The 57,032-nt window shown below is 69.5% G+C and carries 50 protein-coding genes (1 of these 50 only partly in view); 22 read left to right on the plus strand and 28 right to left on the minus strand.

The genetic code is table 11. The features are described from left to right. Nucleotides 1–572, plus strand: a 572-nt coding sequence (locus ACFPZ3_RS00670; protein ID WP_379511911.1) for a hypothetical protein, incomplete at its 5' end; no start/stop codon positions are given. 40 nt (nt 573–612) lie between these two features. Here ACFPZ3_RS00670 and ACFPZ3_RS00675 read toward each other — a convergent pair. From ACFPZ3_RS00675 to wecB, 3 genes are all read right to left on the minus strand, one after another. Beyond that, on the minus strand, nt 613–1,578 hold the full coding sequence (locus ACFPZ3_RS00675) for a winged helix-turn-helix domain-containing protein (protein WP_379511912.1): 966 nt from the start codon (nt 1,576–1,578) through the stop codon (nt 613–615). 67 nt (nt 1,579–1,645) lie between these two features. After that, on the minus strand, nt 1,646–3,682 hold the full coding sequence (locus ACFPZ3_RS00680) for a glycosyltransferase family protein (RefSeq protein WP_379511913.1): 2,037 nt from the start codon (nt 3,680–3,682) through the stop codon (nt 1,646–1,648). Between the two features lie 54 nt (nt 3,683–3,736). Further along, entirely contained in the window at nt 3,737–4,867 is a 1,131-nt protein-coding gene (gene wecB, locus ACFPZ3_RS00685) for a non-hydrolyzing UDP-N-acetylglucosamine 2-epimerase (RefSeq protein WP_379511914.1), read from the minus strand. A 56-nt stretch (nt 4,868–4,923) separates the two neighbouring features. On the opposite strand from wecB, the gene ACFPZ3_RS00690 reads away from it, so the two are divergent. The 5 genes from ACFPZ3_RS00690 (at nt 4,924) to ACFPZ3_RS00710 (ending at nt 11,636) form a co-directional block, all read left to right on the plus strand. Next, nucleotides 4,924–6,606, plus strand: coding sequence for a glycosyltransferase family 4 protein (locus tag ACFPZ3_RS00690; RefSeq protein ID WP_379511915.1), 1,683 nt, complete (start codon nt 4,924–4,926; stop codon nt 6,604–6,606). Nucleotides 6,607–6,739: 133 nt separating this feature from the next. Beyond that, nucleotides 6,740–7,987 (plus strand): nucleotide sugar dehydrogenase, encoded by a 1,248-nt coding sequence (locus tag ACFPZ3_RS00695; protein ID WP_379511916.1) that lies wholly within the window; start codon nt 6,740–6,742, stop codon nt 7,985–7,987. A gap of 19 nt (nt 7,988–8,006) precedes the next feature. Further along, on the plus strand, nt 8,007–9,095 hold the full coding sequence (locus ACFPZ3_RS00700; protein ID WP_379511917.1) for a glycosyltransferase: 1,089 nt from the start codon (nt 8,007–8,009) through the stop codon (nt 9,093–9,095). A 27-nt stretch (nt 9,096–9,122) separates the two neighbouring features. Further along, nucleotides 9,123–10,916: a DUF4434 domain-containing protein gene (locus tag ACFPZ3_RS00705; protein ID WP_379511918.1), complete on the plus strand. Its 1,794-nt coding sequence runs from the start codon at nt 9,123–9,125 to the stop codon at nt 10,914–10,916. Nucleotides 10,917–10,970: 54 nt separating this feature from the next. Then, nucleotides 10,971–11,636 carry an NUDIX hydrolase gene (locus tag ACFPZ3_RS00710; RefSeq protein WP_379511919.1) on the plus strand — a complete coding sequence of 222 codons (666 nt, stop codon included), beginning with the start codon at nt 10,971–10,973 and terminating at the stop codon, nt 11,634–11,636. Here ACFPZ3_RS00710 and cpt read toward each other — a convergent pair. After that, entirely contained in the window at nt 11,626–12,162 is a 537-nt protein-coding gene (gene cpt, locus ACFPZ3_RS00715; RefSeq protein WP_379511920.1) for a chloramphenicol phosphotransferase CPT, read from the minus strand. The two genes, ACFPZ3_RS00710 and cpt, sit on opposite strands and share 11 nt — an antisense overlap. 136 nt (nt 12,163–12,298) lie before the next feature. On the opposite strand from cpt, the gene ACFPZ3_RS00720 reads away from it, so the two are divergent. Beyond that, nucleotides 12,299–12,673 (plus strand): hypothetical protein, encoded by a 375-nt coding sequence (locus ACFPZ3_RS00720; RefSeq protein WP_379511921.1) that lies wholly within the window; start codon nt 12,299–12,301, stop codon nt 12,671–12,673. 34 nt (nt 12,674–12,707) lie between these two features. Next, nucleotides 12,708–13,766: a histidinol-phosphate transaminase gene (gene hisC, locus ACFPZ3_RS00725; protein WP_379511922.1), complete on the plus strand. Its 1,059-nt coding sequence runs from the start codon at nt 12,708–12,710 to the stop codon at nt 13,764–13,766. On the opposite strand, the gene ACFPZ3_RS00730 is transcribed toward hisC, so the two are convergent. Further along, nucleotides 13,763–14,653, minus strand: a complete 891-nt coding sequence (locus ACFPZ3_RS00730) for an EamA family transporter (RefSeq protein WP_379511923.1) — start codon at nt 14,651–14,653, stop codon at nt 13,763–13,765. The two genes, hisC and ACFPZ3_RS00730, sit on opposite strands and share 4 nt — an antisense overlap. 181 nt (nt 14,654–14,834) lie before the next feature. Between ACFPZ3_RS00730 and ACFPZ3_RS00735 the strand changes: the two genes are divergently transcribed. Then, on the plus strand, nt 14,835–15,293 hold the full coding sequence (locus tag ACFPZ3_RS00735) for a rhodanese-like domain-containing protein (protein ID WP_379511924.1): 459 nt from the start codon (nt 14,835–14,837) through the stop codon (nt 15,291–15,293). 400 nt (nt 15,294–15,693) lie between these two features. On the opposite strand, the gene ACFPZ3_RS00740 is transcribed toward ACFPZ3_RS00735, so the two are convergent. The 4 genes from ACFPZ3_RS00740 to purD form a co-directional block, all read right to left on the minus strand. Next, nucleotides 15,694–16,983 carry a GTP cyclohydrolase IIa gene (locus ACFPZ3_RS00740; protein ID WP_106247572.1) on the minus strand — a complete coding sequence of 430 codons (1,290 nt, stop codon included), beginning with the start codon at nt 16,981–16,983 and terminating at the stop codon, nt 15,694–15,696. Between the two features lie 201 nt (nt 16,984–17,184). After that, complete coding sequence (murA, locus tag ACFPZ3_RS00745) at nt 17,185–18,450, minus strand: UDP-N-acetylglucosamine 1-carboxyvinyltransferase (RefSeq protein ID WP_379511925.1); 1,266 nt, start codon at nt 18,448–18,450, stop codon at nt 17,185–17,187. A gap of 78 nt (nt 18,451–18,528) precedes the next feature. Then, a complete protein-coding gene (locus tag ACFPZ3_RS00750; protein WP_379511926.1) occupies nt 18,529–19,365 on the minus strand; it encodes a phosphoribosylaminoimidazolesuccinocarboxamide synthase in 837 nt (278 codons plus the stop codon). Then, a complete protein-coding gene (gene purD, locus ACFPZ3_RS00755) occupies nt 19,362–20,576 on the minus strand; it encodes a phosphoribosylamine--glycine ligase (RefSeq protein ID WP_379511927.1) in 1,215 nt (404 codons plus the stop codon). Before purD ends, ACFPZ3_RS00750 begins: the two co-directional genes overlap by 4 nt. A gap of 357 nt (nt 20,577–20,933) precedes the next feature. Here purD and corA point away from each other — a divergent pair, with 357 nt between their 5' ends. Beyond that, entirely contained in the window at nt 20,934–22,043 is a 1,110-nt protein-coding gene (gene corA / locus ACFPZ3_RS00760) for a magnesium/cobalt transporter CorA (protein WP_379511928.1), read from the plus strand. Nucleotides 22,044–22,059: 16 nt separating this feature from the next. Here corA and ACFPZ3_RS00765 read toward each other — a convergent pair whose 3' ends face one another. After that, entirely contained in the window at nt 22,060–22,986 is a 927-nt protein-coding gene (locus ACFPZ3_RS00765; RefSeq protein WP_379511929.1) for a glycerophosphodiester phosphodiesterase family protein, read from the minus strand. Nucleotides 22,987–23,074: 88 nt separating this feature from the next. Between ACFPZ3_RS00765 and ACFPZ3_RS00770 the strand changes: the two genes are divergently transcribed. After that, complete coding sequence (locus ACFPZ3_RS00770; RefSeq protein ID WP_379511930.1) at nt 23,075–23,716, plus strand: GNAT family N-acetyltransferase; 642 nt, start codon at nt 23,075–23,077, stop codon at nt 23,714–23,716. 1 nt (nt 23,717) lies between these two features. Here ACFPZ3_RS00770 and ACFPZ3_RS00775 read toward each other — a convergent pair whose 3' ends face one another. From ACFPZ3_RS00775 to fbaA, 3 genes are all read right to left on the minus strand, one after another. Further along, a complete protein-coding gene (locus ACFPZ3_RS00775; RefSeq protein WP_379511931.1) occupies nt 23,718–25,001 on the minus strand; it encodes an adenylosuccinate synthase in 1,284 nt (427 codons plus the stop codon). Between the two features lie 98 nt (nt 25,002–25,099). Continuing rightward, nucleotides 25,100–25,510 carry a DUF3151 domain-containing protein gene (locus ACFPZ3_RS00780; RefSeq protein ID WP_379511932.1) on the minus strand — a complete coding sequence of 137 codons (411 nt, stop codon included), beginning with the start codon at nt 25,508–25,510 and terminating at the stop codon, nt 25,100–25,102. 34 nt (nt 25,511–25,544) lie between these two features. Then, complete coding sequence (gene fbaA, locus ACFPZ3_RS00785) at nt 25,545–26,567, minus strand: class II fructose-bisphosphate aldolase (RefSeq protein ID WP_379511933.1); 1,023 nt, start codon at nt 26,565–26,567, stop codon at nt 25,545–25,547. A gap of 128 nt (nt 26,568–26,695) precedes the next feature. Here fbaA and ACFPZ3_RS00790 point away from each other — a divergent pair, with 128 nt between their 5' ends. After that, nucleotides 26,696–27,412: a DedA family protein gene (locus ACFPZ3_RS00790; RefSeq protein ID WP_379511934.1), complete on the plus strand. Its 717-nt coding sequence runs from the start codon at nt 26,696–26,698 to the stop codon at nt 27,410–27,412. 17 nt (nt 27,413–27,429) lie between these two features. Then, nucleotides 27,430–27,858, plus strand: coding sequence for a hypothetical protein (locus ACFPZ3_RS00795; protein ID WP_379511935.1), 429 nt, complete (start codon nt 27,430–27,432; stop codon nt 27,856–27,858). A 100-nt stretch (nt 27,859–27,958) separates the two neighbouring features. Here ACFPZ3_RS00795 and pyrE read toward each other — a convergent pair whose 3' ends face one another. Beyond that, on the minus strand, nt 27,959–28,492 hold the full coding sequence (pyrE, locus tag ACFPZ3_RS00800; RefSeq protein WP_379511936.1) for an orotate phosphoribosyltransferase: 534 nt from the start codon (nt 28,490–28,492) through the stop codon (nt 27,959–27,961). Then, nucleotides 28,489–29,184, minus strand: coding sequence for a hypothetical protein (locus tag ACFPZ3_RS00805; RefSeq protein WP_379511937.1), 696 nt, complete (start codon nt 29,182–29,184; stop codon nt 28,489–28,491). The genes pyrE and ACFPZ3_RS00805 overlap by 4 nt, the downstream gene beginning before the upstream one ends. A 97-nt stretch (nt 29,185–29,281) precedes the next feature. On the opposite strand from ACFPZ3_RS00805, the gene ACFPZ3_RS00810 reads away from it, so the two are divergent. Both ACFPZ3_RS00810 and ACFPZ3_RS00815 read left to right on the plus strand, forming a co-directional pair. Next, nucleotides 29,282–31,618, plus strand: a complete 2,337-nt coding sequence (locus ACFPZ3_RS00810; protein WP_379511938.1) for a sigma-70 family RNA polymerase sigma factor — start codon at nt 29,282–29,284, stop codon at nt 31,616–31,618. Between the two features lie 186 nt (nt 31,619–31,804). Next, on the plus strand, nt 31,805–33,010 hold the full coding sequence (locus ACFPZ3_RS00815; protein ID WP_379512045.1) for an NYN domain-containing protein: 1,206 nt from the start codon (nt 31,805–31,807) through the stop codon (nt 33,008–33,010). 444 nt (nt 33,011–33,454) lie between these two features. On the opposite strand, the gene ACFPZ3_RS00820 is transcribed toward ACFPZ3_RS00815, so the two are convergent. Both ACFPZ3_RS00820 and ACFPZ3_RS00825 read right to left on the minus strand, forming a co-directional pair. Further along, entirely contained in the window at nt 33,455–34,084 is a 630-nt protein-coding gene (locus ACFPZ3_RS00820; protein WP_379511939.1) for a response regulator, read from the minus strand. Nucleotides 34,085–34,087: 3 nt separating this feature from the next. Beyond that, entirely contained in the window at nt 34,088–38,290 is a 4,203-nt protein-coding gene (locus tag ACFPZ3_RS00825) for a HAMP domain-containing protein (protein ID WP_379511940.1), read from the minus strand. Nucleotides 38,291–38,410: 120 nt separating this feature from the next. On the opposite strand from ACFPZ3_RS00825, the gene ACFPZ3_RS00830 reads away from it, so the two are divergent. Beyond that, nucleotides 38,411–39,949, plus strand: coding sequence for a PP2C family protein-serine/threonine phosphatase (locus ACFPZ3_RS00830; RefSeq protein WP_379511941.1), 1,539 nt, complete (start codon nt 38,411–38,413; stop codon nt 39,947–39,949). A gap of 219 nt (nt 39,950–40,168) precedes the next feature. Here the strand turns inward: ACFPZ3_RS00830 and ACFPZ3_RS00835 are convergent, their stop codons facing one another. From ACFPZ3_RS00835 to rho, 3 genes are all read right to left on the minus strand, one after another. Further along, nucleotides 40,169–41,935 carry a S9 family peptidase gene (locus ACFPZ3_RS00835; protein ID WP_379511942.1) on the minus strand — a complete coding sequence of 589 codons (1,767 nt, stop codon included), beginning with the start codon at nt 41,933–41,935 and terminating at the stop codon, nt 40,169–40,171. A gap of 144 nt (nt 41,936–42,079) precedes the next feature. Further along, nucleotides 42,080–43,120 carry a putative RNA methyltransferase gene (locus tag ACFPZ3_RS00840; protein WP_379511943.1) on the minus strand — a complete coding sequence of 347 codons (1,041 nt, stop codon included), beginning with the start codon at nt 43,118–43,120 and terminating at the stop codon, nt 42,080–42,082. Between the two features lie 207 nt (nt 43,121–43,327). Continuing rightward, nucleotides 43,328–44,434, minus strand: a complete 1,107-nt coding sequence (gene rho / locus ACFPZ3_RS00845) for a transcription termination factor Rho (RefSeq protein ID WP_379511944.1) — start codon at nt 44,432–44,434, stop codon at nt 43,328–43,330. Between the two features lie 401 nt (nt 44,435–44,835). Here rho and ACFPZ3_RS00850 point away from each other — a divergent pair, with 401 nt between their 5' ends. The 4 genes from ACFPZ3_RS00850 (at nt 44,836) to ACFPZ3_RS00865 (ending at nt 47,347) form a co-directional block, all read left to right on the plus strand. After that, the gene (locus ACFPZ3_RS00850) at nt 44,836–44,976 is read left to right on the plus strand and encodes a hypothetical protein (protein WP_379511945.1); all 141 of its coding nucleotides are present in this window, start codon (nt 44,836–44,838) and stop codon (nt 44,974–44,976) included. 241 nt (nt 44,977–45,217) lie between these two features. After that, nucleotides 45,218–45,958, plus strand: a complete 741-nt coding sequence (locus tag ACFPZ3_RS00855) for an MBL fold metallo-hydrolase (protein ID WP_379511946.1) — start codon at nt 45,218–45,220, stop codon at nt 45,956–45,958. A 26-nt stretch (nt 45,959–45,984) separates the two neighbouring features. Continuing rightward, nucleotides 45,985–46,854 (plus strand): TolB family protein, encoded by an 870-nt coding sequence (locus tag ACFPZ3_RS00860; protein WP_379511947.1) that lies wholly within the window; start codon nt 45,985–45,987, stop codon nt 46,852–46,854. A 7-nt stretch (nt 46,855–46,861) separates the two neighbouring features. After that, nucleotides 46,862–47,347 (plus strand): NUDIX domain-containing protein, encoded by a 486-nt coding sequence (locus ACFPZ3_RS00865; protein WP_379511948.1) that lies wholly within the window; start codon nt 46,862–46,864, stop codon nt 47,345–47,347. Here the strand turns inward: ACFPZ3_RS00865 and ACFPZ3_RS00870 are convergent. Further along, the gene (locus ACFPZ3_RS00870) at nt 47,306–49,207 is read right to left on the minus strand and encodes a sensor histidine kinase (RefSeq protein ID WP_379511949.1); all 1,902 of its coding nucleotides are present in this window, start codon (nt 49,205–49,207) and stop codon (nt 47,306–47,308) included. The two genes, ACFPZ3_RS00865 and ACFPZ3_RS00870, sit on opposite strands and share 42 nt — an antisense overlap. 62 nt (nt 49,208–49,269) lie before the next feature. Between ACFPZ3_RS00870 and ACFPZ3_RS00875 the strand changes: the two genes are divergently transcribed. Beyond that, nucleotides 49,270–49,695: a hypothetical protein gene (locus tag ACFPZ3_RS00875; RefSeq protein ID WP_379511950.1), complete on the plus strand. Its 426-nt coding sequence runs from the start codon at nt 49,270–49,272 to the stop codon at nt 49,693–49,695. On the opposite strand, the gene ACFPZ3_RS00880 is transcribed toward ACFPZ3_RS00875, so the two are convergent. Beyond that, on the minus strand, nt 49,692–50,045 hold the full coding sequence (locus ACFPZ3_RS00880; protein ID WP_379511951.1) for a hypothetical protein: 354 nt from the start codon (nt 50,043–50,045) through the stop codon (nt 49,692–49,694). The two genes, ACFPZ3_RS00875 and ACFPZ3_RS00880, sit on opposite strands and share 4 nt — an antisense overlap. Before the next feature lie 75 nt (nt 50,046–50,120). Here ACFPZ3_RS00880 and ACFPZ3_RS00885 point away from each other — a divergent pair, with 75 nt between their 5' ends. Beyond that, nucleotides 50,121–50,648 carry a DUF6886 family protein gene (locus tag ACFPZ3_RS00885; protein WP_379511952.1) on the plus strand — a complete coding sequence of 176 codons (528 nt, stop codon included), beginning with the start codon at nt 50,121–50,123 and terminating at the stop codon, nt 50,646–50,648. Here the strand turns inward: ACFPZ3_RS00885 and ACFPZ3_RS00890 are convergent. From ACFPZ3_RS00890 to ACFPZ3_RS00915, 6 genes are all read right to left on the minus strand, one after another. After that, entirely contained in the window at nt 50,614–51,585 is a 972-nt protein-coding gene (locus tag ACFPZ3_RS00890; protein ID WP_379511953.1) for a ketopantoate reductase family protein, read from the minus strand. The two genes, ACFPZ3_RS00885 and ACFPZ3_RS00890, sit on opposite strands and share 35 nt — an antisense overlap. 19 nt (nt 51,586–51,604) lie before the next feature. Then, a complete protein-coding gene (locus ACFPZ3_RS00895) occupies nt 51,605–52,333 on the minus strand; it encodes a glycosyltransferase family 2 protein (protein WP_379511954.1) in 729 nt (242 codons plus the stop codon). A 60-nt stretch (nt 52,334–52,393) separates the two neighbouring features. Beyond that, the gene (locus ACFPZ3_RS00900; protein WP_379511955.1) at nt 52,394–52,936 is read right to left on the minus strand and encodes an AAA family ATPase; all 543 of its coding nucleotides are present in this window, start codon (nt 52,934–52,936) and stop codon (nt 52,394–52,396) included. Further along, the gene (gene lysS, locus ACFPZ3_RS00905) at nt 52,933–54,534 is read right to left on the minus strand and encodes a lysine--tRNA ligase (RefSeq protein ID WP_379511956.1); all 1,602 of its coding nucleotides are present in this window, start codon (nt 54,532–54,534) and stop codon (nt 52,933–52,935) included. Before lysS ends, ACFPZ3_RS00900 begins: the two co-directional genes overlap by 4 nt. 62 nt (nt 54,535–54,596) lie before the next feature. After that, entirely contained in the window at nt 54,597–55,943 is a 1,347-nt protein-coding gene (locus ACFPZ3_RS00910; RefSeq protein WP_379511957.1) for a S8 family serine peptidase, read from the minus strand. Between the two features lie 108 nt (nt 55,944–56,051). After that, nucleotides 56,052–57,032 carry the 3' portion of a Gfo/Idh/MocA family protein gene (locus ACFPZ3_RS00915; protein WP_379511958.1) on the minus strand. 123 nt of this gene lie beyond the right edge of the window, so only the last 981 of its 1,104 coding nucleotides appear in the window; its start codon lies off the right edge, out of view; the stop codon is at nt 56,052–56,054.

Consider the following 57,032-nt stretch of genomic DNA (forward strand, 5'->3'; position numbering starts at 1 on the left):
CGGCCGCCGCCGAGAGCGCCAAACTGCGTGCTGCCCTGCTGCCCGTGCCCAAGGGCATGAGCATCGCCTATGGGCCGGAAATGGGGGCGTTCGGCTCGCTCAAGTCAACCCAGCAGGGCCTGGCCGCCGTTCAGCAGGCCAAGGTGCAACACCCGGAGTGCGCGGGGGCCGCCCAGCTCGACGCCGCCAAGCCCGAGGTCGCCAAGTCGCCCGCCGCGGTGGTCGCCTTCTCCGCGGCCCGCGGCTCGATCACCCAGGCCATCGTGTCGCTGCCGTCGGCCGCCTTCCCCGCGCCACTGCCCCAGCAGTGCACCTCCTACACCGCCGACGTCAACGGCACCAAGGTCTCCTACAAGACGCGCACCCTCGACATGCCCGCCAAGGGCGATCAGTCGCGCGCCTACCTCACCACGGCCGCGGGCGGCAAGCAGAACGCGCAGATCGGCTCGGTCATGATCAGGCGGGGCGCGCTGATCATGTCCATGCTCGTGGTCGGGCAGCGGGTCAAGCCGCAGGGCCTCTACGAGCTGGCGAAACTCGCCGACCAGAACCTGGCGCAGGTCACCAGATAGATCTTTTCGGAGGAGAGGGGCCCTCGTGGGGCGCGGCAGGTCAGCGGCCCTCGAAGAGGTCCACGAGGGCGGAGGCGCGAGGGGTGCGCTGGACGTGGATCTCGCGGCCTTCGCGCCGCCGCAGGACCAGCCCCGCCGACTCCAGCCAGTTGCAGTGGTAGGTGACGGCGTTCGGGGCGTATTGAACCCGCCGGGCCAGCGCCCCCATCGTCAACGGCCGCTCCAGCGTGGTCAGGATGGCCGAGCGCACGTCCCCGACGAGGATCTCCAGGAAGTTCTCGCGCGACCTGGGAGGACCGTCGGCCCCGGGCAGCGGGTAGCCGATCCAGACGGCGTCGGGACCGTCGAGACGCGCGATGAGCGCGTTGGGCCCGGCGAGCATCGGCATCAGCACCAGCCCCCGCGACCCGATCGAGAAGCGTTCGGGCTCGAAGTCGGGAAAGCTGAGCGTCCCGTCGGTGAAGCGGCAGTTGGCGTGCAGCCCGTTGAGCACCACGTCGAGCGAGCGGCGCGCGGCCGCCACCGCCACCCGCTCGACCTCGCGCTCGAACAGCGGCCTCGCCCGCGTCCAGACGGGGTCCATCGCGGCCCAGGCCGCCTCCACAAGCGAGGCGTACCCGTGCAGCCAGCGCTGCGGATGCTTGAGCGCGGGCCGCCAGTGCGTCGGCGGGCGCCCGTCGGTGATGGTCTCCACCTCGCTCAGCAGCGCGTCGGGCGGCAGGTCGCGCAACATCTCGACCTGCGTCGGCACGTCCAGGTCGCGGGTGAACTCCCCGGGCAGCACCAGATCGGGCAGCACGCTGAACCCGGGCGTCGCCAGGGAACGCAGCACCATCTCGTCGGGCACCAGGGCGGCCGAGCGCACCAGCCGCCGCCACGGCTCGGGGGCGCCTCTGGTCCGCCCTGACAGGGCGTCGGTGATCAGGGCCAGCATCGACAGCCCCGGCGTGAGGGTCACCGACACCGGGACGCGGTCAAGCCGTTCGATGACCAGATTCGTGTGCATGATCCCGCCGGCCCCTGCAACCTCTTGCGTCACTCCGATCGCAGGTCACTTTACCCGTACGGCACGTTCAGATGAGGACGTGGGCGTCGGGGCGGCCGACGAAGGCGAACTGGGCGTTCCTGGTCAGCTTGATGTGGTCGGCCTGCCAGGTGTGCATCGCGGTGTCGGCGCTGCGCCAGTAGACGAAGTTGAAGCGGTCCGCCGAGTAGATCTTGACGGAGTCCTCCTTGAGGCGCCGTACGAGGTGGGTGTCCTCGCCCCTGGTGATGTCGGCGAACCGGTAGGTGCGGAACAGGTCCGCCTTGCCGAGGAACGTGCCGCCCTGGACCAGCCACGAGTAGCGGTTCTCCAGCCCGGGCAGGCGCAACATCGTGGTGTTGGAGCCCTCGAAGTAGGCGTAGTGCGCGCCCTTGCCGGTCAGCTCCGCGTCCGAATAGTCGAAGGCCCGGACCAGGTCCGACAGATAGTGCTCCCCGTACAGGTTGTCGTCGTCCATCTTGGCGATCAGCTCGCCCTCGGCGGCGGCGATGCCCAGGTTCATGCAGGCCCCGAGCGAGAGTGACGCGTCGGCGGGCAGGACCGTGACGTCCGTGATGCCCGCCATGCGGGCCTTGTCCGCCACCACGACCGGGTCGATGTCGAGGCCGTGCAGCACCATGATGAGCTGCAGCGGCCGGTGGAGCTGCTTGGCCACCGAGGAGATCGCGTGCTCGATCTGCGAGGCGCGGTTGGTGGGCAGCACGACGGAGATCGAGCGCGAGCGGGTCGTCACGTGGTGGCCGAGGTCCTGCAGGATCTGGTCCACCCGGTGCGAGAACAGGTGCTTGTCGAACACCTCGCGCATCGCCAGGTGCCCCATCCTGGCCCGCAGCTCGGGGCTGTTGATCAGGTGCAGGACCTGGTTGTAGGACTCGATCGGCTCCCGCGCGATCGGCACCAGGTCGCCGAACGTCTCCTCGATCGCCCGCGACCATCCCGACACCACGGGCGTCGAGCAGGCGGACAGCTCGAAGACGCGCCGCGCGCACATGGTCGGCGAGTCGAGCACGGAGTTGACGTTGAGGAAGACCTTGTACATCCGGTACGCGGCCAGCATCTGGTCGTAGGGCAACTCGCCCACGATGTGCGGCCGGTACTTCTCGGGCCAGGCGTACTTCTCGTCCACCTCGCCGTTGCGCGCGAAGATGTGCAGGCCCAGCTCCCTGACCGGGTCGAGCACGGTCTCCATCTGCTCGCGGCGCTCGGGATGCTTGTCGCGGAAGTACATGCCGGCGAAGACCACGTCGTGCAGGCGGCCCTTGGGCTGCTGGATCGGGTTGTGGACGCGGGGCTGGGCGGCGAACTGCAGCACGTCCACCCGATCATGTCCCAAAATTTCCCGATATTTCGGCAGCATGTCACCGTCGCAGGTGAACACGTAGTCGAACAGCTTGGCCGTGTCGATGAAGAAGTCGAAGTTCGGCGGGTCCTCCTTGTTCCAGAAGACCGTCGGGATGCCCTCCCGCCTGCACCAGGCCACCAGCTCGCGGAGCGGCTCCTTGGGGGCGTTCGTGCCGGTCATCTGGTAACGCCAGCGACCCTGGTTCCCGTGCCAGGCCGACTCGCAGAACAGCAGGTCGGGCCGCTTGTCGGCGAAGATCTCCGGCCAGTCCTTGAGACCGAACTCGATCTGGTCCCACTCGTAGCGGAAGGCCATCCTGGAGAAGTCGTCGAGGATCACCGCGACCTTCAGCTCCGGCCTGTTCACCGGGCCGGCGGGCCACTTCACGCCGGGCACCTCGGCCAGCGGGGCCCGGTGGTTGGCCAGCTCCGTGGCCTCGCTCACCGGCATCGGCGGCTTGGGCGCCCGCTCCTTCGACCGGACCGCGTCGACGATCCTGCCCGGGCTCTTCGAGCCCAGCGCCTCGCCCAGCTTGAACGTGCGCTTGGCCTGCGTGGCCTCCAGCTTCCACGTCGCGTACGCGGCCTTGGCCTCGGCGATCTCCAGCCGTCGTCGTAGCTCCCTGGCCTCCGCCTCGTAGCGCTCGACGAGCTTGCGCTCCTCAGGCAGCCAGTTGACGGGCCCGAGCCGCTGGTAGGTGGGCTCTTCGGGGAGTTCGGCCATGGTGATACGCCTATCGCTCAGCAGAGGTAAGTCATAGTACGGCGGATACGCCCGCTATTCGGGGCGTTTGCCCTGAGAGGCAGGAGCCAGGTTGTCACCCTTCAGCCAGGCGGCGATCACCGTGGCGATCCGCGGCCCGGCCTTGCCGTCCCACAACACCGGCAGCTCACCGGCCGGCGTGGCGGCCCCGTCGGCCAGCGCCTTCTCCGCGGCGGCGGGCAGCAGGGCGGGCGTGACCAGGCGGTTCGTGCCGTGGGTGATCGTGATCGGCCGCTCGGTATTGGGCCTGACGGTCAGGCAGGGGACGCCCAGCATGGTCGTCTCCTCCTGCACGCCGCCGGAGTCCGTGACGACCAGCGCGGCACCCCGTACGAGTGAGAGGAAGTCCACATAACCGAGCGGATCGACGACCTTGACCGTCTCACCGTCGACCAGCCCGGCCTGTGCCAGCCGCACCTTGCCGCGCGGGTGGATCGGCACCACGATCGGGACCTGCCGCGAGACCTCCAGCACCGCGTCCACCAGCTCCCTGGCGGCCTCGGCGGTGTCCACGTTCGCGGGCCGGTGCAGCGTCGCGACGGCGTAGCGGGCCGGCAGGCCCAGCCGCGCCACGATGGGCGCCGGGTCCAGCGCCGGCAGCGCCGAGAACAGGCTGTCGATCATGGGGTTGCCCACCAGGTGCACCTTGGACGGCGGCACCCCCTCGGACGCCAGGTACGACAGCGCCTCCGGCGAGGTGGCGAACAGCAGGTCGGCCAGCGCGTCGGTGACGACCCGGTTGACCTCCTCCGGCATGCCCCGGTCGTACGAGCGCAGCCCCGCCTCCACGTGCGCCGTCCGCACGCCCAGCTTGGCGCACACCAGGATCGCGGCCAGGGTGGAGTTCACGTCGCCGTAGACCACGACCAGGTCGGGCTCGTGCTCCTCGACGACCTCCTCCAGGCCGACGAGCAGGGCCGCCGTCTGCTTGGCATGGCTGCCGGAGCCGACTCCCAGGTTCGCCACCGGCTCGGGCAGACCGAGGTCGGCGAAGAAGACGTCGGACATCAGCGCGTCATAGTGCTGACCAGTGTGGATGATGCCCTGCCGCACGCCGAGCTCGCCGAGTGCCCGCACCACCGGGGCCGCTTTCACGAAATTGGGACGAGCACCCAAAACGTGCAGGACCAGGGGGTTCTCCCTCATTGACCTCGCCTTTCATAGCGGAAGGGAAAAAACGCTGCCTATGGTACGGTCCCACCGTGGCATCCGACGCCAGTCGTCAAGACTCCTCCCGTACATCCGACAGGGTTTCCGCGAAGTCCGCCCGTGCCGGCGTCGGGGGACTTCTCAAGGGCTTCGTCCAGCACCCGATCATCGTCTCCCGCGTGGTCATGACGAAGGTCAAGTCCGACCCCGTCCGCGTGGCCCAGGCCGCCGCCGACACCCTCCCGCCCGTGCTGCGCCCGGTCGTGGGCAGCGTCGCCTGGCCGGTCGCCCGGCGAGCCAGGCGCATGGTCCGCAAGTTCGGCATGCGCGTGGTCAAGGGGCCGTGGAACGAGGCCAAGGAACTCTGGGACGCCGGCCGGGTGAGTGACGCCGCCGCCGTGCTGGACGCTCACCACAAATACCCGTTCGTCAAGCGCAGGGCCGCCTACTACCGGGGCGAGCTGGCCGCGATCAGCCCCGACCCGATTCCGCCCGGCCACAAGGTGGCCATCCTGGAGCGGATCCAGGGCCGGGTTCTGCACATGGTCACGAACGCGCTGCCGTACACGCAGGCCGGTTACACCGTGCGCACCCACCGCATCGTCACCGCGCAGAAGGTCGCCGGGCTCGACCCGCACGTGGTCACGAGCTGGGGCTGGCCGATGTTGCAGGGGCACGCGGACGCGGTGCCCTACGACGAGCTCGACGGCATTCCCTATCACCGGCTGCTGCCCGACCGGCACGGCGAGATGCCGTTCGAGATGCGCGGGCGCATGATCAAGGGCGCCGACCGGGTCACCAAGCTCGTGACCGAGTTGCAGCCGCAGGTCCTGCACGCCGCCACCGACCATCGCAACGGCTCGGTCGCGCACGCCGTCCGCGACAGGACGGGCACCCCGTACGTCTACGAGGTGCGCGGCTTCCTGGAGGAGACCTGGGCCTCCCGCGACCCCATCCGCGTCGGCAGCCAGCGGCACGTGCTCCAGCGCGATCGCGAGGCGTTCCTGATGCGCGAGGCGGACGCGGTCGTCACGCTGGCCGAGACCATGGCCACCGAGATCGTCGAGCGCGGCGTGCCCAGGGAGCGGATCCACCTGGCGCCCAACGCCGTGGACGACTCGCTGCTGACGGCCCACTACGACGGGGCCTCGTTCAGGCGGTCGTACGGCATCGCCGACGGTGAGATCGTCGTCGGCTCGGTGTCCAGCATCGTGGCCTACGAGGGCTTCGCGACCCTGCTGCGGGCCGCCGCGCTGCTGCGTGACGAGGCCACCCCGGTACGCGTGCTCATCGTGGGCGACGGCACCGAGCGCGACAACCTCCTGCAGCTGGTCGAGGAGCTGGGCCTGAAGGACGCCATCCTGCCCGGCAGGGTCGGCCCCGACGAGGCGCTGCAGGCGCAGGACGCCATCGACGTCTTCGCCTGCCCGCGTGAGGATCTTCGGGTGTGCCGACTTGTTACGCCATTGAAACCCGTCGAGGCGATGGCGCTCGGCAAGCCCGTCGTGCTGAGCGATCTGCCCGCGCTGTCCGAGCTTGTCGGCTCCGACGGGGCCGGTCTGCTGGTGCCGGCGGGCGATCCGGCCGAGCTGGCCAAGGCGCTCGCCGGGCTCCGTGAGGACCCGGCCAGGCGTGCTGAGATGGGTGAGGCAGGACGGGCTGAAGTGGCGGCGAAGCGCACGTGGAGCCGCGTTGCCGAGACTTATCAGTCTCTATACCGATCGCTTGCGGAATGATGACCTTCACGTTGCCTGCCAGTTGTGACGGGTTCTGTCGCATTAGGCGTGAGCTAGGTGGACTTGAGATAACCTTTGCGACCATGAAGTGTTGTTTCCGGCTCCCAAAGGCACAGCTGTGACAGAAATCGACATGACTGTCATCGGCCTGGGCTACGTCGGCATGCCTCTCGCCAAGGAGGCGGTGCGTGCCGGCCTGCGGGTCGCCGGCCTGGACGTGGACCCCGCCAAGGTGGACGCGCTCAACGCCGGACAGTCCTACATCGATGACCTGACCGACGCCGACCTCGAGCACATGCTGGCCAGCGGGTTCAGCGCCACGCTCGATGAGACCGTGCTGGCCAGGAGCAACACGATCGTCATCTGCGTGCCCACCCCGCTGGATGAGGATCACCGCCCGGACCTGTCCGCGGTCGAGGGCGCGACCAAGGCCGTCGCCCGCAACCTGAGCAAGGGCACGCTCGTCGTCCTGGAGTCCACCACGTGGCCCGGCACCACCGACGAGGTGGCCAGGCCGCTGCTGGAGAGCGCAGGGCTGGTCGCGGGTGAGGACTTCCACCTGGCCTTCTCGCCCGAGCGCATCGACCCGGGCAACCCCAAGTTCGGCCTGCGCAACACACCCAAGGTCGTGGGCGGCTACACGCCGACCTGCCGCGACCGGGCCACAGCGTTCTACGGGCAGTTCGTCGAGCAGGTGGTGCCCGTCAGCGGCACCCGCGAGGCCGAGATGGCCAAGCTGCTGGAGAACACCTACCGGCACGTCAACATCGCCCTCGTCAACGAGATGGCGATCTTCTGCGACGAGCTCGGCATCGACCTGTGGGAGGCCATCGAGGCGGCGGGCACCAAGCCGTTCGGCTTCCACAAGTTCCTGCCGGGGCCGGGGGTGGGCGGGCACTGCATTCCCGTCGATCCCTCGTACCTGTCCTACACCGTGCGCAAGCTCGGCTACCCGTTCCGGTTCGTGGAGCTGGCGCAGGAGATCAACGAGCGGATGCCGTCCTACGTGGTGGCGCGCGTCCAAAGGTTGCTGAACAGGCATAAAAAGGCTGTTAACGGCGCCAGAGTCGTTATGCTCGGCGTCACGTACAAACCGGATATCGCCGACGATCGTGAGACTCCGGCCCTCCCTGTGGCGCGTGCGCTGCTGGAGCTGGGCGCCGAGCTCACGTTCGCGGACCCGTACGTGAGGGAGTGGTCGGTAGACGGCACCCCGGTGCCGCGTGAGGAGGATCTGGCCGAGGCCGTGATCAACGCGGACGTGACGCTGCTCCTGCAGCAGCACTCCGCGTTCGACCTCGACATGGTCGAGGCGAAGGCCAGGCTCGTGCTGGACACCCGCGGCGTTCTCGCCGAGGGTGAACGCGTCGAGCGGCTGTAGCGACGGAGGGCTGCGCGCAGTGCACGTGCTCGTCATGACGGTGGTGCATAACCCCGAGGACGCGAGAATTCTGCATCGGCAGATCCGTGCCCTTGTGGATGCCGGTCATGAGGTCACGTACGCGGCGTCGTTCACGGCGCACGGCGTGGTCCCCAGACCGTGGGTCACCGGTGTGGATCTGCCCCGGGCCGCCCAGCGTAATCGGGTGTCCGCGACGCTGGCCGCGCGCCGGCTGTTCAAGCGTATGCGGAACAAGGTCGACCTCGTCCTCATCCACGACCCCGAGCTGCTGTTCGCGGTGTGGGGCATGCGCAACAAGCCGCCCGTGGTGTGGGACGTCCATGAGGACACCCCCGCCACGCTCTCGCTCAAGCCGTGGCTGCCGGCGCCGCTGCGGCCGCCCGTGCGGTTCCTGGCCCGCATGCTGGAGGGCACCGCGGAGCGGCACATGCACCTGCTGCTGGCCGAGACGGCCTACGCGGGCAGGTTCAAGCACGCCCACCTCATCGTGCCGAACGAGACCTGGGTGCCCGACTCCGTGACGCCGCCCGGCGACGACCGGGTGGTCTACCTCGGGTGGTTGTCCAGGGCCCGGGGCGTGTTCGAGGCGATCGACGTGGCCAAGCTGCTGCAGCCGTACCGGGTTACGGTGGAGCTGATCGGGTACGCCGACCCGCAGAGCCGCCCGGTGCTCAACCAGGCCGTCACCGACGGCCTGCTGGAGTGGCGCGACTTCATGCCCAACGACGAGGCGCTCAAGCGGCTCGACGGGGCGCTCGCGGGGTTGTCGCTGCTGCACGACGAGCCGAACTACCGGCACTCGATGCCGACGAAGATCGTCGAGTACATGGCGCACGGCATCCCCGTCATCACGACGCCGTCGCCGCGGGCGGTCGAACTGGTGGAGCGTTATGACAGCGGCGTCGTGGTGCCCTGGGAGGACGCCAAGGCGGTCGCCCAGGCGGTGCTGACCCTGCGGGACGACGTACGCGAGCGGCGGGCGCAGGGCGCGCGCGGTTACGCCGCGGCGCGCGCGAACCACCACTGGCCCAACTCGGCCAAGCGGTTCGTCACACAGCTGGAGTCCTGGGCCGGGGTCAAGCCGTAATTCACGAGGGCGGGTAGGTTCCTGAACGTGCGCTGGCTCTTGCTGGTCGTGGGCGCAGCCATTCTGGCCGTGGTCGCGACCGTGATCATCGTGCTGCCGTCTTCAGACGACAAGGTGACGACCGCCGGCAAGTCGGCGCTCCCCACACCGGCGAAGACCGACCCGACGCCGAAGGTGAGCGAGTTCACCGACCCCTGTGGAACGTTCGACACCGACGAGGTGGCCCCCTACGCCGTCACCGGCTACTGGATCACTCCCCAGTCGAACGTCTGCACCTGGCGCAAGCAGCTCCAGGAGATCCACCGCGTCGGCGGCGACACGATCATCAGGATCGGCTACGGCCTGCAGTTCCGCACCGTCACCGACACGGGGGAGATCCGGGCCAAGGACGGCACCGTCGACCCGCTCTACAAGTCGTGCAAGGAAGATGGTATGACCTGCTACGACGCCGCTCTCCACGACCTGCAGGAGGCCAACCCCGACAACCGCATCGGCCGCATGTACGTCTACCGCACCGACGAGTCGTTCGACGAGGGCCTGTTCCGCTGCGCCCAGATGGAGCACCCGATCAGGGCCGGCAACCGGATCTACTACCGGCTCCTCACCCAGGCCGACGGCTCCGACGACGCGACCTGCGACTTCACCAAGAAGGCCAGGTCGTACGACATGATCCTGGTGGCCGGCTCGACCAAGGACAGCCTGAGTGAGCTGCTCGACCTGGCCGACCAGTTCGGCATGCGGGTCTTCCCCGCGCTCCCGCTCGCGCCGCGCGACTCCAAGAACCCGATCAGGGCGGAGAAGCGCCACCTCGGCACGCTCACCACGCTGACCCGGCGCATTTTGCAGGACTACGGCGTGCGCTTCGCCGACCGCGACGCCCTCGGTGGCGTCTACCAGCCGTTCGAGGTCCAGATGTCCTCGACGCTGGCCACGAACCCGACGCTGGAGGTCTACGCCGACCAGCACACGATCGTCGCGCAGGAGCTGGGCAAGCCGATCCTGATCAGCCCCTACCTGGACGCGCGCAAGCGGGTGTCCTTCGGGCAGACGCCCAAGCAGGTGGCCGAGGGGTTCAAGGCCCTGGTGAAGACCGGGGTCGGGATCATCGCGCCGCAGGACAGCCGGGGGACGGGCAAGGTGGGGCTGTTCTGGCCCGACCAGCGGAAGAGCGAGGTGGACGAGCGGCTGCGGCCGGTGGTGGGGGAGTCGACGTACGACACGGCCTACCTCGGGTCGACGCGCGACTACTACCGCGAGATGGCGGCCGCCCGTGAGGAGATGCTCGACTCGGGCTACCAGGTGGAGCTCTGGGCGAACGTGGAGGCGTTCGAACCCTCGGGCGACCAGCCGTGCGCTCCGACGGGGACGCGTGGCAAGACGGACAAGAAACGCCTGGACCAGGCGGTCACGATGGCCGGCCGCTACGTCCAGAAGATCGTCTCCTATATGTGGAGCGATTTCATGACATGCGGGAAGCCGTCCCTCGAAGACGAGATCGCCGAGGACTGGCGGCGTCCGATCGCCGTGGACGCCATCCGCCGCCCGCGCGACATCCAGGACGGTCTGGAGGTACGCGGCTACAACTTCAAGGACAGCACCGTCACGATCACCTGGAGCGGAGGCACCAAGGAGATGGTGGTGTCGTCGGTGGGGTGGCTGGATGAGGACCCGATCGACGACGAACTGCCGGAGGGGATGGCGACGGCGTGGGTGCCGTTCGACTGGGCCCAGGTGCCGGCGGGGGAGTGGGTCGAGATCGGGGTCAAGGTCCCCTCCGGCCAGTCGACGACCGAGCCGTTACACGTACGCATCGTCACGTAGGGGCTCCGGCGTACGGTTCGCTGCTCGCCCACGACTGCGTGTAACGTGCCTGCCATGGTCCCGAGCGTCCCGGTCAGCGTCGACCTGGTGGTGCTCACCGTGCGCAACCAGGCCCTATGCGCTCTGGTCTGGCGCCGCGACAACCCCCCGTTCCTGCGCCGCTGGTCCCTCCCGGGCGGCTTCATCCAACTGGACGAAGACCTTCCGGCCGCCGCCCACCGCATCCTCTCCGAACGGGCCGGCCTCCCGGGCGCCCCGGTGCATCTGGAGCAGCTCCAGACCTACGGCTACCCCGACCGCGACCCCCGCCAGCGGGTCCTCAGCGTCGCCTACCTCGGCCTGGCCCCCGACCTCCCGGCCTCGGAGAAGGCCCACATGAGCTGGCAGCCGATCGCCTCGCTGGCCGTCATGGCCTTCGACCACCGGCGCATCATGCTGGACGGGATCGAACGGGCATGGGGCAAGCTGGAGTACACCTCGCTGGCCGCCGCCTTCTGCCCCCCCGAGTTCACGGTGGCGGACCTCCGCCGGGTGTACGAGATCGTCTGGGGCCGCACGCTGGACCCCAGGAACTTCCACAGGAAGGTCACCAAGGCGGAGGGCTTCCTGGTGGAGACGGGCGGCACGACGACAAGAGACGGCGGCCGCCCGGCCAAGCTCTTCCGCCGGGGCCCCGCCGTCCTCCTCCACCCCCCGATGCTCCGCAGCCTCAAGGAATAAGACCGGCCGCGATGGTCCGGGCGCACTCCAAGGACTCGGTATGCGTGGTGTCCACCTCCACGTCATAGACCACGCCGCGATGGGCCACCTCCGCCTGCAGTTCGGCCATCCCCCGGACGCGATCCCCCCGGGCGATCTCCCGACCGGCCGCGACCGCGCTCTCGCACCGGACGCCGACCCACAACACCTCCAGCCCGCCAAGAGCCTTCTGCCACTCCTGCTGGGAACCCGCCCCGCCAAGAAGGACGTCATCCACGATCACCCGGGCGCCGGCGCGGGCCATCGCGGCGACTCCCTCCATCCACGCACGTTGCAACGCCCTGAACTCCGCCCCCACATGCACCGCGCCATCGGCGGCCAGCACGATTCCCGCGTCCGAGCCCTGCATGGACACGGGCATGGCCTGGATCAACGAATCGACCCCGAAGGCGAGCCACGGATCCGGCAGGACGGCCTGCAGACAGCGCACGATTCCGGACTTTCCCGAGCTGGAGCCGCCGTTCACCACGATCACCTGAGTAGTCACCGCACCACCCTAGAAGCCGCCCCCGACCTCGGAAAAGCGCTTTTCTGAGTGGACCCTTTCTCCGGCCCCTCCCGAATGGCACTCTTGATCAGTGACCCGTAGGAGTGGCCCGTTAGCGATCCTCGCGCTCGCGATCATGATCGTCGCAGCGGGCGTGATCACCATGCTCGCCCTGCTGGGCGGCGCGGCCTCCGAAGAGGCGGCGCCACCCCCGGAACAAGCGGCAAGCGCCCCGAACGCGCTCAAGACCTTCCCCTGGACCAGGGGCGTCGATCCCAGCCTCCCCCACACCCTGGTCGTCGGCGTGGACATCGAGCCCGGCACCTACACCACCAAGGGCAGCGACCGCTCACCCAACTCGTGCTCCTGGTACCGGCTGAGTGAGCTGTCGGGAGAGGCCGGCTCCGTGATCGACTCTGGTACGACCGTCGGCCCCGTGACGGTCACCATCCTCCCGACGGACAAGGGATTCGTGACCGAGGCGTGCAAGGAGTGGGTGGGACCTGGGTGATGCCTCATCCCGCCGCGCCTCCTAAAGTGATTCCATGCCTCGTTTCCGCCAGATCCTGGACACTATGACCGCCTACAAGCCGGGTAAGGCGGTTGCCGCCCCCGACGGGCGGTCGTACAAGTTGTCGTCCAACGAATCCCCGTACGACCCGCTGCCCTCCGTGGTCGAGGCCATCGCCGAAGGGGCGCGGCAGGTCAACAGATACCCGGACCCGGGGGCCGTCGAGCTGACCGAGGCCATCGCGGAGCGGTTCGGCGTTCCCGCCGAGCACATCGCGCTGGGCGCCGGGTCGGTGACGGTGGCACAGCAGTTGTTCGAGACGGTGGGGGAGCCCGGGGCCGAGGTCGTGTACGCGTGGCGGTCGTTCGAGGCCTACCCGCTGCTCGCCGACCTGGCCGGGGTGAAGTCGGTCACGGTGCCCCTGGCGGGTGAGGACCACGACCTGGACGCCATGGCCGAGGCGATCAACGACCGCACCCGCATGGTGCTGGTGTGCAACCCGAACAACCCCACGAGCACCGCCATCCGCAGGGCCGAACTGGAGGCGTTCCTCGACCGGGTGCCGGAGGACGTGCTGGTCGTCCTGGACGAGGCCTACCGCGAGTACGTGCGTGACGAGGACGTCCCCGACGGCCTCACCCTCTACGGTGACCGGCCGAACGTCGCGGTCCTGCGTACCTTCTCCAAGGCGTACGGACTGGCCGGCCTGCGCGTCGGCTACGTGATCGCGCCCGAGCCGGTGGCGACCGCCGTGCGCAAGACGATCGTCCCGTTCGCCGTCAACCACCTCGCCCAGATCGCCGCCATCGCCTCGCTGAAGGCCGAGGACGAGCTGCAGGAGCGGGTCGAGCGGGTGGTCAAGGAGCGCACCCGGGTACGCGAGGCGCTCATCGCCCAAGGCTGGACGGTGCCGCCCACCGAGGCGAACTTCGTCTGGCTCCGCCTCGGCGAGCGCACCCCCGACTTCGCCGCGGCCTGCGCCGTGGAGGGCGTGGCGGTGCGGCCGTTCGGCGTGGAGGGTGCGCGCGTGTCCATCGGCTCGCCCGAGGCCAACGACGCCTTCCTGGCCGCGGCAGGAAGATTCCGCCGTTAGGAGACGGCCACCTCTTCTGGAACGAGGGCCCTGGACTTCGCGCGTCGCTCGATGGACACCACCAGGGCGACGCCGACCAGGATGATCAGCCCGCCGACCACGATCTGCGCCGTCACGTGCTCGTTCACCACGAGCACGCCGAGGAGCACGGCGACGATCGGGTTGACGTAGGCGTACGTCGAGACCAGCGAGATCGGCGCGTTGCCCAGTAGCCACGTGTACGCGGTGAACCCGACCAGCGAGCCCACCAGCACCAGGTACGTCAGCGCCGCCCACGACCGCCCCGAGACGGCCGCCAGGTCGACGTGTTCCCCGATCGAGGTGCTGACCACGGCCAGTCCCGCGCCGCCGGCCAGCATCTCGATCGCGCTGGCCGTCCACACGTTGGGGGGCATCGGGATCCGCGCCGACAGGAACGAGCCGATCGACCACGACAGCGAGGCCAGCAGGATCACCACGATGCCCGGCGCGGCGCCGGACTCGCCGCCGCCGTTCAGCGACAGGGCCGCCACCCCGACGAACCCGACCAGCACCCCCGCCAGCGTCATCACCGCCGGCCGGTCCCTGACCACGATCCTGAACACGACCAGCCACAGCGGCACCGACGCCACGAGCAGCGCGGCCAGGCCGCTGGAGAGGTGCTGCTCGGCCACGGCGACCATGCCGTTGCCGCCGGTGAGCAGCAGCAGCCCGGCCAGCGCGGCGCCGCCGAACTGGCGCAGGGTCATCCTGAACGCCGCCAGGCCCTTCCTGACCAGCAGGAAAGCGGCGAGCAGCAGGGCGGCGGAGAGGAACCGCATCGCGCCGTGGAGCAGCGGCGGCAGGGTTTCGATGGAGATCCTGATGCCGAGGTACGTCGAGCCCCACACCACATAGACGATCCCCAAGGCGCTCCAGACCAGAAGAGGAGAGCGACCGTCAGTAGCGTTTGCACTCATGGGTCATGACGGTACAGCTGGGGTACGACAAATGCCCGCGAGTATCAGACTTCGGACTATGGCGGGATATTAGCGGTAGACGACTTTCCCGCCGCTGTCGCCCCGAGGCCGCTCCTGCCAGGATCCCCGCATGAGCGAAATATCCGGCATGTCGCCTCCACTCGCCGGCTCGTCCGCCGCGATCGCCCACTTCACGGCCCGCCTGACCTTCGAGACCGACGTCTCCGACGTGGCCGCCGACCTCGGATCGCAAGGACTGGTCGTCGTCGACTCGCGCAGCCACGAGAGCTGGCACCAGGGCCACATCGCGGGCGCCGTCCATCTCCCCACCGGCGAGATCGCCACGAAAGCCGCCACCCTCATCCCCAGGGACGCCACCGTCGTCACGTACTGCTGGGGTCCGGGCTGCAACGGCGCCACCCGCGCCGCCCTGGAGTTCGCCAAACTCGGCTACCGCGTCAAGGAAATGCTCGGCGGCTTCGAGTATTGGGCGAGAGAGGGCTTCCCGGTCGAGACGGACGAGGGAATCACCCGCCGTCCGGTCGACGCGCTCACCGCGCCGGTGTCCGGCATCGCGTGCGCCTGTTGATAAAGGAGTCCACAAATGCCGCGAAAGCCGCTCCCAGGCCCCCCACAGCCCCGCGCAGACCTCTTCTGACCCCTGCCCCGCCCGAAACCCGCACGATCTCTACCACCGACACGGCGAGATTGCTCGAAACCGCAGAGAACCCGCCGGAACCGTTCACCATGAACACACACGGCGCCGTAGTCACCCCAACACACGGCGCGCCAGAAGAATTTGGTGCCCCCGTCCGAATCCCGTCGATCGGGGGCGTCCGAGAACATACCCCCATCCACACGCGTCAACCAATTAGTTCACAAGAGTCAATGCTCAAGTTCGCGAAGCTGACACCTTCGGTCAATGCCAAGGCCACGCCAAGGCAGGCCCGCCGCATGGAGCGCGGCGAGCCTGCCGGAAATCACCACGCTCAGCGCGGTCCGAGCTTCTCCACGATCAGCCGGTAGAGCTGCCGTGGCCTCCCGGGTTGTGGTGTGCGGTTCGGCGGAAGCGGCCACGCGAGTCCCTCGTCAACCAACGTGCGTAGCAACCGCCGGGCCGTACGAGGTGTGACCCCGAGCATCTTGCCCGCGCCTTCCGCGTCGACCACGGTGTCTCCGCCTTCCAGCTTGGCCGCCAGCCTGGCCAGCACCTCCACCCCCTTCGGTTTGAGTGCGGTGGCTCCGGTGGGTGGCATCCGCGGAGCCGGGATGAGTGCCCGCCCCTCGCGGTCCACCGCGAAGCCCTGTGCCTGTTTGCCCGCCTGTGTACGGGCCAGCGCGGCCCTGGCGTGCGACTCCGCGTCATGCGTCGTACGCCCCATCCCCACGCCGACCTCGACAGCCAGCCCCAGCTCGTCCCTGATCCTGGCCGCGAAGGGCAACACCCTGAACCCGTCCGTCGCCGCCGCGATCGAGCCCCTGGTGGCAGTCACCAGGTAGCTGTGATCGTCGATGGGCCAGACGGTGGCGTTGATCCTGTTCGCTTCCTGGACCAGGAGCCGGTGCAGAGACAGCCGCAGCTCGTCGCGCCAGTAGCGGGGCGCGGCGCGGCGCACGGGTTCGCGCAGCGTCGGCACCTCCACCAGCACCACGGTGAGCTGTGACTCCTCCAGCCGGTGGTGCGCCCCGAGCAGCGCCGCTGTGTGCAGCGCCGTGCGGACCGCAGCCGAGGTCGGCCTGATTCTGATGACCGGTACGCCCGCGGCATGCAGGCGTTCGGCCACCGCCGGCAGACACGTCAGAGCTCCAGTGGTCGCACCCTGCCTGGCCAGGCGTTCGTGGTAGGCCGCGATGGTGCCGGTGGCTCCCGGCTCGTCGCGGCTGTGCACGTCCGCGGCGGGAATGCCGAGGTCGGTGTACGCCTCCTCGACATCGGCCCTGCTGACCACGTCGATGCTGACCTTCTGGGGATCCATTCGGGTGTCCAGCGCGGCCTTGGCCAACGCTGCCACCAATGCTGCTCCGCCGAGTTGCACATACGTCGCGGGCATCGTGAGCACGCCTGATCGCCTGGCCAGATCATAGGGAACTGGGCTGGCGAAAAGACATGCGTCGACACCGGGACCGAGCCGCGTCACCTTGTCGGGTGCCTCCTGTTCGTCGCGGTATGCGGCCGCGACGAGGCGACACGGCAATGGTGCCGCGGCGTGACCCATCAGCATGACTCGCTCGACCAGGTCGTGGGGTCCGACCACGCCGATGGTGAGGTCCGGTGTCATAGCGCCCGGGCGTGACACTCGGGGAGTTTCTTCGGCCCTCTCGACCAATGTTCGTCCCATCCTGCCGTCCGTTGCAGTGCTCTCTTTTGGAACGATCGCTCGCGGGGGCCGTAATGTCACGCCCGACTTTTCCGGAAAGTCGTTCTGGTTGACCGCCCGACAAGATGTCTTAGCAGCTCAACGCGGTATTCTTCACGTTTTTTAGAGCTCGGAAATCTCTCGTGTAATGTCCGCGCCGAGCGCGCGCATTCGCGCCGCGAGATGTGCGTGACCGCGATCGATCAGGTATCCCGAGTCGATCAGGGTCTCGCCTTCGGCGGCCAGGCCGGCGAGCACGAGTGCGATCCCCGAACGCAGATCGTGCGCCGTCACCTGGGTGCCGGTCAGCGGGGTGCGGCCGCGTACGACGGCCCGGCTGCCCTGCACCTCCACGTTCGCGCCCATCTTGTTCAGCTCACCGGCCAGAGCGAAGCGGCCGTCGAAGATGCGCTCGTGGATGTAGCTGGTGCCGTCGGCCAGCGCGGCGACGGTCATCATCGGCGACTGCAGGTCGGTGGCGAAGCCCGGGTAGGTGTCGGTGATGATGTTGATCGGCCGCAGCGGGCCCTCGCACCGTACGTGGAGCACCGCGCCCTGGCGGTGGAACTCCACGCCCATCTGCTCCAGCTTGTAGCGGACGACGCCCAGGTCGAGGCCGGTGCCCACGAGGCTGACCTCGCCCCCGGTGATCGCCGCCGCCATCGCGAAGACGCCCGCGTCGAGCCGGTCGGGCATCACCGTGTGCTCGACCGCGTGCAGTTCCTCGACGCCTTCGACGGTGATGAACCCGGTGCCGCCGCCGCTGATGCGCGCGCCCATCTTGGTGAGCATGTCGATGACGTCTAGCACCTCGGGCTCCAGCGCCGCGTTCTCGATCACGGTGGTGCCCCTGGCCAGGGCGGCGGCCATGATGAGGTTCTCGGTGCCGGTGTGGGAGGGCGTGTCGAGGTAGAGGGTCGCCCCGGTCAGCCCGGAGGCCTTGACGTGGATGACGGTCTCGCCCTCGTCCACGATCGCGCCCAGCCGTTTGTAGCCGAGGTAGTGGAAGTCGAGATTGCGGCTGCCGAGATTGCAGCCGCCGACCCCTTCCACGATCGCCTCGCCGAGGCGGTGCAGCAGCGCGGGGGTGAACAACACCGAACCGCGGAACCGCCTGGCGATCTCGGCGGGCAGGACCGGACTGTTCAGCCTGGAGGCGTCAATGACCAGCGTGCGCTCTGACTCGTGCAGCTCGACGTAGGCGCCGATCGATTCAGCCAGCTCGACCGCGCGGCGGACGTCTTCGATGATCGGCACGTTGCGCAGGACGGTGCGGCCCTTCGCGGCGAGCAGAGCCGCACCGATCATGGGAAGCACGGCGTTCTTCGCGCCCTGGATGAACGCGGTTCCACGCAGTGCGTTGCCACCGCGCACGCGGTAACGGACCATTCGTGCGGCTCCTTGAATTCTGGCGGTGAGGCTCGATCGGGCCAACAGTAGTCGCTCACACCACATGACCCAGCCGAATCATCCGCTAAAGGAAGCCCCCGTGACGCGCTCATACGCTTCTAGGTATCGCTGCCTGGTCAGGGCGACGACCTGGTCCGGAAGCCGAGGTGGGGGGTTTCCAGAGGCTTTGTCCCATCCTGATTCGGGCGATAGTAGCCAATTGCGTACAAATTGCTTGTCAAAAGAAGGTTGAGAACGGCCCGGTTTCCATTCGTCGGCGGGCCAGAATCGCGACGAGTCGGGCGTCAGAACCTCGTCACCGAGCGTCAGCACGCCGTCGGAGTCCCAGCCCAGCTCGATCTTGGTGTCGGCCAGGATGATGCCCCGCTCGCGTGCGATCTCCGCGCCGCGCGTGTAGACGGCCAGCGTGATCCGCCGCAGCTCCTCGGCGGTCTCCGCGCCCACCTCCGCGACGACCTGCTCGTACGACATCGGCTCGTCGTGCTGCCCCAGAGGCGCCTTGGTGGAGGGCGTGAAGATCGGCTCCGGCAGCCGCGACCCGTCCTCCAGCCCGGCCGGCAGCGCGACCCCGGACACCGTGCCGTCGGCGCGATATTCGTTCAGCCCGCCACCCGTCAGGTAACCCCTGGCCACGCACTCGACCTGGACCATCTTCAGCGGCCTGCAGAGCACGCTGCGCGCGTCGTCGCCGCGCGCCGCCACGTGATTGGGCACGACGTCCTTGAGCTGGTCGAACCACCACAACGACATCTGCGTGAGCACGGCTCCCTTGTCGGGGATGTCGGGCTCAAGGATGTAGTCGAAGGCCGACATCCGGTCGGAGGCGACCATGAGAAGCAGGCCGTCGTCGGTCTCGTACAGGTCGCGTACCTTGCCGGAGTGCACGTGCTTCATCGGGCGATGTCCGTCCTGTGGTGCGAGCCGCGCAGCCCGATCCGGCCGACGAGGTCGTAGGCGGCCTCGCGCGCGCTCTCCTGGTCAGGGCCGTTGCCGACCACGGTCAGCACCCGCCCGCCGCTTGCCACGACGTCGTCGCCGGCGCGCGCGGTCCCGGAGTGCAGCGGGTAGGCGTGCTCGGTCTCCTGCAACCCGGTGATCGGATCTCCCTTCACCGGCGACTCCGGATAGCCCTCCGAGGCGATCACCACGCACACGGCCGAGCCGTCCTTGAACACCGGGTCGAGCCCGAGCTCGCCGGTCGCGCACGCCATCAGCAGCCCGCCGAGCGGCGTCTCCAGCCGGTCGAGCAGCACCTCGGTCTCCGGGTCGCCGAAGCGCGCGTTGAACTCGACCACCTTCGGCCCCTTCGAGGTCAGGGCCAGCCCCACGTAGAGCACCCCCTGATAGGGCAGCCCGCGCCGCGTCAGCTCCCCGATCGTCGGATGCACGACCTCCCGCATGACCTGCTCGGTCAGCCCCTCGGGCGCCCAGGGCAGCGGCGTGTAGGCGCCCATGCCGCCGGTGTTGGGCCCCTCGTCGCCGTCGTGGGCCCGCTTGAAGTCCTGCGCGAGCTGCAGCGGCACGGCGGTGCTCCCGTCGCACAGCGCGAACAGCGACACCTCGGGCCCGTCGAGGAATTCCTCGATCACCACCCGCTCGCACGTCCGCGCGTGCGCGAGCGCCTGGTCCCTGTCCTCGGTGACGACGACGCCCTTGCCCGCGGCCAGGCCGTCGTCCTTGACCACGTAGGGCGCCCCGAACTCGTCGAGCGCCGCCGCGGCCTCCTCCTCGGTGGTGCACGTCCTCGCGCGCGCGGTCGGCACGTCGGCGGCCCTCATGATCTCCTTGGCGAAGGTCTTCGACCCTTCGATCATGGCGGCGTCGCGGGACGGCCCGAAGCAGGCGAAGCCCGCCTCGCGCACCGCGTCGCCCACCCCCGCCACGAGTGGGGCCTCGGGCCCGACCACGACGAGATCGACCCGCAGCCGCGCGGCCATCTCGGCCACCTGCCCGGGGTCGAGGGGATCGACGGAGTGGAGGGTCGCGACCTCCTCCATGCCAGGATTGCCTGGCGCACAGTGGACCTCGCTGACCTGGGGATCGAGGCTGAGTGAACGGCACAGGGCGTGCTCACGCCCTCCGGAACCAATGACTAGAACGCGCACGGGCTCCATTGTCGCAGGCCCGCGGCCAGGCGCACGCTCAGGTCACCAGGACACCACATGCCGGAATAGGAAAGAAACTTTGTCGAGTTCTACCTGAGGGGAGGGCCCCCGGGCGAGTATCGTCATATAGGTTCACCCGCCTGTGGTAGGTTAAGGCGGCTTTGCGGCGTCTCGCATGATTGGAGGTGGTCCGGGATGAAACCTGGTGATCCCAGCAGTACGTGCTTCCACACGTACACCCTGAATACCCCCGACCACTCCAATTCGGCAGCCTGATCGTGCCTCCACGCAATCCGTGTTGATTGAGGTGACTTCATCGCGCGTGGACAGTGCCTGGTCGGGCGGAAAGGGACCGCCATGCGCTCGTCCACCCTTTTCCGTCGCATCAACCGACACCCCGTACCTTCTCGCGCCCCGCGCCAGCTCGCCAAGCGGCTGCGCGAGGACTGCGTGCACCCCGTTGACTCGCTAGTGGAGTTCGGCGCCTACGTCCAGGGCAAGAAGGTCGACGCCACGGGCATCGTCGAGGCCCTCGACCTCGTACGCGAGCACAACAAGGACGCCGAGGGCGCCAACGCCTTCGTCTGGGTCGGGCTGCACGAGCCAGACTCGCCCGAGGTGGAGTGGCTCTCCGAGGTCTTCGGCCTGCACCCGCTGGCCGTCGAGGACGCCGTCAAGGCCCACCAGCGGCCCAAGGTCGAGCGCTACGGCGAGTCGTTGTTCATGGTGCTCAAGACCATCGCCTACCTCGACCACGACGAGCTGACCGCCAACAGCGAGATCATCGCCACCGGCGAGATCATGGTCTTCCTCGGCGTGGACTTCGTGGTGACGGTGCGGCACGGCGAGCACTGTCCGCTCACGGTCGTACGCGAGCGCCTTGAGGACAAGCCCAAGCTGATGAACAGGGGCCCGGCCGGAGTCCTGCACGCCATCTCCGACCACGTGGTCGACCAGTACCTTCAGGTGGCCGACCTGATGCAGCTGGAGCTGGAAGAGGTCGAGGCGACGGTGTTCGCGGACGTCAGCTCCCGCGACATCAACCGGATCTACCAGCTCAAGCGCGAGATGCTGGAGATGAAGCGGGCCGTCACGCCGCTGCAGGCCCCGCTGTCCGCGCTGCCCCAGCGCCGCGTGATCCCCTCGGGGATGCGCGAATACTTCCGCGACGTCGGCGACCACCTGTCCCGCGTGTGCGAGCAGGTCGAGTCCTCCAACGAGCTGTGCAGTTCGATACTGCAGGCCGCGCTGGCCCGCTCGAACGCCCTGGCCAACGAGGACATGCGCAAGATCTCCTCCTGGGTGGCCATCCTGGCCGTGCCCACGATGATCGCCGGCATCTACGGCATGAACTTCGACTTCATGCCGGAGACCAAGCAGGTCTGGGGCTATCCGGCGGTCCTGGCCGTCATGGTCACCGCCTGCGTCCTGCTGCACCGCGGCTTCCGCCGCAACGGCTGGCTCTAGGACGACCTGAGCAACCTCAGACGCCCACGGGCCTGAGCGGGCCGATGGGCTCGGGCAGCTCCAGCCCGCGCTCCCGCCACAACTCCCGCATCCTGTCGGGGTAGTCGGTGACGATCCCGGCCGCCCCCAGGTCCAGCATCCTGGCCGCGAGGTCGGGATCGTTGACGGTCCACACCGCCACGTCCAGCCCGGCGGCCGCAGCCTGGGACATCAGCGCCTCGTCCACCATGATGTGCTCGGGCGAGAGCGTGGTGGCCCCCGCCCGCGCCGCCGCGGCGGGCACGTCGTCGCCCACGCCGTCGTTCCAGTCCAGGGTGTCCAGCTCGATCAGCGCGAAGCGCCGCGTCTGCGGCGCCACGTCGGCGGCGTGCGCCAGGATGCGCCAGTCGAAGCTGAGGATGGCCACGTTGCCGAGCCGTCCGTGCCGGTCGAGCTCCTCGACCACCATGTCGGTGAACATCTCGGGGTCGGCCGTCAGGTGCGGCCGCGTCGGGTCGGACTTCAGCTCGACGTGCAGGCGCACGTCCTCCGCCTCGTAGGCGTTGACCAGCCCCAGCACCGCGCCGAGCGTCGGCATGCGGGTCTCGGGCATGGGGACCTGCGTCAGCGCGAAGGGGTCGTCGGGATGCCGCGGCAGCCGCACGCCCACGTCGAGCGTGCGCAACTGCGCCAGGGTCAGCGTGTTGATCGGCTTGCCGACATACGGGAAGAGCGGGTCGCCCGCATGGACCGGCCGCCTGTCGGCACTGGTCACGGCGGACACCGTGAGGTCGTGCGTGAGCACGAGGCGTCGGTCGGCGGTGAGCGCTACGTCGAGCTCGAGCGCATGCACGCCCAGCTCCATCGTGCGGCTCATCCCCGGCAGAGTGTTCTCCGGCCAGAGGCCACGCGCCCCACGGTGACCATGTATCTCAACGCGCACAACCGGGACCCTACCTGCCACCGGGCACCTCTAGGGTGTGCCACGCCGCGTCCTTTTTATCCTGCTACGCCCGGTCGTACGGTTCTGGGCAGACAATAGGCTGTTCTTCATGACGGAGGTTCTCAAAACGGCCCATCCGGCAACAGTCCGGGCGTGGGTCGAAGGGTGGGTCATCTCCCGCGACGCCCCGCAACCCGTACGCGAGCCGTGGGGCCTGCGCGTGGACGTCGGCCTCCCCGGCCACGTGGCCCGCCACATCGTCGCCGCCCCCACCCCGGAGACCCTCCAGCGCCTGACGGCCACCCTCACGATCGCGGGCACCTGGCTCAAACTCTGCGCCCCGGCGGCGGCCATCACACTCCCCCCGCGCTGGTCCGTCCAGGACGAGGAGTACATGATGACCGTCCCCCTGACCCGCGCCCGCGCCCAGGCGCCGCCCGGCTACACCCTGGCCATCACCACCCGCGCGGGCGTCACGGCGGCCCGCCTGCTGACGGCGGCCGGCGAGGTCGCGGCGCGGGGGCAGTTCGCGGTCGCGCGCGGGACGGCCGTCGTGGACAAGGTCGAGACGGCCGCCGACCACCGGCGACGCGGCCTCGGCACGGTCATCATGAAGACGATCGCCGCCACGGCCGCGTCAAAGGGCGCCCACACCGGCGTCCTGGTGGCCACCGCCCAGGGCCGGTCCCTGTACGAAACCCTGGGCTGGACCCTGCACACTCCCGTGACGGCGGCCGTCCTGACGGCCTAGCTCAGACCAGCGGTCGTACCACCACGGTCTGGTCGCGGCCGGGGCCGACGCCGATGGCGGAGATCGGGGCGCCGCTCATCTCCTCCAGCGTCCGCACGTAAGCCTGCGCGTTGGGCGGCAGGTCCGCGAACGACTTGGCGCTCGTGATGTCCTCCTGCCAGCCGGGGAACTCCTCGTAGATGGGAGTGGCGTGGTGGAAGTCGGTCTGCGTCATCGGGATCTCGTCGTGCCGGACCCCGTCCACGTCGTACGCCACGCACACCGGGATCCGCTCCAGCCCCGACAGCACGTCGAGCTTGGTCAGGAAGTAGTCGGTGATGCCGTTGATCCGGGTGGCGTACCGGGCGATCACCGCGTCGAACCAGCCGCAGCGGCGGTTGCGGCCGGTCGTGACGCCGTACTCGCCGCCCGTCTGGCGCAGCCATTCGCCCATGTCGTCGGTCAGTTCAGTGGGGAACGGGCCGGAGCCGACGCGGGTCGTGTACGCCTTGAGAATGCCGATGATCTTGGTGAGGCGGTTCGGCGGGATGCCGGCCCCGGCGCACGCGCCGCCGGAGGTGGGCGAGGAGGAGGTGACGAACGGGTAGGTGCCGTGGTCGATGTCGAGCAGCGTGCCCTGCCCGCCCTCCAGCAGCACGAACTTGTCGTCGTCCAGCGCCTTGGACAGCACCAGCGTCGTGTCGGCGATGTGCGGCTTGAGGCGCTCGGCGTAAGCCAGATACTCCTCCAGCACGGCCGCCGGGTCGATCCCGCGCCGGTTGTAGACCTTGGTCAGCACCTGGTTCTTCTCGGTCAGCGCGACCTCGATCTTCTTGGCCAGGATGCCGGGGTCGAGCAGGTCCTGTACGCGCACGCCCATACGGGCGATCTTGTCGCCGTACGCGGGTCCGATGCCGCGCCCGGTGGTGCCGATCCTGGCCTGGCCCAGGTAGCGTTCGGTCACCTTGTCGAGGGCCTTGTGGTGCGGCATGATCAGGTGCGCGTTCGAGGAGATCAGCAGCCGCTCGGCGGAGATGCCCCGCGCGGCCAGGCCGTCGATCTCACTCAGCAGCACACCCGGGTCGATGACCACGCCGTTGCCGATGACGGGCACCACCTCCGGCGACAGGATCCCCGTGGGTAGCAGATGCAGCGCATACTTCTGATCACCGATGACCACGGTGTGACCCGCGTTGTTGCCACCCTGATAACGGACGACGAAGTCGACGTCGCCACCGAGAAGGTCGGTGGCCTTGCCCTTGCCCTCATCGCCCCACTGGGCACCAACGAGAACGGCAGCCGGCATGGTTCAGTCTCCCGAGCACAAAACGAAACCCCTGACGCAAGCGCGGCAGGGGCTCTTGCGTAGAGAGACTACCCGAACGTTCCTATTCGTCCCAAGAGCTAGCCCTTGGTCAGCGCGTCGAACCCGGTCTCCGTGCTGTCCTTGAGGAACTGCAGGCACCGCTCGGCCTCGTCCTTCTCGCCGATCGCCTGGGCGGCCCTGGACAACGAGTAGAGGCAGCGCAGGAACCCGCGGTTCGGCTCATGCTCCCAGGGAATGGGCCCGTGCCCCTTCCAGCCGCTGCGGCGAAGCGCGTCGAGGCCACGGTGGTAGCCCGTACGGGCGAAGGCGTAGGAGGTGACGGCGTGGCCCTGTGCGAAGTATTCCTCCGCGAGCGAGGCCCACGCCGCCGGGTGGGCGGGGAAGCGGGCGGCCACGTCGGCGGCCTTGGCACCGGATTCGAGCGCCTCCCTGGCCTCGGGCAGATCCGGCAGGTGAGTCGGGGGCGGCCCGGCGAGAAGGTTATCCATAGGACAAGTCATACCCGCCGAGCCGCCGAAGTGGCTAGGAGATCTTCGTCCCAGCGCTCTTCAGGCTCTGGCACGCCTCCACGACACGGGCGGCCATCCCGGCCTCGGCGGCCTTGCCGTAGGCGCGGGGGTCGTAGCTCTTCTTGCTGCCGACGTCGCCGTCCACCTTGAGCACGCCGTCGTAGTTCTTGAACATGTGGTCCGCGATCGGGCGGGTGAAGGCGTATTGGGTGTCGGTGTCGACGTTCATCTTGACGACGCCGTAGGAGATGGCCTCGTGGATCTCCTCGAGCATCGATCCGGAGCCGCCGTGGAAGACCAGGTCGAACGGCTTGTCCTTGCCGTACTTGGCGCCCACCGCGTCCTGGATCTCCTTCAGCACGCTCGGCCGCAGCTTGACGTGGCCCGGCTTGTAGACGCCGTGCACGTTGCCGAACGTGGCGGCCAGCATGTAGCGGCCCTTCTCGCCCAGGCCCACGGCCTCGGCGGTGGCCAGCGCGTCACCGGCCGTCGTGTAGAGCTTCTCGTTGATCTCGCCGACGACGCCGTCCTCCTCGCCGCCGACCACGCCGATCTCCATCTCCATGATGATCCGCGCCCTGGCGCACTTCTCGATGAGCTCCTTGGCGATCTCCAGGTTCTCGTCGAGCGGTACGGCCGAGCCGTCCCACATGTGCGACTGGAAGAGCGGGTCGAGGCCCTTGGAGACCCGCTCGATGGAGATGTCCACCAGCGGCCGCATGAAGCCGTCGAGCTTGTCCTTGGGACAGTGGTCGGTGTGCAGCGCGACGGTGACCGGATATTTGGCGGCCACCACCCTCGCGTACTCCGCCAGCGCCGTCGCTCCCGTGACCATGTCCTTGACCGTCGTGCCCGAGAGGAAGTCCGCACCCCCCGTGGAGACCTGCACGATGCCGTCGCTCTCGGCCTCGGCGAAGCCGCGCAGGGCGGCGTTCAGCGTCTGAGAGGAGGTCACGTTGATCGCCGGGTAGGCGAATCCGCCGGCCTTGGCACGGTCGAGCATCCCGGCGTAGACCTCTGGAGTCGCAATAGGCATGATTCATCTCCCTGAGAAGTTACGGCTTCGCGCCAGGGCCCAGTATCCCGGCTCCTTACCCCGTCTGGTAGAGACAACGCGTGCTTGATGGTCATCTCGCGCATCCCCGGTCCGGGTAGGCTCTCGGCGTGGACTGGCTTTGGAATCTCCTCGACCCGACGTGGTGGCTCACGATTCTCGGCGCTTTCGCCACCATCGGCGTTCTCGCGATCATCTTCGCCGAAACGGGTCTGTTGCTCGGGTTCTTCTTGCCCGGTGACTCACTGCTGGTGGCCGCGGGGATTTTCAGCTCGGCGTCGGTGGCGCACGGAATGGACATCGAACCGCTCTCGCTGCCCGTGTTGCTGATCGGCACACCGCTGTGCGCCATCGCCGGCGCCCAGCTCGGACATTTTCTGGGGGCGCGATTCGGCAGGAAACTCTTCGACAAACCTGATTCGCGGTTGTTCAAGCGCGAACACGTGGACAGAGCCGAGGAGTTCTTCGAGAAGTTCGGGCCCGCCAAGGCGGTGGTCCTGGCCAGGTTCGTCCCCATCGTGCGGACGTTCATGAATCCCGTGGCCGGCGTGCTGGAGATGAGCCCCAAGCGTTTCCTGATCTGGAACACCATCGGCGGCGTCGTCTGGGTCGAGGGCCTCATCCTGCTCGGCAACGTCCTCGGCCGCCAGGTCGAACCCAAGCAGATCGACAGGTACATCCTGCCGGGCGTCTTCGTGATCGTGTTCATCTCGCTGATCCCGATCATCGTCGAGGCGATCAAGCGTCGCAAGAGCGGCAAGAAGCCCTCCGTGCCCAACGGCAAGCACCACCGTGTGTCATCGTCCAGTTCTGATCCGCAGCACTGACGGGTACGCTGCCCCATGTGGGACGCCACAAGTCAGTTCCGATGAGCCTCGCCCGATTAGCGATCGCCGTCCTGGCCGCTGGAGCCGTGGTGACGCTCCTGGTCATCGGCGCTCGCGCGCTGCTCGACTCGTCCGGCTCGCCGCCGTCCGAGCGTGAGCCCGCCACCGCCCTGGCGACGGATGCCGCCACGAAGGCGGCGCAGGTGCCGACCGTGCAGATCGTGTGCGTGGCCGACACCTGCCCCAACGTCACCGTCCGCGTGCCAGGCGGCGACGTGCTGCAGTATCGCGAGATGAGCAGGGGCGAAGAGGTCAGCTACTTCGAGCCGGAACTCGACGTCGTGCTCAGCGACGCGGGCACGGTGCAGGTCATCGAGAACGGCAGGCTGCGCGAGCAGGGCGAGAAGGGCGCGCGCGAGGCTTTCACCGTCCGCGGCCCCGGCTGACGGCGCGCGCTTTCCCGCGACCGCCGCCCCCGACCGCCATCTGCGAGCGCGCTATCCGCGAGATTCGTCTACGAGATCCGTCCGCGACTGCCTCTCGCGGTCAGAGTCCGAGGTCCGTCAGCGTGTACGCCGTGCGGTAGTCGAGCCCTTCACCCTTGATCCGCTCCCCGGCCCCCCGGTCGACGATCGTCGCCACGGCCACCACCTCGGCCCCGGCCTCGCGCAGCGCCCCCACGGCCGTCAGCGGCGAGGCGCCCGTAGTGGAGGTGTCCTCGACGGCCAGCACCCGCCGCCCCTTGACCTCCGGCCCCTCGATCCGCCGCTGCATGCCGTGCTCCTTCTGCGCCTTGCGCACCACGAACGCGTCCAGCCTGCGCCCGCGCGCCGCCGCCACGTGCATCATCGCGGCGGCCACCGGGTCGGCCCCCAGCGTGAGCCCGCCCACCGCCTCGTAGTCGAGGTCGGCGGTCAGGTCGAGCATCACGCTGCCGATGAGCGGCGCGGCCACGCCGTCGAGCGTGATCCGCCGCAGGTCGAGGTAGAAGTCGGCCTCCTTGCCCGAGGAGAGGATGACCTTGCCGTGCACGAGGGCCTTGTTCTTGATCTCGGCCAGGAGGGTGTCTCGATCCGTCATGGGTCCAAGCTTAGGGTCCTGATCAGGGCGAGAGCCTGCCCGTACGCCCTGGGCAGAGGACGCACCCCGACCCGGGGGCGCCGGCCGTACAGGATCTCCGAGTTCTCCAGCCGCGCCACCTTCTCCGCCAGCCGCTCGTCCATCCGGGTGACCGCCCCCACCCGCGCGGACCCCAGCAGCGCCAGCGTGTCGTCGCCGGGGAAGGCCCTGCGCAGCGCCGTGGCCAGGTTGAGCGCCGTGGCCAGCCGCTCGGCCAGGTCCTCCGCGGGCGCGGGGGGCTCGGCCACCACCAGGCACGTACCCGCGGCCGACCCCCGGTAGAGATGGGCCAGCCTGGTACGCAGGTACGCCACCGTGGCCAGCCCCGTCAGCGGATCCTCGCAGTGCAACTCCCCGATCGGCGCGAAGCTCTGCTCGGCCCACCCCGCCGCGAACGAGCGCAGCGCGGTGAACGGCGGCCCGCCCGCCCCCGCCACGGCGAACAGCTCCGCCAGGTCGTTCATGCCCTCGGCGACGCCCACCCCGGCGCCCGCCCGCGCCGCGCCCAGCGCCCAGCACGCCTGCGTCAGGTCGCACCCACCGCACACGGCCTTGATCACGACCTCCACCTCGGGCGTCCACCAGTCCTCGGCGAGCGACCAGCCCGCCGCCATGCTCCTGCCGCGCCATCGCGACAGAACGTCCTGCTCCATCGAATGCCTCCCGTAGTAAAGACGCGCGCGCGGTTTAGTCATGACGGGGAATGCGGAATGATTGCGCGGGGCAACCCCGCGTAATCGTGAGGTCACTATGGGTGTCGAATCGCCGCGAAGCGATGCAGATCTGCTTAAGGCGGCCCGAGAGGGCAACGCCGCCGCGTACGGGGAGCTCTATGAGCGCCACGTCGCGGCGGCCCGCGCGCTGGGCCGCCAGCTCGTCAGGGGCGCCGAGGTCGAGGACGTGGTCGCGGAGTCGTTCACGAAGATCCTCGACCTGGTGGGCAGGGGCGGCGGGCCGGAGTCCGGTTTCCGCACCTATCTGCTCACCGTGGTGCGGCGCACTGTCTACGACCGCTCCAGGGTCGAGAGCCGCCAGGTGACGACGGGGGAGATCGAGCAGTTCGACCCGGGGGTGCCCTTCGTCGATCCCGCGCTCGTCGGGCTGGAGAAGTCGCTGATCGCCAGGGCGTTCCTGTCGCTTCCCGAGCGCTGGCGGGCCGTGCTCTGGCACACCGAGGTCGAGCGGGCCAAGCCGGCCGACGTGGCGCCGCTGCTGGGGTTGTCGGCCAACGGGGTGGCGGCGCTGGCCTACCGGGCCAGGGAGGGGCTGCGGCAGGCGTACCTGCAGATGCATCTGGGCTCCCCGCCGCAGCACGAGTGCCGGCCTGTGCTCGGGAAGATGGGCGCCTACGTACGCGGTGGGCTGGCCAGGCGCGACTCCAAGCTGATCGACGACCACGTGAACGGCTGCGAGGAGTGCCACGGCGTCCTGCTGGAGCTGACCGACGTCAACCGCGGGCTGCGCGTCATGGTCGGGCCGCTGATCGCCGGGCCGCTGTTCGGCGGCTACGCGGCGGCGCTGGCCAAGGCGGGCATCGCGGGCGGCGGCGCGGGCGGGCTGCTGCGGGCGTTCGGGTGGGTGCGGCGGGCCCCCAAGCAGCAGCAGGCGGCGATGGTCGGCGGCGTGGCCGTGGCGGTGGCCGTGGCGGCCACGTTGGCGCTGGCCTCCGACGAGCGGCCGATCGTGCGGCCGCCCGTGACCACGCCGGTCGCGCAGCCGCCCGCGACGATGCGGCCGGTGCCCGTTCCGCTGCCGAGCGAGCCCCCGGCCCAGGTGCCGCCGCCGGTCAAGAAGAACAAGCCGGGCAAGGCGCGGCTGCGGGCCACGATCGATCCGCTCGGCGCCCTCATCCGCGCCCAGCCCGGCATCGTCGGCATCCGCCTGCGCAACTACGGCGAGCGGCCCAGCGAGAAGCTGGCGGCGAACGTGGACCTTCCTCCCGGTGTGACCCTCATCCCCACGGCCAGGCGCGGCCCGGGCTTCGCCGTCCACGGCCCCGTGGGCACGGTGGACGGCTGGGCCTGCGGCCCCTCGCAGGGCGGCGCCCGGTGCGCCAGGGAGCCGCTGGCCGCGGGGCAGGGCACGGCGGTGTTCCTGCGGGTGTTCGTGGCGGACGAGGCGCCGCAGGGCGCGGGGCCCGCCGTGCGGATCGCCGCCGGCTCGCTGCGGGTCCGGGCGCGGGCCGAGGAGGGGGTACGCATGACGGGCGCCTCCGCCAGGTTCGCCACCGACGGGAAGGTGACGGTCAGGGCGATCGGCAACACGCTGATGAGCTGCCCCGAGGAGCGGGCGGGCTGCCTGGAGGCCAGGCGGCGCCAGGGCACGCAACGCGACAACGACCTGTGGCCGATGACCGCGCTCGACCAGGACGATCGGCCCGACACCGGCTCCTCCAGCGGGGCCGTGCTGTCCCTGCCGAAGGGCAGCGAGGTCGTGTGGGCCGGGCTCTACTGGTCGGCGGCGACCGAGAAGGCCGGGCCCATCAAGCTCAGACCGCCGGGGCGGCGCAGATACCTGACCGTGCGGCCCAGCCACGTGGCGGTCCGCGAGCTGCCTCTCGGGCCGGCCTACCAGGCGTTCGCCGACGTGAGCGAGCTGGTCGGCGACGTACGCAGGAACGGCGCCTGGTGGGCGGCCGACGCGCCGATGGAGGAAGGGGTCTCGCGTCATGCGGGGTGGAGCCTGGTGCTGATCGTGACCGATCCCGATCAGCCGTACAGTCAGGCCGTGGTGCTCGACACCGCGGCCGTCGTCGGCGGCCAGGCGCGGCGGGCGCGGATCCCGCTGGGCGGGCTGAGCCCGGCCGCCGCACCCGCCAGGGTCGAGCTGGTCACCTGGGAGGGCGACGCCGATCTCAAGGGCGACAAGGTCTCGCTCGGGTCCGGCGCGATCACCCCCGGCGGCGGCGACCGCGACGCGGCCAACGTCTTCGACGGGTCATCCAACGGCGTGGCGGAGATGACGTTCGGCGCGGACGTCGATACGGTCAGCGCTGAGCTCGGGGTGGATCCCGGGCTGACGATCGCCACGGACAAGGACGTCATCCTGTTCGGCGTCGCCGCTCTGAGCGTGCGGGCACGATCGTGACCGTTAACGGGACAAACTGGTACGGTCTGCCATATCGGCCTGGCATGACAGCGAGGGGCAGCCGAATCGTCGGGATTAACCCTCGCGGGATCACCTGCTTTCATTACCCTGAGAGAGGGCCGCCGAGTCCGGTCTCTGACGGTGCAGAGCCAGCAAGGTCGGACCACCAGGAAAGGGGCGGTGTCAGTGGATCGCTGTGCGCTGTTCGTGGACGCTGGCTATCTGCTGGCTGATGGAGCGATGGCCGTGCACGGCACGCGTCATCGAGAAGCGGTCTCCTGGGACTATCCAGGGCTGCTGCAGCTGATGACCAGCCTGTCGCGCGAACGTACCGGCCTGCCGTTGCTGCGGTGCTACTGGTACGAAGCGACGGTCGAGGGCCGGCGCACGCCGGAGCACGACGTACTGGCCGACATACCGGGCCTCAAGCTCAGACTGTCACGCATCCGGCCAGGCAGACGCGAAGGCGTCGACGCCCAGGTCCACCGCGACCTGATGACGCTCGCGCGCAACAACGCCATCTGCGACGCGGTCGTGGTCAGCGGCGACGAGGACCTGGCGCAGGTCGTGTGCGACGCGCAGGACCTCGGCGTCAGGGTGAGCGTCATCCACGTCGCCGCCGACGGCGGCTGGGCGGTGTCGCGGTCGTTGCGGCAGGAGTGCGACGACCTGGTGGAGCTGGGGGCACCCCATCTGCGCCCGTACGTCAACGTGGTGAGCGGCATCACCGAATCCTCCAACGGCCACCACCAGCCCCTCAGCAACGGCCAGTCCTCCCACTCCCACTCCCACTCCCTGCCCCCCGCGCCCCCGCCTTCCTCCGCCACTGGCAGCCACGCGGCCTCTCCCTCCCCGAACGCCCAGCCGTCGTCCAACGGCTCCGGGCCGTCCTCGGGACGCGGGCAGTCGTCGCCGCCGCCGTCGCCGCCGACATACTCGAGCTACCAGCTCGAACAGCCCCCCGCCCAGCCGCCCCCCTCGGCGCCCATCACCGGCCCCATCCAGGCCCAGCCGCCGTCCTCCAGCCCCACCACCGGCCAGTTCTCCACACCTTCCAGCGCCGGTTACCAGCCCTCGCAACTGGGCCCGTACACCGGCCCTCAGCCCGCCCCCATCAACCCGCCCTCGGCCGCCACGGCGGGCGCCACCACGCTGGCCGACGCCGTCAAGGCCGCCCATCGGGAGGGCCACGACTTCGGCGACTCGGTCGCCCGCGACGCGCCCGCGCTCTGGCTGGAGGCTGTGCTGGCCCGCAAACCCCGCATGCCGTCCGACCTGGAGGCACGCTTGTTGCAGGGATCGTCGCTGCCGATCGACTTCCTGCTGCACGACGAGGTCCGCCACGCCCTGCGCCGCGGCTTTTGGGACGCCCTGGAACGCGCCCGCCACTGACCGCCCGTACGCCCCCTCAGCCCCACCAAGCGGCCCGCCGACCGCACCCCTTCGGCCCTTCGAGCCCTTCGCTCACCCACCCCCCCTCCAGCCACCACCACCCCATGCCCATCTCCGGCACCCCCGCCGGCCTGCCCCCACCCAAACCGCCGCGCCCGCCCGGCTTCCCGGTGCCGGGTCGGCGGGACGTCGTGTGGTGGAGCCCGGCGCACTGTGGACGGCGCTCAGGGTGGCCCTACGCCTACGTACTGGATCACTGAGGGCGGAAGTTGGGCGCGCTGCGAAGGGCGCTCAGGACGGCTGTGCGCATCCGTGGAGGGATCACCGGCGGCGGGGCTCGGTGTGCCGCGGACGGTGCTCAAAGCCCCGGTGCCCAGAAGAGCGGTGTCCCGGAGGCATGAAGTCGCCCCCGGGCGCGTACGCGCGTTCCGGGGGTCGGGAAAGTCAGGAGATCGCGTCGAAGCCGGCGCGCAGGTGGGACAGCCGGTCCGTCAGGTCGCCCAGCGGCACCGCCAGCGCCGGATCCTGGGACTTGCGGGCCAGTTCGCGCACCCTGGCCAGCTCGTCCTCCACCGCCGTCAACCGCCGCGACAACTCCGGCAGCACCGAAGCGTGATCCCCGGCCCCCGGCGGCAGTTCGCCGCTGACGCGGTCGCGGAGCAGGGCCGCCTGCTCGGCCAGCCGCTTGTTCATGTTGTACAGCTCGGTGAACACCGAGACCTTGGCCCGCAGCACCCAAGGGTCGAACGGCTTGGTCAGGTAGTCCACAGCGCCCGCCGCGTAGCCGCGGAAGGCGTAGTCGGGGGCGCTGTCGACCACGGTCAGGAAGATGATCGGGATGTTCCGGGTACGCTCTCGCCGCTTGATGTGCGCGGCCGTCTCGAAGCCGTCCATGCCGGGCATGCGCACGTCGAGGAGGATCAGCGCGAACTCGGTGTTGAGCAGCGCCTTGAGCGCCTCCTCGCCCGATCTGGCACGCACGGGCACCAGGTCGAGAGAGCTGAGGATGGCTTCGAGAGCGATCAGGTTCTCCTCGCGGTCATCGACGAGGAGGATCTTCGCACGATCCGGCATCGATCACGACCCTTCAGCTGGCGAGGTGGGCGGGGAGGGCGGGGTCGAGGAGTCGGACGCGGAGCCACGACCGCGGCTGAGCCATCCGCGCAGCCGTTCGAGCAGGCGGTCCACGTCGACCGGCTTGGGTACGTAGTCGGAGGCGCCCGAGGCGATGCTCTTCTCCCGATCGCCTCGCATGACCTTGGCGGTCAGCGCGATGATCGGCAGGTCCGCGAACTGCGGCATGCGCCGGATGGCCGAGGTCGTGGCCCATCCGTCCATCTCCGGCATCATGATGTCCATCAGTACGAGCGCGACGTCCTCGTTTCGTTCGAGCTGCTCGATACCCTCCCGTCCGTTTTCAGCGTAGACGACTGTGGAACCGTGTCGTTCCAGCACGCTCGTCAGCGCGAAGACGTTGCGGATGTCGTCGTCGACGATGAGGATCTTGGCGCCGTTGAGCGGGTCGTCGCCCTGCCACTGGCTGGGCGTCTCGACCGGCGGCTCGACCAGCTCCGGCATCGGCAGGTCCAGCGGCATCGGCGGCTCGGGCGAGGAGGACTGGTCCTCCGACGGCGGCGTCATGAGCTGCCGCCGGTTCGCCGTCCCGCCGTCGGTCGCGGCCAGCGGACCGGTGTACGAGGCCGGCAGGTAGAGCGTGAACGTGCTCCCCTTGCCCAGCTCGCTGTCCACGTGGATCTCGCCGCCCAGCAACCTGGCGATGTCCCGGCAGATCGCCAGGCCCAGCCCGGTGCCGCCGTATTTCCTGCTCGTCGTGCCGTCGGCCTGCCTGAACGCCTCGAAGATGACGTCCCGCTTGTCCGGCGCGATGCCGATGCCGGTGTCGATCACCTGGAACGCCAGCAGGTCGTCGGCGTCGTGCAGCGAGTCGTCGTCGAAGTCGACCCCGGCGGGAGCCGGCGAGACGCGCAGTTTCACCTCACCGCGCGGCGTGAACTTCACCGCGTTGGACAGCAGGTTACGGAGCACCTGCTGCAGGCGTTGCTCGTCGGCGCGCAACTCGAGCGGCACCTCGGACTCGACGTCCACCGTGAGCGACAGCCCCTTGTCCTGCGCCAGCGGCGCGAACGCGGCCTCCAGGAGGTCGACCATCTTCGGCAGCGACACCTGGATCGGATGGATGTCCATCCGCCCCGCCTCGACCTTCGACAGGTCGAGCATGTCGTTGATGAGCTGGAGCAACGCCGAACCGGCGCTGTGGATCGTACGGGCGAACTCGACCTGCTGCGAGGTCAGGTTGCCCTCGGCGTTCTCGGTCAGCAGCTTGGCCAGCACCAGCAGGCTGTTGAGCGGTGTGCGCAGTTCGTGCGACATGTTCGCCAGGAACTCCGACTTGTACCGCGAGGAGACCGCGAGCTGCTCCGCGCGCTCCTCCAGCGTGCGGCGGGCCTGCTCGATCTGGAAGTTCTGGATCTCGATGGCGCGGTTCTGCTTGGCCAGCAGCGCCGCCTTGTCCTCCAGCTCCGCGTTGGACCTGCGCAGCTCCTCCTGCTGGCGCTGCAGCTCGTCGGAGCGCTCCTGCAGCTCGCGGGTGAGCCGCTGCGACTCGGTCAGCAGGTCTTCTGTGCGGGAGTTGGCGATGATCGTGTTCATCGTGACACCGATGGTCTCGACGAGCTGCGTCAGGAAGTCGAGGTGCACCTCCCCGAACGGCGTGAACGAGGCCAGCTCCAGCACACCGAGCACCCGGTTCTCGAACAGGATCGGCAGCACCACGATCTGCGCGGGCGTGGAGCGGCTGAGCCCGCTGTCGATGGTGATGAACTGCGGTGGCACGTCGTCCAGGACGATGTGCCGACCTTCGGCCGCCGCCTGCCCGACGATGCCCTCGCCGATGCCGAAGCGCTGGCGCGGGCCCCGGTCGGGACGCACGCCGTAACCGCCGATCAGGATCAGCTCGTGGTCGCCCTCGGGATCGATGCTGTAGAAGGCGCCGTAGCGGGCCGACACCAGCGGCGTCAGCTCGCTCATCGTCAGCTTGGCCACTTCGAGCAGGTCGCGGTGGCCCTGCATGAGCCGGGAGATGCGGGCCAGGTTGGACTTGAGCCAGTCCTGCTCCTGGTTGGCCTGCGTGGTCTCGCGCAGGCTGCCCACCATCGAGTTGATGTTGTCCTTCAGCTCCGCCAGCTCGCCCTGCGCCTCGATGGCGATGGAGCGGGTCAGGTCGCCGCGCGCCACGGCGCTGGTCACGGTCGCGATGGCGCGGATCTGCGTGGTGAGGCTGCCCGCCAGTTCGTTGACGCTCTCGGTGAGCCGCTTCCACGTGCCCTCGACGCCCTCGACCCGGGCCTGCCCGCCGAGCTGGCCCTCCGTGCCGACCTCTCGGGCGACTCGGGTCACCTCGGACGCGAACGACGAGAGCTGGTCCACCATCTTGTTGACGGTGGTCTTGAGCGCGAGGATCTCGCCCTGCGCGTTCACGTCGATCTTGCGGGTGAGGTCGCCGTTGGCGACCGCGGTGGTCACTTCGGCGATGTTGCGCACCTGGTACGTCAGGTTGTTGGCCATCGAGTTGACGTTGTCGGTGAGGTCCTTCCAGACCCCGGACACGCCCTTCACCCTCGCCTGCCCGCCGAGCTGACCCTCCGTGCCGACCTCTCGGGCGACTCGGGTCACCTCGTCGGCGAAGGAGGACAGCTGGTCCACCATCGTGTTGAGGGTGTCCTTGAGCTGGAGGATCTCGCCCTGCGCGTCGACGGTGATCTTCTTGGACAGGTTGCCCTGGGCCACGGCCGACGACACGGCCGCGATCTGGCGTACCTGTGAGGTCAGGTTGTTGGCCATGGAGTTGACGTTGTCCGTCAGGTCCTTCCAGACCCCGGACACGCCCCGCACCTGCGCCTGACCGCCGAGCTGGCCCTCGGTGCCCACCTCCCGGGCGACTCGGGTCACCTCCGAGGCGAACGACGACAACTGCTCGACCATCGTGTTCATGGTCGACTTGAGCTCCAGGATCTCGCCCTGGGCGTCCACGTCGATCTTGCGGGTGAGGTCGCCGTTGGCCACGGCGGTGGTGACCTGGGCGATGTTGCGCACCTGATAGGTCAGGTTGTTGGCCATCGAGTTGACGTTGTCGGTGAGGTCCTTCCAGACGCCCGACACGCCCTTCACCTCGGCCCGGCCGCCCAGCTTGCCCTCGGTGCCGACCTCTCGGGCGACTCGGGTGACCTCGTCGGCGAAGGAGGACAGCTGGTCCACCATCGTGTTGAGGGTGTCCTTGAGCTGGAGGATCTCGCCCTGCGCGTCGACGGTGATCTTCTTGGACAGGTTGCCCTGGGCCACCGCCGTCGCCACCGTCGCGATGCTGCGCACCTGCGAGGTGAGGTTGTTGGCCATGAAGTTGACGTTGTCGGTGAGGTCCTTCCACACGCCCGACACGCCGGTCACCTGCGCCTGGCCGCCGAGCTGCCCCTCGGTGCCCACCTCGCGGGCGACTCGCGTCACCTCTTCCGCGAAGCCGGACAGCTGGTCGACCATCGTGTTGACGGTGTTCTTCAGCTCGAACATCTCGCCCACGGCGTCGACCGTCACCTTGCGGCTCAGGTCGCCCTTGGCCACCGCGGTGGTCACCACGGCGATGTCGCGCACCTGCGCCGCCACGCGCGAGGACATCGTGTTGACGGCCTCGGTGAGGTCGCGCCAGCTCCCGGACATGCCGCGCAGGTTGGCGCTGCCACCCAGCCGGCCCTCGGTGCCCGCCTCGCGCGCCACTCTCGTGACCTCGGAGTTGAACAGCGCGAGCTGGTCCACCATGCCGTTGATGGCCTTGCCCAGGCGGCGTACCTCGCCGCGCGCCGACCGGTCGAGGTCGATCCGCCGCGACAGGTCACCCTTGGCGACCGCGTCGATGACGTCGGCCGCGCCGCTCACCGGGCTCACCAAGGCGTCGATCAGCATGTTGACCGACTCGACGCTCTCCGCCCACGCGCCGACACCCGGTCCGGGCGTCAGCCGCTCGCTGAAGCGTCCTTCCTTGACGACTTCTTTACGTACGCGCACCAGTTCGTTGGCAAGGTGCTCGCGGCGGTCGGCCACTTCGTTCAGCAGCAGCCGCACCTCGCTGAGGATGCCAGGAGGAGCATGAGGAACCCGACGCCGGAAATCGCCGTCACGCCAAGAGAAGAGAGTCTCCAGGATAGGCACGAGATCGGACTCGGTGTACGTCCTCTCCTCAGGGCTTGGCGCGGCCTTGGCCGTGGTCATGGGGCCTCCTTCACTCGCTGCTGCCGTCGGCGAGTGATTCAAGTCTGTCACGATGAGTAGCTCGTAGTCCTGCCCTTGGATTTACCCCAAGTCAGCGGGAAGTGTGGTAGGCACGTGAGGATGACTGCTTCTCCCCATGCGGTGCTGGCTGCGACGTTCGCGCCCGGCGAGACCGCTGTGACGGCTGCGATGAGGTTCACGCGCGAGGTGATGACCGCGTGGGCCACCGGCGGCGTGCTCCATACCGCTGAGCAGGTCGCCGGAGATCTGGCCGAGCAGGTCGCTGACGAGCCGTTTGAGGTGATTTGGAAGCATTTCGGGGACGCAGTCCAGGTGGAGTTGCGGCAGCGAAACCTTTCCCAGGGTGATCCGAAACCACCTTCCGTCAACGTCGAGGAGTGGGGAGTCACCTTTGCGGGCGATTCCCGTGTCCATTGGGCAAGGCTCACGCTACCTGGCTCCGCTGACCGGGTCGCTGCCGAATGGCTGGAGGAGAGCAGCAGAGGGCCGCACTGGCTGGGATTCCTGGCCGACGCGAGCGACCTGCTCGCGGGCACGCTAGACCCCGACATGGTTCCGGCGATCATCGCCCAGGTGGTGGTGCCGCGGCTGGCGAGCTGGTGCGCCGTCTACACCGCCGACTCGGCGCCGCTGCGGCTGGTCTACCTGTGGCACGCCGATGAGGCCAGGATCGACGGCCTGCGCGAGCAGCTCACGGACATGGACATCAGCGCCGCCGACACCCGGGTGACCTCCACGATCCACCTGCCGGAGTCGCAGGTGCTCGCCGTGCCGCTCATGGCGCGCGGCCGCAGCCTCGGCATGATGTGCCTGGGCCGGCCCGACCGCTTCCCCGACGAGGTCATCCAGTTCGCCGAGGACATCGGCAGGCGCGCGGCGCTGGCCATGGACAACGCCCGCCTCTACGCCCAGCAGGCCGCCGCCAACCGGGCGCTCCAGCGCAGCCTGCTGCCGCCCAACGAGCCAGAGGTTCCGGGGCTCGACTACGGCGTCATCTACGAGCCCGCCGGAGAGGCCAACGAGGTCGGCGGCGACTTCTACGACCTGTTCAAGGCGGGCGACGACTCGTGGCGGTTCGCGATCGGCGATGTCTGCGGCACCGGCCCCGAGGCCGCCGCCGTGACCGGCCTCGCCCGCCACACGCTGCGCCTGCTGGCCCGGGAGGGCTACGGCGTGGCGGCCGTGCTCGGCCGGCTCAACCAGGCGATCCTGGAGGAGGGCGAGCGGGCCAGGTTCCTCACGCTGCTGCACGGCGACATCACGCCCGCGGCGGACGGTCTCGAGATCCGCCTGGTGTCGGCCGGCCATCCGGAGGCTCTGCGGCTCAAGCCGAGCGGGGTCGTCGAGGCGGTCACCACCCCGCAGTCGTTGCTGGGGGTCTTCCACGAGGTCGTGTTCGAGGCCGACACCATTCATCTGGACCACGGCGACGTGCTGCTGGCCGTGACGGACGGGGTGACCGAGCGGCGCTCCGGCGGGCGGCTGCTGGACGACGACGGCGGCCTGGCCAAACTGCTGGCCGAGTGCGCCGGGCTGTCGGCCAGGGCCGTGGCGGAGCGCATCCGCAGGGGCGCGGCCGAGTTCGCCCTGGAGCCCAGCGCGGACGACCTGGCGATCGTGGTGCTGCGCGCCCGGTAGTTCGTGCTCCTGCGAGGGTCCTGCGGTCGTGTGGCGCGCCATCACGATCGCGGGCGCTCCTGATGCGGCGGGGTGCTGTGCGGTGGGGTGCTGTGCGGGCTCGCGGTGGTGCTCAATGGGCGCCCTTCCGGCTGGTTGCGGGTGGCGTGATGATGACAGGCGAGCTGGCTGACGGTCAAGAGTGCTGTCAGGGGTGTTCTGCCAGGCCGGAAGCCTCTGTCACGGCGTACTCGCGTGTTTGCGGGCGAATTCGAGCTGCAGCGCCGTCTGGGCGATTCGTTCCGAGACCACGAGGGAACCGCGGATGGCGTCGTAGGTGTAGACCTCGTGTTCGAGGCCGTGCTCGGCGAGCTGGGCCACGTATTTCTCGATCTGGCGCAGCGGGCAGCGCGTGTCGTTCTCGCCGGCGAGGATCAGCAGCGGGCTCTTGATCTGGGGGACGTAGGTGATCGGGGAGCTGGCCGCGTACCGCTCCGGCTGTTCGTCGGGGGAGCCGCCGAGCAGGACGCGGTGGTAGGCGCGCAGGCTCTCCGCCTCGTCCTCGTAGGAGGTCTGGTGGCAGGCGATCGGCACCGCGGCGATGCCGCACGCCCAGAGGTCGGGCTGGGTGCCGAGGCCGAGCAGGGTGAGATAGCCGCCCCATGCGGAGCCCGCCAGCAGCGTCCTGTCCGGGTCGACGATGCCGTGGTCGACCACCCACTGCCGGACGGCCGCCACGTCGGCCAGCTCGATGTGGCCCACGTCGCCGTGCAGCGCGTCGCGCCAGGCCGAGCCGTAGCCGGTCGAGCCCCGGTAGTTGACCCGGACCACCGCGTATCCGGCGTCCACCCAGGCCGCGACCTCGGGGGAGAAGGCGTCGCGGTCGTGGGAGGTCGGGCCGCCGTGCAACAGGAAGACCGCGGGGAAGGGCGAGGTGCCCACCTCCGGCTTGGAGACCAGGGCGTGGATGCGGCCGCCCTCGCCCTCGACGTCGATGTCCTCGACGGGGACGCTCGGCGGGGCGGGCGGCCCGCCGGAGTTGACCACGACCTGGCCGGTGCTCGACCGGATGATCGGCGGGCGGGAGCCGCTGGACCAGGAGTATTCGACGTGGCCGCCGGGCCGGGGCGCGGCCTCTTCGATCACGCCGTGCGGGGTCTCGATGGGGGTCAGGCCGCCGCCGGCGAGGTCGTAGCGGTGCAGGTAGCTGCGGGCGCGGTCGTCGCGCAGGATGAGCAGGCCGCGGCCGTCGTCGTACCACTCGGCCGCGAGGTCGCCCGAGTCGCGCAGCCAGATCTCGCGCTGCTCGCCGGTCACCGGGTCCCAGACGAGGGGCTCGTGGCGCTGGCGGCGCTCGTGCAGGGCCAGCAGGCGGCGGTCGCCGACGACGGGGGCGAAGTCGAGGCCGACCACGCCCTTCGTCGGGCCGTCGTGGAGCTCGCCCACCGTGCTGCCGTTCTGGCGGACGACGCGGAGGGCCGGGTGCCGGAAGTCGCCGTATTCACCGTGATTTATCGCGATAAGGGAGCCGTCGAGGGACATGGCGGCTACCCAGGCGGCCTCCGAGTTCTCGTACAGGAGGCTGGTCGGTTCGCCGTCGCGTGCCAGATGGATGCGGAAGGAGCCCTCGCCGGCCATGCTGATCGCCGCCACGCCGGTCGTGGACAGCATGATGCCGCCAGGCTGGCCTGGCGGCAGGTCGCGGGCGACCGGCTCGTCGGGGCCGCCGGTGAACGGCTGGCGCCACCACTCGCCGAACTCGTCGCCGTCGGTGTCGGCGAACCAGTAGATCCACTGGCCGCCGGGGTCGATGGCGGCGTAGGCGGTGCCCTTGGGACGGTCGGTGACCTGGCGAGTGGCGCCGGTCACGCGGTCCCAGGCGTAGACCTCCCACGTCCCGGTGGTGTTGGAGCGGTAGATGGAGCGGTTCGGGGCCTGGCGCGCCCAGGACGGCAGCGTCATGCGCGACGCCCGGAACCTGGCCTGCCAGCGTTCCTCCGCCTTCATCCGGCGCGCCCCCTCCCTGTGTTGTCCCGCGCCTCCGGGCGTGGGATGCCGTCCAGTATTGCGCCTGTGCCGAGGAAATACGTCGAGAATGTGGGGGAATTTCGGACTAAATGCCCCATCAGTAACACCAGTCGCACATGCCCGTCAAGGAACAGGTCTTGATCGGGGCGCCGGCGCGAAGATAGACAGATGAAACGCCGCACGCGCTACTACTTTTTGCTGTCCTTTCGCGACATTTCGGGAGACAAAGGCGGCGATTCGCTCATCAAGCGTGTTCGCCTCGTTATGCCACGCACTCGGACCCATCCCGACAACCTGGGCGATGTCACTATGCCCCAGCGTCATCTCGAACTCGATCGAGCGTCGCCCTGACTCGGTGAAACCCTCCAGGCTGCGAGCCACCCTGCGCTCTTTCTCCTCATCCACGGAGAGCAGCCCCAGCTCCTCGACCAGCGGACTCAGATGCTCCGGCGCGGGGGTGACGACCACCGCGACGCCGTCGGGGCGTAGAACACGTTTGAACTCGGGCCCGTTTCTGGGCGCGAAAACATCGATCACCACGTCGGCCACCCCGCTCCTGATCGGAAGCGGGCGCCACACGTCGGCCACGAACGCCCCTGCCCTCGGATGCACCCGTGCCGCCCGGCGAACAGCGTGCTTCGACACATCGAACGCCATCCCGATGCCATGGTTAACCACGTCGAGCGCGGCCGCCAGGTAGTGCCCGGTGCCCGCGCCTGCGTCGATGATCAACGGCGCGGTCCTGCCCTCCGCGCGACGATCCTCGACGATTTCCGGCTCCCGCCCGAGACCTCCTGGCCCCAAGCCGTAACCGGCCTCCACTCCCGCAACACGGTACGCCCTCAACTCCCCGCCGTCATTCGTTTCGGTAGAGGACTCACGTTTTCTTGGAACGTTCTCATTCGCCACATGTGCCCGCACCGTTTCAGCCACGGCGTCGGCCAGCGGGGCGTAGTAGCCCTTGTCGAGGAACGCGGCCCTGGCGGCCACCATGTCGGGGCTGTCGGCGGTGCCCGGTGACCTGGACCCGACCAGCAGACTCACGTATCCCTGCTTGGCCACGTCGAAGGAGTGCCCGGCCGCGCACCGCAGGGCGGCCTCGTCCAGTCGCACGTCGGCACGGCAGACGGGGCAGATGAGGTATTCGACGATGTCGGCGAGCATGCGGCCCATTCTCGTGCACCGGCCGCCGGCACCACGTCCGGCTGCGCTCTCGGCGGACGACGTCCCCTCCGGGTGAACACGGCCGGCGCTGCTGACGAGGCGCGATGGGCCGGGAGGGCGGGGCGGGCCGGGCATACGGGCCAGGGGAGCCGGCCGTCTGCGTGGGGCGGAGGTCTTCATGCGGCGTGGCGGCATGACCGTACGGGGTCAGGCGGCGCTGGCTTCGAGGAGGAAGGCGGCGTTGGAGGGGGTGGCGCGGAGCCTGTCGACGAGCATCTCGAGTCCCTGCCGCTTCTCCAGCGAGGTGAGCATGCGCCGCAGCCGCCAGACGACCTCTCGCTCGTCCGTGTGCAGCAGGATCTCCTCGCGCCGCGTCCCCGAGGCGTCCAGGTCCACGGCCGGGAACAGGCGCCGCTCGGCCAGTTCGCGGGTCAGGTGCACCTCCATGTTGCCCGTCCCCTTGAACTCCTCGTACAGGTTGTTGTCCATCCGCGAGCCCGTGTCCACGAGCGCGGTGGCGAGGATGGTGAGCGAGCCGCCGCCCTCCACGTTGCGGGCGGCGCCGAAGAAGCGCTTGGGCGGGTACAGGGCGCGGGCGTCCATGCCGCCCGTCAGGGTCTTGCCGCCGCCGGGGGCCACGTTGTTGTACGCCCGCCCCAGCCGCGTCAGCGAGTCGAGCAGCAGCACCACGTCCTGCCCGCCCTCGACGAGCCGCTTGGCCCGTTCGATGGCGAGTTCCGCGATGGCGGTGTGGTCGCGGTCGGGGTAGTCGAAGGTCGAGGAGAAGATCTCGCCCTGGATGCTGGCGCGCATGTCGGTGACCTCTTCCGGCCGCTCGCCGATGAGCACCACCATGAGATGCACCTCTGGATGGTTACGCGTGATCCCGGCGGCCAGTGCCTGCAGGACCATGGTCTTGCCGGCCTTGGGCGGCGCCACGATGAGGCCGCGCTGCCCCTTGCCGATGGGCGCGAACAGGTCGATGACGCGCGTGCTGAGCGACTCGGTCTCGATGTTGAGGCGCTCGGTGGGATGTACGGGCGTGAGGTCGCCGAACTGGGGCCGGTCACGCCAACGGGTGGCGCCGTTGACCGACTCGACATCGACGAGCTTGTTGCCGGCGAAGGACGCGGTGACGCGGTCGCCGGGACGTAGGTCGTACTGCCGCACTCTTTCCGGCGGCAGGCGTACGTCGTCCGGGCCGGGCAGGTGGTCCAACCGGATGAACGCGGATTTGTCGCGTACATCGAGCAGGCCGCTGACCTGGCGAATCGGGACGGAGGCACGCTGTTCTGGAATGGTTTGCACAGACATGATGAGCCCCTTTGGGGGAATGCGCCGGAACCCTGCGAGAGTTCGGCGGGTGATGAAAGGAAGCCGGGCCCTCGATGAAGGGGGCTGGGCCAAGTGAAGATCAGCGGAGCTTGACGCTCTACGCTTGAGTGGCAACATACCACACGATCTGACCCATACAACGCCTAGCCCTCTTGGGCTATTCCCGGGCGGTTACCGTGTCTTCGCCCGCGTACGCGGGACACACGCGCGACAATGTTCTTCTCGGCACCGTACCGCGAGGAAAATTACCGCGCACGGTGTAGTGCACAGCACTGAACCTCCATCGATGCGGCGTCATCGTGTCAAGTGGCATGCAGGGTCCCTGCAACTCGATGAGGGTTCTATAGGGACGAACAGAACACTCCTTGGGGGAGCGCGCCATGAAGACCGTCAATTGCCCTCGGTGTCACAACGAGCTCGACGAAGGCCCGATCATGTACAGGTGCGCGCACTGCTGCCGCGCCGTCTACGCCGCCGACCTCGAGATCGAGTACATTCCGCGCCAGCCCGTCGCCGCCTAGAGGCCCGTTTCCCGGCCCCCGCACTTCTCCCTTTCCCGCCGCACTTCGGCTGATGTCCTTGTGGGGAGAAGGTGGATGCCCGCTCGGGCGACGACGGCAGATGTCGGCGCGGGCGAAGACGGCAGGTGCCCGCTCGGGCGACTATGGCAGATGTCGGCTCGGGCGAAGGTGGCGAAGGCCGCCGAGGCGAAGGTGCGAGACGAAGCGGCCGTAGGTGTGTGAAACCGCCTAGTCTTGGCGCGTGCCGCACCAACCGATAACCGTGTCCGGCGTCGAGGTGACACCGCTCTGCGACGCCGTGGGCCCCATGGGGACGGCGATCCGCCGCCCGCTGGCGGAGATGTTCGCCGGCTCCGGGCTCCATGACGAGCCGTGGGTCCTGCACTTCCACTGCTACCTGCTCCGCGACCCCGCCGGCCGGTTGACGCTGGTCGACACCGGCATCGGCGGCGCGGACTCGCCGGCGTCGAGCTGGGCGCCGGTTCCCGGCACGCTGGCGGGTGAGCTGGCCGCCGTGGGCGTCGCGCCCGCCGAGGTCGGCACCGTGATCCTCACCCACCTGCACAGCGACCACGCCTCGGGCGCGGTCGTCGACGGCAGGCCGGTGTTCGAGAACGCCCGCTACGTGCTCCAGCGGGCCGAGCTGGACGCGGCCCGCGGCCGGATGCTCGACGAGATCGTCCATCCGCTCAAGGCGCAACTCCACGTCGTCGAGGGCGACGCCGAGGTCACGCCGGGCGTACACGTGCGCTCCGCCCCCGGGCACACCCCCGGCCACCAGATCGTCAGAGCCGGCGAGGTGGCCATGACGGGCGATCTGGTGCTGCACCCCGTGCAACTGGCGGATCCGAGCATCAGGTACGTCTACGACGACGACCAGGAGGCGGCCGCGCTTACCCGGGCCGACGTGCTGGCCACGCTCAGGGCGGAACGTGCGATTCTCTCCACCGCTCACTTCAGCGAGCCGTTCCTGCGTTTGTGATCGGGTTTCCGGCACCATGTCTACTCATGAAGATTCGCGTTGCGGCAGGTGTCGCACTCGGTGTCGTTCTGGTGGCGCCCCAGGCCGCGTCGGCCGCGGCCGCGCCTGAGTTGTCCGGCGCCGCCGTCTATGCCAGCCTCACCGCCAACCAGCTCAGCCGTTACCAGAGCGGCGCGTGGAGCACGCTCGCCAAGACGGGCGACATGCCGCAGTACGCCGCCGCGCCCGACGGCAGGAAGGCCGCCTGGGTGACGTCGAGCGGCCGGCTCCAGGTCAGGGCGGGCGGCAAGACGTACACGATCGTGAGCGGGGTTCAGAGCGGCACGCCGTGCCTCACCCCGGCGTGGTCGGCGGACTCGACGCGGGTGGCGTACGCGCAGGGCAGCACCATCATGTCCGTCAAGGCCGACGGCACCGGCGCCCCGCGCAAGCTGGGCACCTCGGAGGGCGTGTGCCACCTCGCCTGGTCGGCCGACGGCCGTTACGTGGCGGGCTACGCGGGCACGGCCGACGCGCTCTACCGGCTCGACGTCAAGAGCGGCAAGGCGGTCCGGGCCAAGGGCGTCAAGTGGATCACCCACCTGCAGAGCCTGTCGCCGAACGGCCGCTCCGCGATCGTCCAGTTCCCGGCGAACCCCGACACCCTCGGGGACGGGAGCTGGCCCACCTCCTTCACGCCGGTCGTCCTCGACATGGTGACGGGAAAGACGCACGCTCCCAAGGTCAAGGGCAAGCTGATCGGCGCCTTCTACCTCGCCGACGGCCGCATGGTCGTCCGCGTCTCCGGCACCACGCACAACACGCTGGTGGTGCTGGACGGCGCGGGCAAGGAGGTCCAGCGCGTCGCGGAACCCGCACGGGCGAAGAAGCAGGCACTGCTGCAGGTTCTGCCATAGTGCCTGTGTGAGCGATGATTTCTGGGCCCAGGTCCACCGCGTGGTCACGGGGGCGACGGCGTACATCACCGACGAGCGGGGCCGGGTGCTCCTGGTCGATCCCAACTACCGGGAGCACTGGTCGTTCCCCGGCGGCATGGTCGACGCGGGCGAGCATCCCGCGCAGGCCTGCGCCAGGGAGATCACCGAGGAGGTCGGGCTCTCGCTCGAGGTCGGCAGGCTGCTGACCGTGCACTGGGTGGACGGGGCGCCGAGGGTGCCCTATCCGGTGGTCACGTTCATGTTCGACTGCGGCGAGATCCGGTCGGACACTCCGATCACGCTGCAGGCCGAGGAGCTCGACGACTACGGCTTCTTCACGGTGGAGGAGGCCGAGCGGCTGCTGGCCCCCTTCACCTACGAACGGCTGCTGGCCAGCGCCGCCGCCCTCAGCTCCGGCGGGCTGACCTACCTACCGCCCCGCCATGACGGGCTGGTCGGACAGGAGGGCTGAGGGCAGGGCGACCATCGCGGTCAGGCCGCCGTACGGCGAGGGCGTCAGGGTGACCTTGATGCCGTGCCTGGCCGCGAGGCGCGAGACGACGAACAGGCCGAGCCGGTCGCTCTGCGCCAGGTCGAACTCGGGCCGCTTCGTGAGCCGCTCGTTCAGCTCGTCGAGCTCGGCCCTGGGCAGGCCGAGCCCGCGGTCCTCCACCTCGACCATGAGCCCGTGGGGCGTGCCGGCGCTGCGTATGTCCACCCTGGTCTGGGGCGGTGAGAAGAGGGTGGCGTTCTCGATCAGCTCGGCCATCAGGTGGGCCACGTCCGTGACCGCCGTGCCCACCAGCGCGACGGGCGGCGGCTGGAGCACCTCCACCCGCTCGTACTCCTCCACCTCCGCCGCGGCGGCGCGCAACACGTCGAGGATGGGCACCGGGTTGCGCCAGCCACGGCCGGGGGTCTGGTCGGAGAGGATGATGAGGCTCTCGGCGTGCCGGCGCATGCGCGTGGTGAGGTGGTCGAGCTTGAACAGGTCGGCCAGCGTCTCCGGCGCCTCCGTGGCCCGCTCCATGGTGTCGAGCTGCAGGAGCTGACGGTGCAGCAGCGACTGGTTGCGCCGGGCCAGGTTGACGAAGACCTGATTGACGCCGTGGCGCAGCCGGGCCTGGCCCACGGCGGCCTCGACGGCCGTGGACTGCACGTCGTTGAAAGCGCGCACGATGTCGGCCACCTCCGACGTGTGCGCCTTGACCTGCAGCGGCGCCACTTCGGCGGCCGTGGGGGGCTCGACGTTCGTACGCAGCCGCTTGACCAGCCCAGCCAGCCGCACCTCGGCCAGCTCGGTGGCGGCGTCGCGCAGCCCGGCCAGTTCGCGGACCAGGCGCTTGCGGAAGCGCAGCGAGATCATGATCGAGGCGATGACGGCGATCAGGCCCACGCCGCCCGCCACGCCGATCTTGATCAGCATGCCGATGGCCGTCGGGGTCACCCGCTGGACGATGCCCTGGACGGCCAGCGCCTGGTTGCGTTCGACGGCGGTCCACAGGTTCTGGGCGTCGATGGGCCAGGTGGCCGCGGTGGCGGGCAGCCCGGTGGTGGCCGCCTGCCCCCTGATGGCGTCCTCGGTCTCCTGGAACTCCCGGTAGACGGGCGCGGCGGACAACTTCTCGTACGGGCCGCGCAGAGCCCCGTCCAGATGCGACAGCGCCTGGGAGAACAGCAGCCTCCTGGTCGCCACCATCCCGGTGAACGCCTCCCGCTCGCGCGCGTCCACCCTGCCCTTGGCCAGCACGACCACGATCAGCGCCCGCTCCCTGGACAGCACATCCTTGGCCTCGCCCAGCATGGTCACCGCCCTGGCCTGCTGGAAGAGGGTCATGTCGGGCACCAGGACCATGGCGTCGTACATGCGGAAGGAGGCGTCCACGATCACGCTGTAGCCGTCGATCACGTCGAGAGGGGCGACGACGGTGCCGTCCACCTCACGGCGTACGTCGGAGAGCTGGTCGAGCTTGCCGTTCAGCGCGTTGAGCTGCGTGACCATCTCGGGAGACAGGTCGCGCACGCCCTTGGCCAGCGAGCGGAACTTGCTCACGGCCCGGTCGGTCTGGCCGCGCCGTTTGGCCATCGCGTCCGCGCCCTGACCGGTGGCCAGGAACTCCACCGAGGCCAGCCGTTCGTTCTGGATCGCGATGTTGACCCGCTCTGACGGGTCGGCCAGGTTGGTGGCCAGGTCGCTGATGGCGAGCAGGCGCACTCCGTCGCCGCCGGTCAGGCCGGCGGCGAACGCCCACAGGCCCACCAGGGACAGCAGCGGGACGAGCAGGAGAATGAGGAGTTTCAGCGCGATGGGGCGGCCACGCGTGGGGGGCATGCGACCTCCGGGTGCATGATGAGATCGCCTCGCAGAGTACACCCCCCATTGGAAGGATTTCTGTGCGTCTTCCGCGTTCTTTCTCCGGCTGGACCATCGCGGTCTTCGGTTTCCTCGCCCTCGCGCTCGGTCTGCTAGGGCTGATCTCGCCCGGCACGCTGCTGAGCATGCTGGGGTTCGAGGTCCTCGACGTGCGGCCCACCGGCGACTACACGCTGGTCTATATGGCCGCCTCGTCGATGGCGGCCGTGAACATGGGCGTCTACTACCTGTTCGCCGCCTCGCACGACTACACCCCGTTCTTCCGCTGGACCGTGCCGTTCCGGCTGCTGACATTCGCGGTCTTCACCACGCTGGTGCTGACCGGGGCGGCGCCGGGCAAGTTCTTCGGGGTCGGGCTCTGGGAGGGCGTGGGCGCTGTGATCACCGGGTTCGCGCTCTGGCGTGAGGGCAAGCTGATGCCCTCACGCCAGAGCCTCGACGCCTAACCGCGCTCTTCGGGGGCGCGGGCGACCAGGCGGTCGTCGTTCTTGTGCTCGCGCTCCAGCTTCCGTTCCAGGTCGCGCTTCTCATCCTCCAACTGGGCCACCCGGTTGGAGGACTCGACCTTGACACTACGAAGCCGGCGGCGTTCCCTGGCGGTCCTGCGCGAACCCGAGCCCATCAGCCAGAGACCAAGCAGCAGGACGGCCGCGGCGGCCGCCCCCGCGAGGAACATCTGGACGTTGCTGAGCTCGAAGGTGTATCCGAACAGGATGTACCTGGCGCTCTCCTCGGAGAACACCAGGGCGAACGCGCCGCCGGCGAGCAGGATCAGGAGCAGTCCTAATACGATCATCCAACTCACCTCTTGTCGTAAGAACGGCGTTTCTACTGCCCGTAGATCGACGAGGTATGCGCGATGATGGCGTTCATGAGACCCGAGCCAGGGCAGGTCCTGCATTTCTCCGAGGATCCGACGATCGAGCGGTTCGTGCCGCACGTCGCGGTGACCTCCATCCAGAGCGCGCCGTACGTGTGGGCGGTCGACTACGACCGTTGCCCTGACTACTGGTTTCCCCGCGCCTGCCCGCGCGCGATGGCCTGGACCGGGCCGCGCACCACCGAGGAGGACGCGGCCCGGATCTTCGGCGCCGGGTGCGGCGGGCGGGTGCACGCGATCGAGTACGGCTGGCTGAAGGCGGTCATGGACGTCCGCCTGTTCGCCTACCGCCTGCCCGCCGACGACTTCGCCCCCATCGGCGACCCGCCGCACGCCGTGGTCTCCAAGGCCCCGGTGGTGCCGCTGGGCCCGCCGGAGCCGGTACGCGACCTGTTCGAGTTGCACGAGGAGGCCGGGATCCAGCTCAGGGTGCTGGACAACCTGTGGCCGTTCTGGAACGAGGTGACGGCCAGCACCGTGGAGTTCAGCGGGATCCGGCTGCGGAACGCTCGTCGATGAGGGCCAGCACGCGCTCTGCGGGCATCGAGCCGGGCGGCAGCTTCTCGGCGGCGACCCGGTTGGCCTCGCGCCGCAGCACCTCGTTGACCGGCGTGGGCACGCCGTGCTCGCGGCCGAGCAGGACGATCTCGCCGTTGAGGTAGTCGGCCTCGATCGTGCCGCTGCCCCTGGCCAGGCTCTGCCAGGACGATCCGCCGCTGCGCTCGATGCCCTCGATGGGCCGGGAGTCCACGTTGTGGCCGCGGATCTCGGCCTCTTCCGCGGGGGTGACGGCGGCGATGCCGGCCCGGTCGAGGACGGTCATGGCCTCGCTCCTGGCGCGCTGGGCCAGGTCGGTCAGGGCGGGCACGTGGCCGATGAGCGCCTCGGCGGCGTTGGCCAGGTTGCCGAGCAGCTTGCCGTACTTCCAGCGCATCACGTCGGGCCAGGACCGGGCCACGAGGCCGCGCTTGCCGAGGTCGGTGACGATCTGCTCGGACAGCTCGTCCACACCCTGTGGATAACGTCCGACGTGCAACATCCCGGAGTAGGGGTGACCGCCGGCGGCGATGACGCCCGGCGCGGGGATCTGGGCGGGCAGCCACACGCACATGCCGTAGACACGCTCGAACCGCCGCAGGACCATGCGCTCGTTGGCCACGCCGTTCTGGGCGCACACCACGGGCAGGTCGGACGACCAGGGGGCCAGCGCGGCGATCGTGTCCTGGGACTTGGTCGCCAGGATCAGCACGTCGTCATCGCGCGTGGGCACGGGGCCGTCGGCGGCGGGGATGGGGAGGATCTCGTCGGAGTCAGAGGTGACCAGGCGCAGGCCGTCACGTTTGAGGGCCTCGTAGTGAGGCCCTCTCGCGATGAGGAGCACCTCCTGTCCGCCCTGGTAGAGGCGGGCTCCGATGGTCCCCCCGACTGCTCCTGCTCCGATCACTATGTAGCGCATTGTCCGAGGATGTCACTCCCTACTTGGCGAGTGCCACTTGGGCCGGCGCTGTCACGGCGGTGCCGCGTGCCCGCTCCCGCCAGATGGTCTTGAGCACGCGCCAGCCGTCGCGCACGGCGTGCAGGTTGCTGACGCCGTGGATGCGGGAGCGCTCGTGGCTGGGGACCTCGCGGATGACGAGGCCGGCCTGGGCGGCGCGGACGTTCATCAGGGTCTCGATCTCGAAGCCGTCGCAGTCGAGGTCGAGGGTGTCGAGGTGGCGGGCCCAGAAGGCGTTGTAGCCGTAGCAGAGGTCGGTGTAGCGGGTGCCGTAGAGGAAGTTGGTGAGCCCGGTGAGGACCTTGTTGCCGAGCGAGCGGATCGGACTGAGATCGTCCGAGCCGCCACCAGGGGCGTACCTGGAGCCCTTGGCGAAGTCGGCGCCGTCGACGAGCGTGGCGACGAAGGCGCGGATCTCCCTGCCGTCGGTGGACCCGTCCGCGTCGATCATGACGATGATGTCGCCCTGCGCGGCCTGAAAGCCCTCAATGAGCGCGTTGCCCTTGCCGCGCCGGCTCTGCACGACGACCCGGAGGTCGGGGCGCAGCCTGCGCGCTACGGCGATGGTGTCGTCAGTCGAGTTGCCGTCGACCAGGATCACCTCGTCGATCCAGGAGGGCAGCGTGGCGAAGACGTGGGGAAGGTTCTCGGCTTCGTTCATCGCGGGAACGATGACACTGACGCTGGCGGCGAAAGGCTGCTTGTTCATGTCATCAAGGTCCACCATGGCGCATGCAGCCCGCTTGACACTGCCTTGCATAGATCAGTCTTATATGTGATCTTCGTTGATTCTCGCTTCCGCGGCCCTCGAAACGATCTCTTCAACGGTCTCCCTGACGCTCTGCCGGGAGGTGTCCAGCCATAGTCCGATGCGCGCTGTCTCAGCCCGCAGCAACCCGTCCAGCTGGGCGATCGTCCACCCGCCGCCGTAGCCGATCTTGGCTCGGGCGTGTTCGCGCCGCTCCACGGCGGCGGGGTCGGGAGCCAGCACGATCACGTGCAAGGGACGCGCCCGGACCAACTTCGTGAACCGTTCCAAGTCCTGTCCGAGAATGACGTCTTGGACTATTGGCGTGAATCCGGCATCGAAATACAAGTCCGCCGTAGCGGCGGCAATTCGGTAACGGAGATGGAGCTGGCGCACCGCCTCGTCGCTCGTCTCCGGCGTCATCTCGGCGCGGCCGTTGACCACCATGCGGCGGAAGGTGTCGCCGCGTACGTGGGCCGAACGCGGCAACCGCTCGGCCAGAGCCTGGGCCACGGTGGACTTGCCCGCGGCCGAGACTCCGGTGATCAGGACGACACCCCTCACACGTCCACCAGTTTGCGCACCCGGTCGGCGCCCACGGCCATCAGCAGCGTGGGCAGCCGGGGGCCGGTGTCACGGCCCACGAGCAGCTTGTAGAGCAGGGCGAAGAAGGCCCGCTGCGCCGTCTTCAGCTCCGGCGTGGGCTTGGTGTCGGCCGGCAGCCCCGCCTGGAGCTTGGGCACGCCGTACACCAGCGCCGTCAGCCCCTCCAGCGTCCAGTCGTCCAGGCCGTCGGCCAGCAGCCGCAGGCCCTCCCGCTCGGTGGGGCCGAGCGAGTCGAGCAGCTCCTGGTCCGGCGACTCGCGTACGCGCGTGCGCTGGTCGGCGGGCAGGTGGTCGTCGACCCAGCGCTGCGCCCTGTCCAGGCGGGGACGGGCCTCGTCGAGCGCCTCGACGCCGTCGAGGTCGCGCAGGATGCGCAGGGCCTGCTCGGCGTGCCCGGTCGTGATGTCGGCGACCGAGGCCAGCGTGCGGTAGGGGACAGGGTGCGGGGTGGCGGCCAGCGGGCCCGTCGCCGTGCCCACGGCCCTGTTGTACGCGGCCAGCTCCGCGGGCTGGGCCTGCCCCGAGGCGACCTTGCGGCCCAGGGCGTCCCACTCGTCGTAGAGCCGCTGGATCTCCTGGTCGAAAGCGATCTTGAAGGACTGGGCGGGCTTGCGGCGGGCGTACAACCAGCGCAGCACCGGCGCCTCCATGATCTCCAGCGCGTCGGCCGGGGTCGGCACGTCGCCCTTGGAGCTGCTCATCTTGGCCATGCCGGTGATGCCGACGAACGCGTACATGGGGCCGATCGGCTGCTCTCCGCCGAACACCTCGCCCACGATCTGGCGGCCGACGATCCACGCCGAGCCGGGCGAGTGGTGATCGACGCCGGACGGCTCGAAGATCACGCCCTCGTGGGCCCAGCGCATCGGCCAGTCCACCTTCCACACCAGCTTGCCGCGGTCGTGCTCGGCCAGCCGCACGGTCTCGCCGAAGCCGCACTCGCAGGTGTAGGCCAGCTCGGTGGTCTCGTCGTCGTAGTTGGTGACCGTGGTCAGGTCGCGCTCGCACAGGTCGCAGTACGGCTTGTACGGGAAGTAGTCCTCGACCTCCTTCGACCGGTAACGCGACAACACGGTGTCGATCCTGCCCCGCTCGCGCACGGCCGTCAGGATCTGCTCCCGGTAGGCGCCCGACGTATATTGCTCCGTCTGGCTGATCCCGTGGACCTCGACGCCCAGCTCGGCCAGCGCCGCGGTCATGGGCGCCTTGAAGTGCTCGGCCCAGTTGGCGTGCTCGCTGCCGGGAGGGGCGGGCACCGAGGTCAGCGGCTTGCCGATGTGCTCGGCCCACGACGGGTCGATGCCCGCGGGCACCCTGCGGAAGCGGTCGTAGTCGTCCCACGAGAGCAGGTGCACGCACTCCGTGCCGCGTCGCCTGATCTCGTCGGCGACCAGGTGGGGGGTCATGACCTCACGCAGGTTGCCCAGGTGGATTGGGCCCGACGGGCTCAGCCCGGAGGCGCAGACGATCGTTTTGCCCGGGGCGCGTCTCTCCGCCTCGGAGATCACCTCGTCCGCGAACCTGGAGACCCAGTCGGTCTCGGCACTGTCAGCCATCGCGCTATTGTCGCGGCTCCGCTCGGTACAAGCCAACGCGTAGCTCTGCGCGGGGGCCGGAGTCAGGCGGCGTTGGTCCGGTTCTGCCGCTCCAGCGCGGCCAGGACGGCGGTCGGGTCGATGACGCCGTAGCCGTAGTCGTGGTCGAAGCCGACCGTGCTGCGGTCGTCGGCGGTGCGGTGCAGCAGTGTACGGAGCTGCGAGGGTGACAGCTCCCCCGCGGACCTGCGCGTGCGCACGGCGGCCACCACGCCGGCGGCGACGGGGCAGGCGGTGGAGGTGCCGGAGTCGGCCGGGCCGATGGCGTCGGAGCCGGCGAAGTGCGTGTACGCGCACAGGTCGGGCTTGCGCTCCGACAGCCTGCCCGGCCCCTGCGAGGAGTAGCCGACACGCTCGCCCCTGACGTCCACGCCGCCCACGGACAACACGCGCGGATGGGAGTTGGCGCCCACGATCGTCCTGTCGGTGTAGGCGCATCGTTCGTCGGGACAGTCGCGCCCGCAGTTGCCCGCCGAGAACAGGATGTCCGCGCCCTCCCCCTCCAGACTCCCCACGATCACGTTGAACGGGTGCGCCGGGTTGTCGGAGTAGTTGCCCGGGTGGCCGGGCGGGAAGTCCATGTCGGGGGAGAACATGCCCCAGCTGTTGGTGACCACCAGGGACCTGGAGTCTGCGGGCATGGCCCGCAGGAGGGCGCCCAGGTGGGAGTAGGCGGCGAGCGCGTCCGACAGCAGCCCGTCGCCGTTCGTGCCCGGCCGGCGGCTGAGCAGGACCGGGAGGTCGAGCAGGGTCGCCTTGGGGGCGGTGAGCAGCACGCCGAAGGCGCACATGGAGCCGTGGCCGACGGGGTAGTGCCCAGGGATCTTGTCCACGCCCTGCGGGCTCCAGCTCCGCTCTGCGTCGATCGTCACGTCGTGGCCGATGACGGTGGTGACGTGGTCGGCGTTGATGCCGGTGTCCACGACCGCGACGATCACGCCCTCGCCGTCGTGCCCGCCCGCCCACAGGTCATGGACGCGCAGCAGCCGCCTGACCTCCTCCCAGTCGCCGACAGGGCCGTCGTCGCCGCAGGTCGTCGGCCGTATGTACGGGTCGGCGAACACCCCCGCCACCTCGCGCACGGACGAGGACAGCAACACCGACCTGGTGGTGAGCTCGGCGTCGGAGATCTCGCCGCGCACGAGCACCGAGGCGTCCTCAGGCGCCAGCGAGAACCCCACCCGCTGGTGCAGCGACAAGGGCGCGCCGTGCGCCGAGACGGGCCGCGGCACGGCCACCGGGGTGAACGCCGGGTCGATCAGGACCCCGGGCAGGTCGGTGACGACGTCGGCGACCGTGCTGCGGACACCGGGGTCGATGACCGACGCGACGACGTCTGGGGCCGGGCGGAGCTGGATCAGGACGCGCATGGGAACCCCTGGAGAGTGTTGTTACCAGATAATTACACAAAGTAACAATACCGGGGTCTGCCTGGGATTACATTCCCTTGACCGGGCGGTGTTCCCACCGCCCGGCCGTCAGGACAGAGTGGCGGCGTACGGGTCCCAGCCGGCCGGGAGCGGTTCCGGCGTGGCCAGGGTGGAGGCGATGGGGCGGAACTCCGCCCGCTCGCCCGACTCCGCGATGGCCGTCATGAGCTCCAGCACGTGGCCGGCCAGGTCGCCGGAGGCGCGGTGCGGTGTGCCCGCCCTGATCGACCTGGCCATGTCCAGGACCCCGATGCCGCGTCCCGCCGTCGTCCCGGACAGAGGCAGCTCCCGCCAGTCCGCGTCGTTCGGGCCGCGGGCCAGCAGCGGGCCCTCGAACGTGTTCGGATCCGGCAGCGACAGGGCGCCCTCGCTGCCGATGATCTCGATCATGCGACGGTTGATCGCCGAGTCGAAGCTGAACGTGGCCGTCGCCGTCGCCGTGCCGGGGAAGTCCAGCAGGGCGTTGACGTGGGTCGGCACGTCCACGGGGAACAGGGTGCCCGCCTTGGGTCCCGAGCCGACGGCGCGCTGGTCACGGGCCTTGCGCGTGCCGGCCGCCACCCGGGCGGCGGGCCCGAGCAGGGACACCAGCGCGGTCAGGTAGTAGGGGCCCAGGTCGAACAGCGGGCCGCCGCCCGGCTGGTAGAAGAACTCCGGGTTGGGGTGCCAGGACTCCGGCCCGAGGCTCTGCGTGGCGGCCGTGACCGCGACCGGCTTGCCGATGAGGCCGGAGCGCAGGGCGTGCAGGGCGGACTGCAGACCGGCGCCCAGGAAGGTGTCCGGGGCGCCGCCCACCCGCAGTTCCCGGCCGGCCGCCTCGGCCATGACCTTGGCGGACTCGTCCAGGTTCATGGCCAGGGGCTTCTCCCCGTACACGTGCTTGCCGGCGCGCAGGCACTCCAGCGCGACGGCCGCGTGCGCGGACGGGACCGTGAGGTTGACGACGATCTCGACCTCGGGCAGCGCGAGCACGTCTCCGAGGGTGCCGGACACCGGCACGTCGTGCTCCGCGGCCACCGTGGCGGCCCT

The organism is Nonomuraea insulae (genome assembly GCF_042656245.1).

Coding starts and splice junctions, on each gene's coding strand:
- ACFPZ3_RS00675 (WP_379511912.1), bottom strand. CDS start 1,578: ATGCACACGAATCTGGTCATCGAACGGCTTGACCGCGTCCCGGTGTCG.
- ACFPZ3_RS00680 (WP_379511913.1), bottom strand. CDS start 3,682: ATGGCCGAACTCCCCGAAGAGCCCACCTACCAGCGGCTCGGGCCCGTC.
- wecB (WP_379511914.1), bottom strand. CDS start 4,867: ATGAGGGAGAACCCCCTGGTCCTGCACGTTTTGGGTGCTCGTCCCAAT.
- ACFPZ3_RS00695 (WP_379511916.1), top strand. CDS start 6,740: ATGACTGTCATCGGCCTGGGCTACGTCGGCATGCCTCTCGCCAAGGAG.
- ACFPZ3_RS00710 (WP_379511919.1), top strand. CDS start 10,971: ATGGTCCCGAGCGTCCCGGTCAGCGTCGACCTGGTGGTGCTCACCGTG.
- ACFPZ3_RS00720 (WP_379511921.1), top strand. CDS start 12,299: ATGATCGTCGCAGCGGGCGTGATCACCATGCTCGCCCTGCTGGGCGGC.
- hisC (WP_379511922.1), top strand. CDS start 12,708: ATGCCTCGTTTCCGCCAGATCCTGGACACTATGACCGCCTACAAGCCG.
- ACFPZ3_RS00735 (WP_379511924.1), top strand. CDS start 14,835: ATGAGCGAAATATCCGGCATGTCGCCTCCACTCGCCGGCTCGTCCGCC.
- ACFPZ3_RS00740 (WP_106247572.1), bottom strand. CDS start 16,983: ATGACACCGGACCTCACCATCGGCGTGGTCGGACCCCACGACCTGGTC.
- murA (WP_379511925.1), bottom strand. CDS start 18,450: ATGGTCCGTTACCGCGTGCGCGGTGGCAACGCACTGCGTGGAACCGCG.
- ACFPZ3_RS00750 (WP_379511926.1), bottom strand. CDS start 19,365: ATGAAGCACGTGCACTCCGGCAAGGTACGCGACCTGTACGAGACCGAC.
- corA (WP_379511928.1), top strand. CDS start 20,934: ATGCGCTCGTCCACCCTTTTCCGTCGCATCAACCGACACCCCGTACCT.
- ACFPZ3_RS00770 (WP_379511930.1), top strand. CDS start 23,075: ATGACGGAGGTTCTCAAAACGGCCCATCCGGCAACAGTCCGGGCGTGG.
- ACFPZ3_RS00775 (WP_379511931.1), bottom strand. CDS start 25,001: ATGCCGGCTGCCGTTCTCGTTGGTGCCCAGTGGGGCGATGAGGGCAAG.
- ACFPZ3_RS00780 (WP_379511932.1), bottom strand. CDS start 25,510: ATGGATAACCTTCTCGCCGGGCCGCCCCCGACTCACCTGCCGGATCTG.
- fbaA (WP_379511933.1), bottom strand. CDS start 26,567: ATGCCTATTGCGACTCCAGAGGTCTACGCCGGGATGCTCGACCGTGCC.
- pyrE (WP_379511936.1), bottom strand. CDS start 28,492: ATGACGGATCGAGACACCCTCCTGGCCGAGATCAAGAACAAGGCCCTC.
- ACFPZ3_RS00805 (WP_379511937.1), bottom strand. CDS start 29,184: ATGGAGCAGGACGTTCTGTCGCGATGGCGCGGCAGGAGCATGGCGGCG.
- ACFPZ3_RS00810 (WP_379511938.1), top strand. CDS start 29,282: ATGGGTGTCGAATCGCCGCGAAGCGATGCAGATCTGCTTAAGGCGGCC.
- ACFPZ3_RS00820 (WP_379511939.1), bottom strand. CDS start 34,084: ATGCCGGATCGTGCGAAGATCCTCCTCGTCGATGACCGCGAGGAGAAC.
- ACFPZ3_RS00825 (WP_379511940.1), bottom strand. CDS start 38,290: ATGACCACGGCCAAGGCCGCGCCAAGCCCTGAGGAGAGGACGTACACC.
- ACFPZ3_RS00830 (WP_379511941.1), top strand. CDS start 38,411: ATGACTGCTTCTCCCCATGCGGTGCTGGCTGCGACGTTCGCGCCCGGC.
- ACFPZ3_RS00835 (WP_379511942.1), bottom strand. CDS start 41,935: ATGAAGGCGGAGGAACGCTGGCAGGCCAGGTTCCGGGCGTCGCGCATG.
- ACFPZ3_RS00840 (WP_379511943.1), bottom strand. CDS start 43,120: ATGCTCGCCGACATCGTCGAATACCTCATCTGCCCCGTCTGCCGTGCC.
- rho (WP_379511944.1), bottom strand. CDS start 44,434: ATGTCTGTGCAAACCATTCCAGAACAGCGTGCCTCCGTCCCGATTCGC.
- ACFPZ3_RS00850 (WP_379511945.1), top strand. CDS start 44,836: ATGAAGACCGTCAATTGCCCTCGGTGTCACAACGAGCTCGACGAAGGC.
- ACFPZ3_RS00860 (WP_379511947.1), top strand. CDS start 45,985: ATGAAGATTCGCGTTGCGGCAGGTGTCGCACTCGGTGTCGTTCTGGTG.
- ACFPZ3_RS00870 (WP_379511949.1), bottom strand. CDS start 49,207: ATGCCCCCCACGCGTGGCCGCCCCATCGCGCTGAAACTCCTCATTCTC.
- ACFPZ3_RS00880 (WP_379511951.1), bottom strand. CDS start 50,045: ATGATCGTATTAGGACTGCTCCTGATCCTGCTCGCCGGCGGCGCGTTC.
- ACFPZ3_RS00885 (WP_379511952.1), top strand. CDS start 50,121: ATGAGACCCGAGCCAGGGCAGGTCCTGCATTTCTCCGAGGATCCGACG.
- ACFPZ3_RS00890 (WP_379511953.1), bottom strand. CDS start 51,585: ATGCGCTACATAGTGATCGGAGCAGGAGCAGTCGGGGGGACCATCGGA.
- ACFPZ3_RS00895 (WP_379511954.1), bottom strand. CDS start 52,333: ATGAACAAGCAGCCTTTCGCCGCCAGCGTCAGTGTCATCGTTCCCGCG.
- lysS (WP_379511956.1), bottom strand. CDS start 54,534: ATGGCTGACAGTGCCGAGACCGACTGGGTCTCCAGGTTCGCGGACGAG.
- ACFPZ3_RS00910 (WP_379511957.1), bottom strand. CDS start 55,943: ATGCGCGTCCTGATCCAGCTCCGCCCGGCCCCAGACGTCGTCGCGTCG.